General features: G+C 63.8%; 37 protein-coding genes and 1 pseudogene (1 of these 38 running past the window's edge). 17 read left to right on the top strand and 21 right to left on the bottom strand.

The window, feature by feature from the left end; translation table 11 throughout:
* Together QRM57_RS18680 and QRM57_RS18685 are read right to left on the bottom strand one after the other, a co-directional pair.
* Positions 1–389, bottom strand: partial view of a bifunctional PIG-L family deacetylase/class I SAM-dependent methyltransferase gene (locus QRM57_RS18680; protein ID WP_284987716.1) — the 5' portion only. It extends 991 nt beyond the left edge of the window; 389 of the gene's 1,380 nt are visible here — the first part of the coding sequence; the start codon lies at positions 387–389; the stop codon falls past the left edge of the window.
* Entirely contained in the window at positions 383–1,456 is a 1,074-nt protein-coding gene (locus tag QRM57_RS18685) for an acyl-CoA dehydrogenase family protein (protein WP_284987717.1), read from the bottom strand. Before QRM57_RS18685 ends, QRM57_RS18680 begins: the two co-directional genes overlap by 7 nt.
* A 263-nt stretch (positions 1,457–1,719) precedes the next feature.
* Between QRM57_RS18685 and QRM57_RS18690 the strand changes: the two genes are divergently transcribed.
* Entirely contained in the window at positions 1,720–3,999 is a 2,280-nt protein-coding gene (locus QRM57_RS18690; protein ID WP_284987718.1) for a solute carrier family 23 protein, read from the top strand.
* 199 nt (positions 4,000–4,198) lie between these two features.
* Positions 4,199–4,795 carry a DnaJ family domain-containing protein gene (locus QRM57_RS18695; RefSeq protein ID WP_284987719.1) on the top strand — a complete coding sequence of 199 codons (597 nt, stop codon included), beginning with the start codon at positions 4,199–4,201 and terminating at the stop codon, positions 4,793–4,795.
* 75 nt (positions 4,796–4,870) lie between these two features.
* On the opposite strand, the gene QRM57_RS18700 is transcribed toward QRM57_RS18695, so the two are convergent.
* The gene (locus tag QRM57_RS18700; protein ID WP_257369676.1) at positions 4,871–6,199 is read right to left on the bottom strand and encodes an ammonium transporter; all 1,329 of its coding nucleotides are present in this window, start codon (positions 6,197–6,199) and stop codon (positions 4,871–4,873) included.
* A gap of 170 nt (positions 6,200–6,369) precedes the next feature.
* A complete protein-coding gene (locus QRM57_RS18705) occupies positions 6,370–7,611 on the bottom strand; it encodes an MFS transporter (protein ID WP_284987720.1) in 1,242 nt (413 codons plus the stop codon).
* A gap of 148 nt (positions 7,612–7,759) precedes the next feature.
* Here QRM57_RS18705 and QRM57_RS18710 point away from each other — a divergent pair, with 148 nt between their 5' ends.
* On the top strand, positions 7,760–8,491 hold the full coding sequence (locus QRM57_RS18710; protein ID WP_284987722.1) for a glutamine amidotransferase: 732 nt from the start codon (positions 7,760–7,762) through the stop codon (positions 8,489–8,491).
* Positions 8,492–8,687: 196 nt separating this feature from the next.
* On the opposite strand, the gene QRM57_RS18715 is transcribed toward QRM57_RS18710, so the two are convergent.
* The 4 genes from QRM57_RS18715 to QRM57_RS18730 form a co-directional block, all read right to left on the bottom strand.
* Positions 8,688–10,316 (bottom strand): FAD-dependent oxidoreductase, encoded by a 1,629-nt coding sequence (locus tag QRM57_RS18715; RefSeq protein WP_284987723.1) that lies wholly within the window; start codon positions 10,314–10,316, stop codon positions 8,688–8,690.
* Complete coding sequence (locus tag QRM57_RS18720; protein ID WP_284987726.1) at positions 10,313–11,362, bottom strand: alcohol dehydrogenase catalytic domain-containing protein; 1,050 nt, start codon at positions 11,360–11,362, stop codon at positions 10,313–10,315. Before QRM57_RS18720 ends, QRM57_RS18715 begins: the two co-directional genes overlap by 4 nt.
* Positions 11,363–11,371: 9 nt before the next feature.
* Positions 11,372–11,719 carry a YciI family protein gene (locus QRM57_RS18725; RefSeq protein WP_284987727.1) on the bottom strand — a complete coding sequence of 116 codons (348 nt, stop codon included), beginning with the start codon at positions 11,717–11,719 and terminating at the stop codon, positions 11,372–11,374.
* 146 nt (positions 11,720–11,865) lie between these two features.
* A complete protein-coding gene (locus QRM57_RS18730; protein ID WP_284987728.1) occupies positions 11,866–12,762 on the bottom strand; it encodes a LysR family transcriptional regulator in 897 nt (298 codons plus the stop codon).
* Between the two features lie 89 nt (positions 12,763–12,851).
* Here QRM57_RS18730 and QRM57_RS18735 point away from each other — a divergent pair, with 89 nt between their 5' ends.
* The 5 genes from QRM57_RS18735 (at position 12,852) to QRM57_RS18755 (ending at position 21,322) form a co-directional block, all read left to right on the top strand.
* On the top strand, positions 12,852–13,658 hold the full coding sequence (locus QRM57_RS18735) for an IclR family transcriptional regulator (RefSeq protein WP_257369687.1): 807 nt from the start codon (positions 12,852–12,854) through the stop codon (positions 13,656–13,658).
* A 337-nt stretch (positions 13,659–13,995) separates the two neighbouring features.
* On the top strand, positions 13,996–15,285 hold the full coding sequence (locus tag QRM57_RS18740) for an MFS transporter (protein WP_284987729.1): 1,290 nt from the start codon (positions 13,996–13,998) through the stop codon (positions 15,283–15,285).
* Between the two features lie 144 nt (positions 15,286–15,429).
* On the top strand, positions 15,430–16,569 hold the full coding sequence (locus QRM57_RS18745; protein WP_284987730.1) for a Gfo/Idh/MocA family protein: 1,140 nt from the start codon (positions 15,430–15,432) through the stop codon (positions 16,567–16,569).
* A gap of 2 nt (positions 16,570–16,571) precedes the next feature.
* Positions 16,572–19,532 (top strand): oxidoreductase, encoded by a 2,961-nt coding sequence (locus QRM57_RS18750; RefSeq protein ID WP_284987731.1) that lies wholly within the window; start codon positions 16,572–16,574, stop codon positions 19,530–19,532.
* The gene (locus QRM57_RS18755; protein WP_284987732.1) at positions 19,529–21,322 is read left to right on the top strand and encodes an FAD-dependent oxidoreductase; all 1,794 of its coding nucleotides are present in this window, start codon (positions 19,529–19,531) and stop codon (positions 21,320–21,322) included. The genes QRM57_RS18750 and QRM57_RS18755 overlap by 4 nt, the downstream gene beginning before the upstream one ends.
* On the opposite strand, the gene QRM57_RS18760 is transcribed toward QRM57_RS18755, so the two are convergent.
* The 7 genes from QRM57_RS18760 to QRM57_RS18790 form a co-directional block, all read right to left on the bottom strand.
* Positions 21,247–23,424 carry a transglycosylase domain-containing protein gene (locus QRM57_RS18760; RefSeq protein ID WP_284987750.1) on the bottom strand — a complete coding sequence of 726 codons (2,178 nt, stop codon included), beginning with the start codon at positions 23,422–23,424 and terminating at the stop codon, positions 21,247–21,249. The genes QRM57_RS18755 and QRM57_RS18760 overlap by 76 nt on opposite strands.
* 108 nt (positions 23,425–23,532) lie before the next feature.
* Positions 23,533–24,033: a sensor histidine kinase gene (locus QRM57_RS18765; protein ID WP_235517492.1), complete on the bottom strand. Its 501-nt coding sequence runs from the start codon at positions 24,031–24,033 to the stop codon at positions 23,533–23,535.
* Positions 24,034–24,228: 195 nt separating this feature from the next.
* On the bottom strand, positions 24,229–24,816 hold the full coding sequence (locus QRM57_RS18770) for a DinB family protein (RefSeq protein ID WP_284987733.1): 588 nt from the start codon (positions 24,814–24,816) through the stop codon (positions 24,229–24,231).
* A 148-nt stretch (positions 24,817–24,964) separates the two neighbouring features.
* Entirely contained in the window at positions 24,965–25,777 is an 813-nt protein-coding gene (locus tag QRM57_RS18775; protein ID WP_235517474.1) for a bifunctional allantoicase/(S)-ureidoglycine aminohydrolase, read from the bottom strand.
* Positions 25,778–25,791: 14 nt separating this feature from the next.
* Positions 25,792–27,054 carry a DUF6986 family protein gene (locus tag QRM57_RS18780; RefSeq protein ID WP_284987734.1) on the bottom strand — a complete coding sequence of 421 codons (1,263 nt, stop codon included), beginning with the start codon at positions 27,052–27,054 and terminating at the stop codon, positions 25,792–25,794.
* A 1-nt stretch (position 27,055) separates the two neighbouring features.
* Positions 27,056–28,669 (bottom strand): malate synthase A, encoded by a 1,614-nt coding sequence (gene aceB / locus QRM57_RS18785; RefSeq protein ID WP_284987735.1) that lies wholly within the window; start codon positions 28,667–28,669, stop codon positions 27,056–27,058.
* A 34-nt stretch (positions 28,670–28,703) separates the two neighbouring features.
* Positions 28,704–30,104, bottom strand: a complete 1,401-nt coding sequence (locus QRM57_RS18790; RefSeq protein ID WP_284987736.1) for an NAD-dependent malic enzyme — start codon at positions 30,102–30,104, stop codon at positions 28,704–28,706.
* Positions 30,105–30,324: 220 nt separating this feature from the next.
* On the opposite strand from QRM57_RS18790, the gene QRM57_RS18795 reads away from it, so the two are divergent.
* The gene (locus tag QRM57_RS18795) at positions 30,325–31,080 is read left to right on the top strand and encodes an IclR family transcriptional regulator (RefSeq protein ID WP_062071662.1); all 756 of its coding nucleotides are present in this window, start codon (positions 30,325–30,327) and stop codon (positions 31,078–31,080) included.
* 189 nt (positions 31,081–31,269) lie between these two features.
* Here the strand turns inward: QRM57_RS18795 and QRM57_RS18800 are convergent, their stop codons facing one another.
* Positions 31,270–32,778: a nucleobase:cation symporter-2 family protein gene (locus tag QRM57_RS18800; RefSeq protein WP_284987738.1), complete on the bottom strand. Its 1,509-nt coding sequence runs from the start codon at positions 32,776–32,778 to the stop codon at positions 31,270–31,272.
* A 163-nt stretch (positions 32,779–32,941) separates the two neighbouring features.
* Positions 32,942–33,856 carry a factor-independent urate hydroxylase gene (gene pucL, locus QRM57_RS18805; RefSeq protein ID WP_284987739.1) on the bottom strand — a complete coding sequence of 305 codons (915 nt, stop codon included), beginning with the start codon at positions 33,854–33,856 and terminating at the stop codon, positions 32,942–32,944.
* 370 nt (positions 33,857–34,226) lie between these two features.
* Here pucL and QRM57_RS18810 point away from each other — a divergent pair, with 370 nt between their 5' ends.
* Complete coding sequence (locus tag QRM57_RS18810) at positions 34,227–34,403, top strand: hypothetical protein (RefSeq protein ID WP_014922716.1); 177 nt, start codon at positions 34,227–34,229, stop codon at positions 34,401–34,403.
* A 162-nt stretch (positions 34,404–34,565) separates the two neighbouring features.
* Here QRM57_RS18810 and QRM57_RS18815 read toward each other — a convergent pair whose 3' ends face one another.
* Positions 34,566–35,492: a hypothetical protein gene (locus tag QRM57_RS18815; protein WP_284987751.1), complete on the bottom strand. Its 927-nt coding sequence runs from the start codon at positions 35,490–35,492 to the stop codon at positions 34,566–34,568.
* A gap of 451 nt (positions 35,493–35,943) precedes the next feature.
* On the opposite strand from QRM57_RS18815, the gene QRM57_RS18820 reads away from it, so the two are divergent.
* Positions 35,944–37,482, top strand: coding sequence for a hypothetical protein (locus QRM57_RS18820; protein WP_284987740.1), 1,539 nt, complete (start codon positions 35,944–35,946; stop codon positions 37,480–37,482).
* A gap of 108 nt (positions 37,483–37,590) precedes the next feature.
* On the opposite strand, the gene QRM57_RS18825 is transcribed toward QRM57_RS18820, so the two are convergent.
* Positions 37,591–38,931 carry an 8-oxoguanine deaminase gene (locus QRM57_RS18825; protein WP_284987741.1) on the bottom strand — a complete coding sequence of 447 codons (1,341 nt, stop codon included), beginning with the start codon at positions 38,929–38,931 and terminating at the stop codon, positions 37,591–37,593.
* 410 nt (positions 38,932–39,341) lie between these two features.
* Here QRM57_RS18825 and QRM57_RS18830 point away from each other — a divergent pair, with 410 nt between their 5' ends.
* The 5 genes from QRM57_RS18830 to QRM57_RS18850 all read left to right on the top strand — a co-directional run bounded on the left by QRM57_RS18830 (position 39,342) and on the right by QRM57_RS18850 (position 46,734).
* Entirely contained in the window at positions 39,342–39,836 is a 495-nt protein-coding gene (locus tag QRM57_RS18830; RefSeq protein WP_142937997.1) for a nucleoside deaminase, read from the top strand.
* A 6-nt stretch (positions 39,837–39,842) separates the two neighbouring features.
* The gene (locus QRM57_RS18835; protein ID WP_257369706.1) at positions 39,843–41,432 is read left to right on the top strand and encodes an NCS2 family permease; all 1,590 of its coding nucleotides are present in this window, start codon (positions 39,843–39,845) and stop codon (positions 41,430–41,432) included.
* A 331-nt stretch (positions 41,433–41,763) separates the two neighbouring features.
* Positions 41,764–42,999: an XdhC family protein gene (locus QRM57_RS18840; RefSeq protein WP_284987742.1), complete on the top strand. Its 1,236-nt coding sequence runs from the start codon at positions 41,764–41,766 to the stop codon at positions 42,997–42,999.
* Complete coding sequence (locus QRM57_RS18845; protein WP_284987743.1) at positions 42,990–43,925, top strand: FAD binding domain-containing protein; 936 nt, start codon at positions 42,990–42,992, stop codon at positions 43,923–43,925. The genes QRM57_RS18840 and QRM57_RS18845 overlap by 10 nt, the downstream gene beginning before the upstream one ends.
* A complete protein-coding gene (locus tag QRM57_RS18850; protein ID WP_284987744.1) occupies positions 43,915–46,734 on the top strand; it encodes a molybdopterin-dependent oxidoreductase in 2,820 nt (939 codons plus the stop codon). Before QRM57_RS18845 ends, QRM57_RS18850 begins: the two co-directional genes overlap by 11 nt.
* 18 nt (positions 46,735–46,752) lie before the next feature.
* Here the strand turns inward: QRM57_RS18850 and QRM57_RS18855 are convergent.
* Positions 46,753–47,211 (bottom strand): annotated as a pseudogene (locus tag QRM57_RS18855) (GNAT family N-acetyltransferase).
* A 19-nt stretch (positions 47,212–47,230) separates the two neighbouring features.
* On the bottom strand, positions 47,231–47,866 hold the full coding sequence (gene nboR, locus QRM57_RS18860) for a nicotine blue oxidoreductase (RefSeq protein ID WP_284987745.1): 636 nt from the start codon (positions 47,864–47,866) through the stop codon (positions 47,231–47,233).
* A 159-nt stretch (positions 47,867–48,025) separates the two neighbouring features.
* Here nboR and QRM57_RS18865 point away from each other — a divergent pair, with 159 nt between their 5' ends.
* The gene (locus QRM57_RS18865) at positions 48,026–48,217 is read left to right on the top strand and encodes a YegP family protein (protein WP_044569301.1); all 192 of its coding nucleotides are present in this window, start codon (positions 48,026–48,028) and stop codon (positions 48,215–48,217) included.
* Positions 48,218–48,467: the final 250 nt, after the last annotated feature.

Below are 48,467 nucleotides of genomic sequence, written 5' to 3' on the forward strand. Positions count from 1 at the left end.
TCGGCAATGCGGCCCGCGTTGGCGGCCAACTTGCCGTCGGGCAGTCCCAGGAACTTCCAGGTCGCGCTGGGAGCCAGCCCGGACACAGCCGCGTCGAACTCAGCGAGCCGGACGGCGGCAAGCTGTTCCGGCGTCGTGGTTGGTGATTCCGGGTGGGATGCTTCACCGGCCGTGCACAGCAGGAGTTCCACCGCAGCTCCGGATGAATGCAGTTTGGCCACGAACCCGCCCGCGCCCAAAGTTTCATCGTCCGGGTGCGCAGCCAGGACGACGAAAGCCATGTCCGCGAGTTCGTCCTGGCCCAAAGGGAGCTCGGGCAGCGCAGCCACGCCGCTGGACAGCCATTCCGCCTCGGTCGTGCCTGTGTCTGTGTGCGAAAAAGCTACCACCGGCGGTCCCCCTTCAACACCAGCGCCCCCAGCTGGGCGTCGTCCCGCATGGCGTGATGCTGGCGGACATAGAGGGACAAATCCGCCATCCTCTTGCCGTACTGTTCGTTGAACGCCAACGGGCCGGGGCCCAAGTTTTGCGTCACCAGGGTCTGGATACGTTCGACGGCGGAGGCAACAGTTCCGCGGACGCGCAAGGCTTCGGGCCAAGGGCTTTCGCCCGGTTCGCCTGGATCTGCGAGGTCGCCGGCGTCGATGCGCTCAGCCGTTTGAGCCAGGTATCCGGTGACGGACGCGATGATCCTGTCTACCTCGCCCAGGGAGGCGAGAGCGATCTGGTCCGGTTCCCGGCCCTTGTCCGATGCCCTGGCCAGGGAGTCGCAGAAGTCGCGGGCCACGGCTACTGCGCCTCCAAGCCAGCAGGCGGCGACTCCCATGCCACCCCACGCGAAGCCGGGGCGCTCGAAATACCAGCCCGCGCCGCCAACGGGCGTAGCGGGGACGTGGTCGAAGTGCAGCGTTCCGCTCGGGATTTCCTTGAGTCCGCGGCTGGTCCACTCGGGTGTTTCGGCTCTCACGCCGGAGTGCTTAAGGTCCACTGCGAAGGCGCCCCGGGTGTTGTCTCCAGCGACATGGGCGGTGACGACGGCCCCGTCCAGTTGTGCAGCGAGGGAGCACCACGGCTTTGAGCCACTGAGCACGTAGCTGCCGTCAGCTTCCTGCTTGGCCTCGAGCTTCAGGCCTGGACCTTCGGCTGCGAAAACTCCCCATGCTCCCTCGGGTTGAGGCTGTTCCGCCTGGGCCAGGATTCCGACGGCGTCCAGGTGCGGTTCGAGCACGCGCCCCGCCGCGACATCCACGGACGTGACCGAGGCCAGAAGTTCCCAGAGCTTGGCCGTGTTCCCGCTCCCGGGCGTAGGAGCTGTCTGTCCGATGTCCTCGGCGATAGCCAAAAGGGCTGGAACGTCGCCGACGGCTGCGCTCACCTTTCCCAGTATGGGATCCAGTGCTTGCAGCTGTACGGGCGCGGAGCTGATGCGTACGGGCTGCACTTCTGTATTGCTCATGGACCCAGCCTATTCTAAGGAACCTTAGTTTTGGTGCGCCCGGCAAGACGACGACGGCGGGAGGCGCCCGCCGTCGCGTTCTCGCCTTGCGGACGTCGCACCACGGACCCCTCCAACGCGCTGAACCCCCGCGAAAGTTCCCCTTGGTCCCAAGATGAAGCGCATCTTCACAGCTTTTGTCATGCTTTTCACATGTTGTTGTCATTAACCGTGACAGGTTCCGTAGCTTGGAGGAGTCAGTACTCCCGAGCCAAAGGAACACCATGCCGCAGTCCAACGAATCCGCCACCATCCCCACCGATTCCCACAGCCCGCCGGGACGAACCAAGCCAAGCTTCCTCAGCAACCTGGGGGCGGATCTCCCCGCGTCCCTGGTGGTGTTCCTGGTCGCCCTTCCCCTGTCCCTCGGCATCGCCGCAGCCTCAGGGGCTCCCATCATGGCCGGGCTCATCGCAGCCGCGGTCGGAGGAATCGTCGCGGGCAGCCTGGGTGGTTCGCCTCTGCAGGTGAGTGGCCCAGCCGCCGGGCTCACCGTCGTCGTCGCCGGCCTGGTAGCCGAGTTCGGCTGGCAGGTGACCTGTGCGATCACCGCTGCGGCCGGCGTCGTGCAGTTGCTGATGGGTGTGAGCCGTATCGGCCGGGCAGCGCTGGCAGTGTCGCCGGTAGTGGTCAAGGCCATGCTCGCGGGCATCGGCATCACGATCATCCTGCAACAACTCCATGTGCTGCTGGGTGGCCAAGCCGCGGGGTCCGCCGTCGAGAACCTGGCGGGCCTGCCCGCGGCCATCACCAACGTCGAGCTGCATTCGGCGCTGCTGGGCCTGGCCGTCGTCGTGATTCTCCTGGCTTGGAGGTTCCTTCCCGCGATGGTGCGGAAAGTTCCCGGGCCGCTGGCCGCCGTCGTCGCCGTGACAGCGCTGTCAGTAGCAGTGGCCCCGAGCGTTGAGCGCATCAGCTTCAGCGGTTCAATCCTGGACGCCGTCGCGCTGCCCAGCCTGCCCGACGGCAACTGGCGCGCCGCAGCGATGGCCGTCATCACTGTGGCGCTGATCGCGAGCATCGAATCGCTGCTGTCCGCCGTGGCCGTTGACAAGATGCACGGCAGTTCGCGGACCAACCTGAACCGAGAGCTCGTCGGGCAAGGGTCCGCCAACATGGTCTCCGGCATGCTCGGCGGACTCCCGGTAACCGGCGTGATCGTCCGCAGCGCCACCAACGTCGAAGCTGGAGCGAAAAGCCGTACGTCTGCCATTCTGCACGGCGTGTGGGTCCTGGTGTTCTCCTTGCTGTTCGCTGGCCTCATCCAGTTGATTCCCCTGTCCGTGCTGGCGGGTCTGCTGCTGGTGATCGGTGCCAAGCTCATCAAGGTCGCCGACATCCGCACCAGCCTTCGCACCGGCGACCTGCTGGTCTACGCGGTGACGTTGGTGTGCGTGGTGGCCCTGAACTTGCTCGAAGGCGTGCTCATTGGCCTGGCACTCGCTGCTGTTTCTGTACTGTGGCGGGTGCTCCGCGCTCAAATCCACGCTCACGCCCCGGCCGGTTCCGGACTGCCGTGGCGGGTCACCATTGCCGGCTCTTGCAGCTTCTTCGCCTTGCCGCGGCTCAACCGTGTCCTGCATTCGGTGCCCGAAGGCCATGATGCCGTAGTGGAACTCAACGCCGACTACCTCGACCACGCCTTCCGCGAAGCCCTGGTTGCCTGGCAGAAGCAGCACCGCAACACCGGCGCCTCCGTGGCCCTGGAAGAGCACGGCACCACTGCTTTCACCGACGCCGAGGACAACACTCCCCAGCGCCAGGACCCCCGTGAACTTCCGCTTCCGCCCAAGACGTCCTGGTTGCCGTCCGCCGGCGGCCCAACAGCGGACGACGACGGCGGGCGGCTGCCGCTGCGCTCTATCCTCCTGGGCATCGACAAATACCACCGCCGCCACGCGGACAAGGTCCGGCCGTTGGTCCAAGACCTGACAGAAGGCCAGAATCCGGACACATTGTTCGTTGCCTGCGTGGATTCCCGGGTCAATCCCAACCTCATCACCAGCAGCGGACCCGGCGACCTCCTGACCCTCCGGAACATCGGCAACGTGGTGTGCAGCGACGGTCGCGATGCTTCGATCGACTCGGCGCTTTCCTTCGCGGTGAAGGGTTTGTCAGTGGACTCGATCGTGATCTGCGGGCATTCGAACTGCGGTGCGATGAACGCCGTCATCGCCGACTTTGAAGGAGCTGCGCCTGCCTTGGGCGGCGGATTCGATACCTGGCTGGAACATGCGCGGCCAAGCTACTCGGCCCTGCTTTCCGGACATCCCGTGGCAGTGGCCGCGGCTGCCGAAGGGTACAGCTGCGTGGACCAGCTCAGCATGGTCAACGTGGCTTTGCAGCTCAGGAAGCTTGAGGACCACCCTGTGACCGGCCCGGCGCTTCTGTCCGGCCGGGTGCAGCCCATTGGCTTGTTTTACGACATCTGCACGGCCCGCGTAGTGCTGGTCACTCCCGAGGGCATCGAACAACTCGATCCAAGCATGGCGGTTCGGTCCTAGATCCGGAGCCGTACCTCCGACACCCACTCTGGGCCTACAAGCAGCCCCGACACCCCGCTTCCACGGCGTGCCGGGGCTGGCTTGTTTCCACAGCCGGTGGCGGGGGTACAGGCCCAGGCAGGCGCAGTTTGCGGAATACTGGGAATCAGAACCACGATGTCCGGCAGGGGAGGACTGCCGTGCGAGGAGGTGTCCACAAGTGAACTCCGGGAACAATGCCTTCAGGCGGAAACTCGAGCGCGGCGCTGAGTTGCGCGCTGTCCGCGGCTGGGGTGGGAACGCGGAAGAAGACGCGGAGATCGAAGCCGCGGACGCCGCGGAACGGGAGAAACGCCGGAAGGTGGACGACGCCGCCCGGGTTGAGTACCTGATCCGGGACGCCATGGACCAGGGCAAGTTCGACAACCTCAAGTATGCCGGCAAACCCATTCCGGGCCTGGGCGAGCACTACGATCCCGATTGGTGGGTCAAAGGGCTCATTCAACGGGAGAAGCTCAGTGGCATCGGACCTCCCGCGATCCTGCTGCGGATCGAGGATTCCGAACTCGATGCCAAACTGGACCAGCAGTACACGGAGAAACAAGTCCGGGACATCCTCGAGGACTTCAACAAGCGGGTGATCGAGGCCCGACGGCAACTCCAGGGCGGCCCACCCGTGATCACCAAGCTCAGGGACGTGGATGCTGAGCTGGAGCGGTGGCGCGAGCGGAGGGCCGCCGCAGCTCCTCCCGAGCCCGAGGCTGGACCAGTGGCCAGGCGCACGTGGTGGCAGCGCATCTGGAACGGTTCAGGATGAAACCTTAGCGACGCAAACAGCAGCCGACGGCGGAACCCGGGTTCCGCCGTCGGCTGCTGTCTGAGTGTGGTGCCGTCAGGCGAAGCTGTCTTCCTTGACCTGTTCGGATTTCGGTGCCGCGGGCTTCCGGCCAATCAGCGCGGAAAGGTGCGCCTGCTGCTGGCGGAAGTGGCCGTGGGCGGTGAGCCCGAATTCGTAGGCCGATTCGGCGTGCTGGGTGAGGTCCACTCCGGTGACTTCGTGCTCCAAGGGAACCCGGAAGCCGATGGCCTTATGGATGGCCCGGCCGATGACCAGGGTGCCCACGCCGGAGAGTGCGATGGTGATCAGCACGGCCATGGTCTGTGCAATGAGTTGTTGGGGACCGCCGCCGTAGAGCAGGCCGCCCGCGACGCCGTCCTGCGGGAAGGCGATGAAGCCGAGAGAGAGCGTGCCGATGACACCGGCGCCGAAGTGGACGCCCACGACGTCGAGGGAATCGTCGAAACCGAACTTGTACTTCAGGTCCACGAACACAGCGCAGGCGGCGCCGGCCACCAAGCCCAGGCCCAATGCGGCGAGCGGGGTGATGTTGGCGCAGGACGGGGTGATGGCCACCAAGCCCGCCACCACGCCTGATGCCGCACCCAGCGAAGTGGGGTGTCCGTGGCGGACCTTCTCGACGACGAGCCAGCTGAGCATGGCCGCCGCCGGGGCCACCAGGGTATTGACCCAGATGAGGCCGGCCTGCGCGGCGGTAGTAGCAGCGCCGCCGTTGAAACCGAACCAGCCGAACCAGAGGATGGCTGCGCCGATCATGATGAACGGCACGTTGTGTGGGCGGTGGTTGGGGTCCTTGGCGAAGCCGTGACGCTTTCCCACGATCAATGCGAGGACGAAAGCGGCGGTTCCGGAACTGACCTCAACCACTGCACCACCGGCGAAGTCGATGACCTGGCCGAAGATCTGAGTGAGGGCACCGCCGGCGCTCATCAGGCCACCGCCCCACACCATGTACGCCAGGGGGCAGTAGACCACGGTGACCCAGATCGGTACGAACAAGGCCCAGGCGCCGAACTTGGTCCGGTCAGCGATTGCACCGCTGATGAGGGCCACAGTGATGATGGCGAAGGTTGCTGCAAAGGTGGCCTTGATGAGGTCGGGGGATCCCATCAAGTCCTGCAGGCCGAAGTGCGCGAACGGATTGCCGAACAGGCCCAGGATGCCGTCGCCGGTGGTCATCGAGTAGCCCCACAGGACCCACACCACGCCCACGATGCCGGCGGAGATGAAGCTCATCATGATCATGTTCAGGGCGGCCTTGGCGCGGGTCATGCCGCCGTAGAAAAGGCCGAGGCCTGGGGTCATGAATAGCACCATCGCCGATGACAACATCAGCCAGACGTGTTGCGCAGAGATCTCCACCTGCGTTCCCTTCAAGCTTGTCCGAAACGGGGCCGTTGTTGCACGGCCCACACCTACCCCCCGATCAATATTCGGTGAGCTATGTTTCCGACTCCGAAGAGCTAAGTTGCAGGAAAGTTACAGAAATCCTTCGTTCGTGAAGATCACGTCACTGGCATGTTTCGGCAATGTTAACGGCGCTTCTCCCGGGGCCCGGCCGGGTAGCCGCCGCGACGACTGGCAATAATGATCACCAGCGCAATGGCAGTGGGAATCGCCGCGGCAAATGGGACCAGTTGCGCTCCGACGCTGGTGAGGGCGAAGGCCCCATAGACCGCTCCGACGGCGATACCCAGTTGGATGGTCACCACGGTGAGGCCGTTGGCTGCATCTTTGTGTTCTCCACCCGCACGCAGGATCGCAGCCTGGTTGTAGATACCCACTGCACCGAACGCGATACCCCACAAGGTCATGAGGCCGAACGCACCTACCCACGTGCCGCCCAGCGCGGGGAGCAGGGCGAACGCCAGCGTCAGGAGCCCGACGGCGGCAATCACCGAGCGTCGTGGGTGGGAGTCGGCGGTCATGCCGGCAATCCAGATGCCCACCAGGCTGGCAACTCCCACCACGGAGAGCGAGAGGCTCGTAGCGGATTCCGGGAGTCCGGAGGCGAGGAGGAACGGGGCGACGTAGGTGAAAAGTGTGAAGTGGGCCAGTAGCAGGAGGGGCCAGGCGATGGCTATGGCCACGACGCCGGGCAGTTTCATGGCTGCCCGGAGGGAGGGCGTTTTTTGGCTGGCGTGGTCGTGGGCACCGGGGAGCAGCCAGAAGGCCAGCACTGCCAGAAGCACACCCACTGCGGCCAGGACCAGGAAGGAAGTACGCCACGTCATGAGCGAGCCCATGAGCGTGCCAATCGGAGCGCCGACTGCCAGTGCGATGCTGTTGCCACTAAAGACCACAGCCATGGATTTACCTACGGAGTGGGCCGGGACGATGCGCGCCACGTAGGGAGCCATGCTGGACCACAGCATGCCGTGCGCGATGCCGCCAAGGAGCCTGGCCCCGATCGCCCACCCCAGAGCGGGGCTCAACGCCAAGAGCACATTGCTCAGGGCGAAGGCCAGCACAGTGGCGATCAGCAGGGTCTTCCGGGGAACCCTTCCGGCAAGGAACCGTGAAAGAGGCAAGGCCGTGAAGACGATGATGGCCGCATACACCGCTGTCAGGGAGCCCACGGCAGATTCGTCGACACCGAGGTCGCGGCTGATTTGGGGGAGCAAGCCCGACGGCAGGAGTTCGGTGGTCACCGCCGTGAAGCCCGCTGCTGCCAGAACAAGGAGTCCGCCCCACGGGATCTTCTTGGGCTGCTGCCTTTCCACTGCCGGCGTTTTGGGCGTTTGCGGTTGGACGGCCACAGGGTCTTGCTTCAAAAATTGCTCCTCCGGGGATGGGGTGTGCTGTTCATAGGGGGTCAAGCCAACGATATGCGGCGACACCGGCGCGAGGGAGTCACTGTTAGTCACCCCTTTACCCGCAACACACTTTGTCCGCCAGCCATTCCGCGCGCAGACTGTCCTTGTGAAGCCCTTCCTCCTGCTGGCCACCCGCGCCGAAGATGCCGCAGCCGATGACGAGTATCAGGCCTACCTCCGGTACTGCGGACTGAAACCCGAAGAACTGGTCCGTTTGCGCTTGGAATCCGAGCCGTTGCCGCCCCTTGAACTTTCCGAGCACTCCGGAGTGATCGTCGGTGGCAGTCCCTATACGTCCAGCGATCCTGTGGAGGAGAAGAGCGCAGCCCAGATTCGGGTGGAGGCGGAACTCTCAGCGCTGCTGGACCGCATAGTTGCCGAGGACTTTCCTTTCTTGGGTGCCTGCTATGGGGTCGGCACTCTGGGTGTTCACCAAGGGGCCACCATCGACCGCCGTTTTGGCGAACCTGTGGGGCCAACGGAGATCAAGCTCACTGCTGAGGGGGAGCGTGATCCCATGCTGCGGGGCATTCCGCACACCTTCGACGCTTTTGTGGGTCACAAAGAAGCGTGCAGCAAACTGCCTGCCCACGCGGTTTTGTTGGCGAGCTCGGCCGCGTGCCCTGTGCACATGTTCCGGATCAAGAACAATCTCTACGCCACGCAATTCCACCCCGAGCTCGACGCCGACGGCCTCATCACCCGCATCAACATCTACAAGAACTCCGGCTACTTCCCGCCGCACACCGCGGACGAACTCATCGAAACGGCCCGGAGCTCATCGGTGACCGAGCCGATGCGGGTCCTGAGGAACTTCACGGAGCTCTACGCCCGCTAGCACCCCGTTGTGGGGCCTGCTTTGCGGGCTTGGGCCATGGGTTGCCGGGCAGAGTGGGCCTGGCATGGTGGGGTGGTGTGTTGTGGGGCCCGCTTTGCGGGCTTGGGCTGTGGGTTGCCGGGCAGAGTGGGCCTGGCAACGCAAACGCCCGACGGCGGTAGTCGCCGTCGAGCGTTTGTGTCCCCCCAAGGTGCGGCTACGCGAGCCGGGCCGCGAGATCTTCCCCAACCGCGAAGGCCCGCGTGATCGCAGAGCCCAGGGTTGCCCCACCGCCTGGATAGTTGTTCCGGAAGACACCGGCCGAGACGTTGCCCGCAGCGTAGAGCCCCGGAATGGCTTGCTGCCGATGGTCCAGCACACGCCCGTTGAAGTCCGTGGCCAGCCCGCCCGAGGTACCCAGCACCCCGGCGTGGATGGGCACGGCGTAGAACGGGGCAGTGACCAGGGGCGCCAGGCAAGGATTGGGCGTGTTGCCGGCGTCGCCCAGGAAACGGTCCTGCGGTGTCGCTCCCCGCCCAAATTCCGTGTCCACTCCCACGGCCGCGTCGGCGTTGAACCGAGCAACCGTCGACTCCAGACCGGCCGAATTAATGCCCACCTCCTTGGCCAGCAGCTCCAGGCTCGGCGCGGACGCCATCCATTCAGCGGGTTCGCCGGGCAGAGACCCCGCCACCGGGTACTTGGCGAGATAGTCCGCATCGAACACCAACCACGCGGGATTGTTTTGCTGCCTGCCCGTGTGCGGATTAATGGAAGCGAACACCCGGCTGGCATCGTGATAATTCAAGGCCTCGTTGACGAAGCGTTGGCCGTCGCTGTTCACAGTGATGGAACCCGGAAGCGTCATTTCCACGTTCCCCATGCGGCCCGAACGCCGGCCGTCGTACTGATGGGCCGCCGTCGAAATAACCGGGACACCCCACACAGCCGACATGTCCTCCACAGCCGCACCGACTTTCAGTCCCAGCTGCAGGCCGTCGCCCTCGTTGGATGGGGCACTGATCGGCGTCACGGGATAGGGCAGGAAAGCGCTGCGGAGGCGCGGGTTCCATTCGAATCCGCCCGAGGCAAGCACGACGGCGGTCGCGGCCACCGACACCCCGGCGGCGGTACCGCCCAGGGTCACCAGCCACCCGGTCCCGGTGCGCGACAACTCCTCCACGGGGCACGACACCACGATGTGGACCCCGCGGTCCAAGGCGCTCGCAACCAGGCTTCCCACCAGTGCCCCGCCCATGGTTCGGATGCCCGTGGATGCGCGGTGCCCGAGGAGCGAAGGGTCGGCTGCGCGGCCGTTGAGTTCGTCCCGCTCGGTCATGGTGAGCAACGGAAAGTACGACGACGGCCGGATCAACTCCGCCAAGCCCGGGTACTCCTGGGGGTCGAACGCGTTGTTGTCCAAGCCCCTGCCGCCGTTCGCGGCACCTTTCCACTCCATGTGGTAATCGGGGCGGGCGATGGGAACCATGGAGACTCTGGTGTTCGTGTTGAGGAACTCCACGGCTCGCGGCGCAGTGGAGACGTACCAGTCGATTTCCCCGGCCGTCATCACGTGGCCAGCCGCCTCTGAGAGGTAAGCAACGCCGTCGGCATGGCTGTCCTCGTACCCGGCCGCCCTGGCGAGGTGATTGTTGGGCGCCCACATGACGCCGCCGCCTGCCGCCGTCGTACCGCCCAAGAGCGAAGCCTTTTCAACAACCAGGACGCTTAGTCCGGCGTCGGCCGCGCGGACGGCGGCGACCAGCCCTGCCGCGCCACTGCCCATAATCACGACGTCGTAACTTGGGTTGAGTTGGCCGGTTTCAGTGGGGATGGGGGTACTCATGCGACACCCGCCGCCGGCATCTCAATGAGGATCTTGCCGATCTTTTCCGTGCGTCCGTGCATGAGGTGGAATGCCTGCTGGAGATCGGCGAGGGCGAAGCGGTGGGTCATGAGGGCCCGGGCTTGTTCAGGATGGCGTGACAACAATGCCAGGCCGTCAGGAATGAGGTTCAGGCTCATGCGGCTGCCCATGATGTCGAGTTCCTTATAGGGGATGTCCTTCATGGAAACGTTGGCCTGCCGTGGCGAGATACCCACTTGGACGATCCTCCCGGCGCTGGCAACAAGCCTGATCGCGTTTTCCAGCGATGAGGGCACGCCCGTTGCCTCCATGACCAGTTGGGGCCCGTAACCGTCGGTTATTGCGTCCAATCGTGGAGCTTGATGGGCGTCGGGGAACTCCATTCCTGGCGTGACCAGGAGGGTGTCTGCAGCCCCGAAGTCGATGGCGAGGTCCAAGCGGTGCTGCTCGGTATCGGCACAGATCACCTTGACGCCCAATTCCGTCAAGTAGAGCGTGGCCAGCAAACCGATAGGCCCGCTTCCGAGCACCAGCGCAGTCTCCCCAGCTTCTGGCCTGCCTCGGTTCACCGCCTGCATGGCGATGGAAGCAGGTTCGCCCATGGCTGCGATGTCCAACGGCAGCTCGTCGGGAACAGGGTGGAGTTTGCCCAGCGGGACGCTGATCAGTTCAGTGAGCGCTCCATCTGAGTAACAGCCCAGGCAACCGACGTTCCGGCAGACGTTGTACCGGCCGCTCAGGCACGGGCGGCAGTGGCCGCAGGAGATGATGGGGTTTACGGCAACGCGATCACCCGCAGCAAAGCCTTCGCTGTTCCCAGGGGCAACCGCCTCCACAACCCCGGAGAATTCGTGCCCCTGGATCAGCGGCAACTCCGTGGGGTAGTCGTCCTCCCAAATGTGGAGATCGGTGCCGCAGAGGGTGACGTTGTGGACTCGCACCAGTGCATGGCCGGGTTCCAGCGCGGGCTCGGCGGATTCCCGGAATTCGATGGTTTCCCGGGTGACGGTGATGGCTGACAGCATGCGGGAACCTCAGTTCCGGCCGGTGGGCTGCGCGGCGGGTTGCGCTGGCTGCACCGGCTGCGCCGGCTGCGCGGCGTCGGCGCCGAAGAAGATGTTCCACTGCCTCACCGTGCGCTCTTCAATGAGACCGGCTTCGTGGAAAGGGTCCCGGTTCATGAGGGATTCGACGTCGGCCTTGGACTCACCCGCGATGATCAGGAGGGCGCCCGGAGCTTCTTCCGGTCCGAAGGGCCCGCTTTTCAGGAGCCGTCCGTTGTCGAACTGGGCTTTGAGGAACTCCACGTGGACTGGCCGGACAGCGTCCCGGCCAGCGGACGTGGAAGCGGAATAGGAGTAGGTGACGGCAAAAGTGGCCATGAGGGTGTCCTCTTCATTGAGTTGATGGGGCTTCCTCAATGTTGGGCAACGTATTAGGCCCTGTCCAATACTTAGTTAGTCAAGAACTATGTAAAATCTCCACATAGTCGGCCGGACAGGGCAGATCAGCTCAGGCTACGGCAAGCTCAGGTCGTGGGTGTCGGAAGTACTTTCTCGGCTACCTGAAGGGCGGCCCGGAGCGCGGGCGACACGGCACCCGGGTTCCACGCCAGCCCGGAGAACAGCAGGACGTCGTCGCCGTCGAGCGGCAGGAACACTGTCCCGGTTGGCATGATCCCCTCGATCGATTCCGGCATGAGGCTGATCCCCACCCCGCTGGCCACCAGGGAAAGCGCAGTGTACGGATCCGCAACCTCTTGGCTGATCCTTGGCCGGAAGCCCGCGGCTGCGCAGGCAGCGAAGGTCACCTCCCGCAAGGTGGACCCCTGCGCGGCCGGCATGGTGATGAAGGGGTCGCCGGCGAGATCCAGCAGTTCCACCGAGGACCGACCTGCAAGGAGATGATCTGTGGGCACGGTGGCGCCCAAACGCTCAGTAGCTATGCGGCGGGTGGCCAAGGACGGGGCGTCTACGGGCAGGCCGATGAAAGCGAGGTCCAACGCCCCGTTGCCCAGTTGCTGAAGTGCTTCCTGGGTCAGCAAACCACCACGCAGCATCACATCGAGTTGGGGATACTCCTGGCGCAAGGCGCGGGTCAGCGGCGGGAGCGTGGTGTGGTTCAAAGCCCCGGAGAAGCCGATGGCCAGCTTGCCGTAGACGGTTGCGTTGCCAGCGTTCACGGCCCTCTGCGCCAGGTCCACTTCTTCAAGGATCCTGCGGGCATGTGGGAGCAGTGAGTGGCCCGCAGTGGTCAGCGTGACGGACCTGGTATTGCGCTCAAAAAGTGGCGCGCCCAGGCCTTTTTCGAGTTTCTTGATGGTCTGGCTCAGCGGTGATTGTGCCATGCGGAGCCGCTCAGCAGCCCGGCCGAAATGCAGCTCCTCGGCCACAGCCAGGAAGGCCTCGATCTGCCGCAGTTCCACAGTGCCTCCCAGGTTTTACGGATCCAGTGCAAGGCTATATTGGGTTCTGGTTCCGGGTGAAAGCAGCCGGACGGTTCAACGGAGGCACCATGGCTAACTCGGCGTCGGGGGAGTCCGTCATTGAGCGCGTTGTGAAGATCATGGATGCGTTCTCCAAGGGCCAGCCGTGGCTTCCGCTGAAGGAACTCGTCCGGATTACCGGTATGTCCAGCAGCACGGTTCATCGCTTGGCCATGGACTTGGCATCCAACGGCCTCCTTGAACGCAATGAAGCCGGCGAATTCGGCGTCGGAATGAAGATGTGGGAGCTGGCATCCCGCAGCAATCCCCTGGAGGAGTTCCGGCGTCGTGGCCTGCCGTTCCTGGAAGGTGTCCATGCGGCCGTCCGGGAACACGTGTCCTTATCCATCCCGGATATCGAGTCCAACAGCGTCCTCTACCTCGAACGGCTGGACCGGCACGGGACGGTGATGAACCTGGCCGAGGTCGCAGGGCGCTTGGACATCCACACCACGTCCTCGGGAATGGCCATGATGGCGCACATGCCCGGCTGGGTCCAGGATCGTTTCATTGCCGGAAAGCTGGAGAAGACAACCCCTGCAACGGAGACAGATCCTGCCCGCCTCAGGAGCAACCTCGCCCTGATCCGCGAGCGCGGTTATGCCCGTCTGGTGGGTGTTCTGGTGGCTGAAAACACTGCCTTTTCGGTGCCTGTGTTTGGCCAGGGCCAGGCAGTCATAGGTGCGATTTCCGTCGTCGTGCCTTCCGTCGACGAAGACGCGGGCCTGATCCTTCCGGTGCTCGTGGCCGCAGGCCGCGGCCTGTCCAGAACCATGGGTGCTGAGCGCCGGCCTTACGGCTCCCGGCCATGGTTGTCGCAGGCTGGTTCCGCGTAGTCAAAGAGCTTGTCCCGTTCAACGGGAAGTTCGTCCATGCGGTGTGACCTGGGTCCTACAGTCGATCCCAGAGGAACAATCGTCAGTGATCTGGAGCACACATCCGGAGCCGTTATCAACGGCAACATGATGGGCTGCACAACAAAGCGGCAGCCGGCGATCCGGACCTCATCTAATTCTTTGCCGGGCAAGGCACCATGGCGGTGCCACTTCCCGCGGCACTCAATGAGGAGACAGTATGGGACACGTGCAGCAGCACTCGCCCTCGGATGTAAACGAACCGGCAGCACCGCTTGGAACCGCACCGCTTGGAACAGAGCCGGTTGACCATGTCAAAATGCCCAAGAAGGCAGCACTCGCTTCCTTCCTGGGCTCCACCCTGGAGTACTACGACTTCTTCATCTACGGCACGGCCGCAGCGCTGATCTTCCCCAAAATCTTCTTCCCGGGAGGCGATCCCGTGGTTGCTTTGCTCGGAGCCATGGCGACGTTCGGCGTGGGTTACCTTGCCCGGCCGCTGGGCGGGCTCGTGATGAGCCATTACGGTGACAAAATCGGACGCAAGCAGGCGCTGATGGTCACACTGGTGATCATGGGCCTCGCCTCGATCGGTATCGGTTTCCTTCCCACGTACGGGCAGATCGGCTACTGGGCAACAGCGCTGTTGCTGGTAGGCCGCCTTGCGCAGGGCTTCTCCGCCGGTGCCGAGTCCGCTGGCGCCTCCACCCTGACCATGGAGCACTCACCGGAAGGTCGCAGGGCCTTCTTCACCAGCTTCGTGATGACCGGCTACGCCTCGGGAATGGTGTTGTCCACCATCGTGTTCATCCCGCTCGCAGCACTCCCTGAAGACCAGCTTCTCAACTGGGGTTGGCGGGTGCCGTTCTGGCTCTCGGTTGTGGTGCTGGCAGTCGCCTACTGGATTCGGACCCGCTTGGACGAGCCGCCCGTCTTCGAAGAAATCGTGGAGAACAGCAAGCCCAAAGCCATCCCCGCCGTCGCCGTCCTCAAGACCCAGTGGCGCGACGTCCTGCGCGTTGGTGTGGTGATGCTGTTCTCCGTCATGCAAACCACCTTCACCGTGTACGCCCTGGCCTACGCAACCGGACCGGCCGTGGGCATCGACCGCACACTCATGCTCACGGTGAACGCTGTGACGATCGGCCTTTCGATGGTTACCATCCCGATTTCAGCCATGATCTCCGACCGTATTGGCCGGAAGAAGGTCCTGCTGGTGGGTGCCCTCGGCTGCGCACTGACCACGGTGGGCTACTTCTGGGCCATTAGCGAGCAGAACATCGCCTTGGTCTTCCTGTTCGGCTTCCTCAACATGACGGTCTTCTATTCCTGCTGGAACGGCGTGTGGACGGTCTTCTTCCCGGAAATGTTCCCCGCCGCTGTCCGCTACTCCGGCATGGCAATCGGCAGCCAGATCGGCCTCATCCTGGCCGGGTTCGCACCCGCTATCGCTACGCTGCTGGCCCAGCCCGGACCGAACGGTTGGATGCCCGTGGCGGGCTTCACCATCCTCTGCCTGGCGGCCTCGGCCATCGCCATCATGACGGCCCGCGAGACCTACAACGTTCCGCTTGAGGATCTCGGCAAACCGCGCGCGGCACGCAACTAACGAACAAACCACGACGCCGGGCGGCACCTTCCAGCCGCCCGGCACCCCGCCGCCGGCGCCAGCCGGCTTCCGGCCCGGCGCCGCGCCGCCCCCGCGACGTGCCACAACCACCAAGCAACCCCAGTTCCGAAAGTTGGATACCCCATGACTTCCCCAGCACCGGCAACCCGCACCTTCCGCGTTGGAATCGCGGGTTGCGGCGCCATTTCCCGCAATCACCTGGAGGCTTTCAAGGCCCTGGACAACGTCCAGGTGATCGGCGTCTGCGACGTGAATGCAGACCGCGCCGCGGCAACAGCGAGAGCCTGGGACATCCCCAACGCGCTCACCAGCGTGGATGAGCTCCTGGCGCTGGAGGTGGACATCATCTCCGTCTGCACGCCGCACCCCACGCACGAGGAAGTGGTCCTGAAAGCCGCAGCTGCCGGTGTCAACGTCCTCTGCGAGAAGCCCATCGCCACCAGGCTGGAGTCCGCCGAGCGCATGGTCGCAGCCTGCGAGGAAGCAGGAGTCCAACTTGGTGTCCTGTTCCAGCGCCGCTTCTGGCCGGCGTCGCAGAAGATCCGTGCAGCCATCGACGACGGCACGTTGGGCAAAGCCATCATGGCGCAGTGCTCAGTGATGCTTCACCGGGCGCCGGACTATTACAACCGTGACGCCTGGCGTGGTACCTGGGACAACGATGGCGGCGGGGTCCTGATGTCCCAGGCTGTCCACCAGATCGACCTCCTCCAGTGGTACCTGGGCGACGTGGCCGAGGTCTATGGCAAGGTCAACACCTACCTCCACGGTGACTACATAGAGGTAGAGGATTCCGCGACGGCGGTGATCACCTTCGCCTCCGGTGCCATGGCCACCCTGGAGGCCTCCACTGCAGTATCGCCAAACCTGGGGATCCAGCTCCGTATCACCGGCGAAACAGGTGCCTCGGCTTCCCTGACGGAGTTCCCGGAAGGCAGCGACGGACGGTTGGACCTGTGGGCGGTGGGCGAGCGGATCGTCGTCGAACCTGTCCACCCGGAAGGCGTGGAGCCGAACGTCGATCTGTCCGCCATCAACGGCCAGCTGATCCCATTCCACAAACTCCAGGTCCAGGACTTCGTCCAGGCACTCGAGGCTGGCACCGAACCAGCCATCACGGGTAAGGACGCGTTGAAGTCCCTCCGCATTCTCCTCGCCGTGTACGAATCTTCACGAACCGGCCAACCAGTCCGCTTCGCACCCGTTCACCCCGCACACCAGGCGATCCCCGGGCTCCGCGACCTCCAGAAGGTGACTGGCTGACCATGGCACAGACACGAATCGCCGGAACACCCGTGACCCTTGGCCGCAACGGCCGCACCCCCAAGACCCTCCGTAACCGCCTCGCCTCCGCGCCCATGGAACGCAACTACGGCACCACGGACGGTTACATCACGGAGCAATACATCGACTACCTGGTCATCCGTGCCAAAGCCGGACTGGGCATGGTCACCACTGAGGCCACCTACGTCCGGGCCGACGGCAAGGGCCGCACCCACCAACTTGGCCTGCACACGGATGACATTATCCCCGGACTTCGCCGCCTCACCGAGGCCCTGCACGCGGAAGGTGCGCTCGCCGCCGTCGAACTTAACCACGGCGGCCGCACCGCGCAGGCCGCAGTTTCCGGTTTCAAGAACCTCGCGCCGTCGCCGGTTCCATGCCCGACGGCGGGTGGCGAGGTTCCGCGCGAACTCACCGCTGCCGAGTGTTACGAGCTTGTGGCAGCGTACGCGGCCGCGGCCCGCCGCGCCGTTGCCGCCGGGTTCGATGTCATCAACCTCCACGGCGCGCACGGGTACCTGATCCACCAGTTCATGTCGCCCATTTCCAACCACCGGACCGACCAGTTCGCAGCTCCCTGGTTCTTCATGAACCTCGTGATCGACGCCGTGCGGGAGGCCGTGCCGGACACGATTGTGGGCCTGCGGGTTTCGGTGGTGGAAGGCCCGGCCGACGGCATCAGCGCCGAGCAGCAAGTGGCCATCATCGCCAAGGCCCACCTGGACAAACTCGACTTTCTGGACATCTCGGCCGGCAGTTACGACGCCGGTGAATGGATCGTGCAATCGGGGGAGTGGAAGCCCGGGATCCTGGCCGATTATGCCAAGGCGTACCGGCAGTTTGGGCTTCCCTTGGGCATGGCTGGGCGTTTGAATTCGCCGGAGATCATTGAGGAAGTCCTGTCTCAGGGCACCTGCGACTTCGTGAGCCTGGCCCGTGCCATCCATGCAGACCCTGCCTTTGTTGGCGGCGTCCTGCGGGGAGAACGCTACCGGCCCTGCATCGCCTGCAACGTCTGCATCGACAACCTTGGTCTTGGCCAGGTCACCTGTACGGTCAATCCAGCCGTCGGACGCTCACGGGTTCCAGTTCCGACTCCCGCTGTCCGTCCCGACTCGAAGGTGCTGGTGGTGGGGGCCGGACCCGCTGGCCTCACCGCCGCCCGGGAACTCGCCGAAGCCGGTGCCCGGGTGACGCTGATGGACGACGGCGTGCGGCCCGGCGGGCAGTTCGCGATGGCGGAGCGGATGAAATCGACGCCGGACTTCCACCGTTTTGCGGAGTGGTCCAGCTCGGAAAACGAGCGGCTGGGCGTGGAAGTCCGTTTAGGAGCCCACGTTGACACCTCCGACGCAGGCAAGCTGGCCCGCGAGGTCGGCGCCGATGCCGTGGTCATCGCAACTGGTGGGCATCGGCCGACGCCAGGGTTTATCGGAGCCGGCTCGCCGCGGGTGTCGGATGTCAGGGCCTGGCTCGCCGCCCATCCGGACATCCTGGACGGCGATGCCTCGGCTGCTGTTCCCGAGGCTGTGACCATATGGGGTGGGGACTCCGTGGCCATGAGTGTGGCGGACACCCTCGCGTCCTTGGGCACAGCCGTGCTGATCGTGGGCCCGCAGGCGGCGCTGGCCCCTGAATCGGGGCGCCGTGCCAAGATCCTTGCCGTGCCACGGCTCGAGGCCAACCCAAAGGTGCGGATTTTCCTGTCCAGCACCATCGAGGAGTATGACGGTTCCCGGGTCCGAATCAGCCGAGCGGGTGTTGAGGACCAGTGGGTTGAGGCTCCGGGCGATCTCCTGGTTTCGCGTTCCGTGCTGCCGCTGGATGGTTCCATCACGCACGAGGAACGGGAAGCAGGGCTGAGCCTGGCTGCGTCCGTACCGGTCGCCCTGGCCGGGACGGTTGTGGATACGTCTCCGGCTATCGTGTCCAACGCTGTGAAGAGCGGGTACGATGCTGCGCAACGCATCGCAGCGACGTTGGCCGGAAGCGGCGTGGGAGCCGAGTTCGCCGGAAAGGTGCCAAGTCGCTGGAGCTCTCCAGCGAAGCCGCACGCTTCCGGCGAATTCGGCGCAGAGCAGAGCGAGCGCCAGCCCCGGAGGCTGGGAATGGCCCAGCTTTCCCTTGTCGGCACCGCGCCCCCGGACCTGGTGACCATCGCAGCCCAGGCCGGATTCGACTTCATTGGCGCACGGGTCCGGCCGGTTACTGCTTCCGAGCGGCCCTATGACCTTCAACCGGGCTCGCCCATGCTTCGCGAAACCCTGGCCCGCATGGCTGACACAGGGATCACGGTTGAAGACATCGAGTTCCTGCTCTTGGACGGAACAGGGTTGCAGAACGGGACCGATCAGCGCCAGGCGTGGCTGCAGATGATGGAAGCCGGCCAAGCCTTGGGAGCCTCGACCCTGACGGTGGCATGCGCGGACCCAGACCTTGATCGCTTTGGTGACCACCTCGCCCAGATGACCCTGGATGGCAAGGCCTACGGCATCATGCCTACCTTGGAACCCATCGCTTACCAGGCAGTCCGTTCCATACCGCAGGCGGCAGCGCTGGCACGCCGGGCGGGCTGCAAGATCGTAGTGGATGCCCTCCACGTCAACCGCTTCGGCGGTTCACTGGATCAGCTTGTGGCCGCGGCGGACCTTGTTCCTTTGATCCAACTTTGCGATGGACCTTCCTCACCGCCAAGCACCAGGGAGGAACTGATCAAGGAGTCCCGTTCCGAGCGCGGCGTGCCGGGAGAAGGAGAATTCGACCTTGCGTCCCTCGTAGCTGCCTTACCTGCCGGCACTCCGGTCAGCGTCGAAACCCCATCGGACAGCCGGGTCGCGGCACTGGGCGAATCCGGATGGGCCAAGCACCTCAAAGCGGCAGCCGGAGCTGTCCTCACCACCCTCACAATCAACAACGCAGCACTTACCGGGAGCACCAAATGAACACCAAGCAACCTCTGCCTACTGTGGACTGCGACGTCCTGGTGATCGGCTCGGGGGCCGGAGGCCTTTCAGCGGCAGTGACGGCCGCCTATCACGGGCTGAAAGTCATCGTGGTGGAAAAAGCCGACGTGTGCGGCGGTGCAACGTCCTGGTCCGGCGGCTGGGCCTGGGCGCCGGGGAATCCCCTCGCCAAGAAGGAAGGTGTCAGGGAGGATAAGGACACCTTCCGCACCTACCTCAAAGGGGTCCTTGGGGATGACTATCAGGCCGACAAAGTGGATGCATTCATCGAAGCTGCTCCACACATGGTGGGCTTCTTCCACGAAAAAACATCCCTGCAGTTCGTTCCCGGCAGCAAGATCAACGACATCTACGGCAAGCTGCCCGGAGCAGGAACCGGCAACCGGTCCGTGGGACCCAAACCCCTGAACGCCCGCGCCATCAAACCCACCGTGCGCGCCATGATGCGCCACCAACTATATGAAACATCGTTCCTCGGCATGGGCATCATGGCCGGTCCGGACCTGGGCAAGTTCCTCTCGGCATCACAGGGAAACCCCAAAGGACTGTTCCACGCGGGCTGGCGTTTCGGCTTCCACCTTTTGGACCTCCTGACGCACCGCCGCAACATGCAACTGGTCAACGGCACAGCTCTCACCGGCCGGCTCATGAAATCGGCTGATGACCTCGGCGTCGACATCCGCGTTTCCACGCCAGCCACAGCGTTACTCAACGACGACGACGGCACAGTGACTGGCGCCGTCGTGCGTTCACCGGAAGGTGAGCTGCAGATCAACGCTGCCCGCGGCGTCGTGCTGGCGTCCGGCGGCTTCCCCAACGATGTGCAGCGACGGAAAGAGTTGTTCCCCAAAACCCCAACGGGCCGTGAGCACTGGACGCTTGCGCCACGGGAGACCACCGGTGACGGCATCAACCTGGCCCAGTCGGTGGGGGCCAGCTTCAAGACTGGGGTGAAATCGCCGGCCGCGTGGTGCCCGGTGTCGCTGGTGCCCTACCGCAACGGCAGGACGGGGGTGTTCCCGCACATCATGGACCGGGCCAAGCCGGGCAGCATCGGTGTCCGCGCGGACGGTCAGCGGTTCGTGAACGAGGCGAACGGCTACTACGACTACGTCGAGGCGCTCCTGGCCGCGACGCCCGAAGGCGAAACTGTGGAGTCATGGCAGATCGCGGACAGCCGCTTTGTCCGCAGGTTCCCGCTGGGCATGGCCAAACCTTTGCCCGTGCCCCTGTTCCCGTACCTGCGCTCGGGATACCTGATCAAGGGCAGGACGATCGAAGAACTGGCGGAGAAGTGCGGCATAGACCCCGCCGGTCTACGTCGAACAGTGACGAGGTTCAATGCCAACGCACGGGCCGGCGTGGACCCCGACTTTGGCCGTGGAGAGACCGCCTTCAACCGGTACGGCGGCAATGCCGGCAACAAGCCCAACCCGTCGTTGGGTCCCATCGAGAAGGGCCCGTTCTATGCCGTGCGGGTGGTTCCCGGCAGCTTCGGGACCTTTGCCGGCGTTGAGACCGACGGGCGCGCACGGGCACTTGACCTCCACGGTAAGCCGATTCAGGGACTCTACGTTGCGGGCAACGACCAAGCCAACGTCATGGGCGGCCACTACCCGGCAGGCGGCATCAACCTCGGTCCCGCGCTGACGTTCGGCTACATCGCCGGAAGGGATCTCGCCGGCGTGGATACCTACCGCGGCGCGGTAGGTGCAGGGGTGACCGGAGCAGGTGGGGGAGCCGGTGCAGGGAAGGGACCGCTGGGGTAGAGCGCAGTGGCTTCCATCATGTAGTTTGCCCACTGTGGACCGGCGATCATGTAGCCGTCCAGCGACCTGTAGAACTTGCCGTTGATGGTGACGTTCTGGCCCGCCCGTTGCTGGCCCGCCGAGGTATCCCCGAAGAACGACGCCGTAGCCAGCGTGGTGGTGAAGCCGGCTACCCAGGTGGCTCCGTTGTTGTTCGAGGTTCCGGTTTTTGCAGCGACAGGGACCTGGTTCTGTACCTTGGGTTCGATGTAGACGCCGGAACCCATCTTCAGTACGTCCTGCAACACAGCGTTGACTCCGCGGGCAACGGCAGGTTTGACGGCATCCCGGCACTCGGGTTGCTGGGCATCGTATTGCCGCCCCTGGGCGTCCTTGATTTCTGTGATGGCGATAGGGGCGCAGTAGGTGCCGTCGTTGGCGAAGGTGGCGTAAGCGCTCGCCAGGACCACGGGCGCCACGCCGATGGAACCGAGCAGGTTGCCGATCTGGTGCATGTTGACCGGCGCGTTGTCCAGGCCGCTGTGCAGGCCCACAGTGTCCACCATCCGCTGGATGCCGCAGAAATCCAGTTGCGCGGCAGTGGCGAACGTTGCCGTATTGATCGAGTTGTAGAGCCCGTAGTTGATGGGCATGGGACGGTAGTAGCCGGGGTCGTTGTTTTGCAGGTCATCGTCGGCACCCAGGTTGGCCGCTTTTTGGGCTGTGCTGTAGCCACCCATCACTTTCCCGCAACTGTCACGCCACGGGAAGCCCACCGGGTAGACCCGGCGGGAAGCATCCACCACCGCGGTTGGATTCTTGCCCTCATTGAGCCACTCGGCATAGATGAACGGCTTCATGGTGGACCCGGGTTGGAAGCCGCCGGCCCCGTTGAGGTCGTAGCCGTTCGCATCCTTGGCGTCCACGTTGAAGTTCAGCTGGGTATCGTACTTCCCTTCCTCCGGGACGAACACCGTGTTCTGCGCCATCGCAAGGATTTTGCCGGTACCGGGCTGCACCGTGGTCATGGCCGCGCCCCACTTGTCAGGATTGTCGCCTGCTGAGGCATCGACCTGTTTTTGCGCGGCGGCCTGGAGCCTGCTGTCCAGCGTGGTGGTGATGGTGAGGCCGCCGCGGAACAGGAGCCGCTCGCGTTCCTCCAACGTTGAGCCATAGGCGTCGTTGTTGAGGATGAGATGCGAAACGTAGTCGCAGAAATACGTGGCGATGGTGGCCCCCGCGCAGCCCTGCATGGACGGGGTGATGTTGAGTTCCAGCGGTGCCGCCACTGCAACACCGTGGTCCACGGCGGTGATCTTGCCCTGCTCCAGCATCCTGTCCAGCACCAGGTTGCGCCGGGCGACTGCGGCGTCGGGGGCAACGGTTGGATCGTAGACACTGGGCCCGTTCACCAAGCCGGCCAGGAGTGCGGCCTGCGGCAAGGTCAGGTCCTTGGCGGACGTACTGAAGAAGTAGCGCGACGCCGCTTCGATGCCGTAGGCGTTCCGGTTGAAGAAGACAATGTTCAGGTAGCCCTCAAGGATTTGGTCCTTGCTGAACCGCTTTTCCAATTCCAGGGCCAGCTTGATCTCGCGGAGCTTGTCTCCCATGGTCTTTTCGCCGCTCAGGACCACATCCTCCGGACGTCCCTGAGTGAGCCGCGACTCGTTGAGGACATTCGTCACGTACTGCTGCGTCAGCGTTGAGGCGCCCTGCCTGGTTCCCTTGGTCAGGTTGGAGCTCAGCGCCCGCATGATGCCTTGGGCGTCCACACCCGGGTGTTCGTAGAACCGGCTGTCTTCAATGGCGACGATTGCCTCACGGATGAAGGGTGACATCTCCTCCAGCGGAACTTTCACGCGGTTCTCGGCATAGAAGGTGGCAATGTGTTGGCCGTCGGCAGTGACTACTGTGCTGGAAAGGGACGGTGAGTCAACGTTAAGTTCGCTGGGCAGGCTCTCGTAGAACCCGATGGATCCGCCCACTGCGGTGCTGGTGAAGGCGACGACCGGCACCACGAACCCGGAGATCAGCACGCCGCAGAGGATACTGACAAAGAAGAAACCGAAGATCCTGAGCAGGACCTTCCCGAGAGCTGGCTTACGACCCTTGTTCCGCGCCATTTTCGATGCCATTCCGTAGGGATATGAGGCTGAAAAGTAGGTACAGAATACGTCCGGCTCTGCCGCCGATCCATGGGGTGTAAGCCTAAATAAGGTCCCAAATAGGACTCAATCCAAGGGAAGGGTGACCCTTACGCTGGTGCCCCGTCCAACCTCGGAGTCGATGTCCACTGTCCCGCCGGCGTCGTGCACTGCGATCGACATCATGAGGAGCCCGAAACCGTGCCGCCGCCCACTGGGCGCGGCATGGATTTCGAAGCCGCTGCCATCATCGGTGATGGTGAGTTGGATGCCGTGGTAAACCGCGTTCAGGCGGATGGTGAGCTCGCTGGCTCCCGCGTAGTTCAGGGTGTTGCTGAAAGCTTCCTGGGCCACGTGATACAAAAGGGCCGCCGCGGAGGACGAGATTTCGATTCCATGGTGCGGGGTGTGCCAGTGCACTGTCACACCGGCCCTGCGAAGCGGAGCAGCCAGCCGGTCGATGCATCCTGCGACACCCAGCGCGTAGAAATCCACGGGGTGTTGATCCTGGATGATGCCCTTGACGGCCATCACCTCACTGAGAGCTGCTGACTGGTCCATTGGGTCCCCCACATCGTCGTCTTTCATACTGGAAATTCGATGCCGAAGACTCCGTGTATTGGTGCTTCGACTGCTTCCAGCGTGGCGCTGATGTATCAAGGAACCTTTTCGATTAGCTCAAGTTCGTATCAAGTTTGCGGGGCGGACTTGCGCCGGTGGACTTCCCGCATAACAGCGCCCGACGGCGGCACGTGAGTACCGTCGTCGGGCGCTGTCAGGGTGTCAGCGGTTGCTGTGGTCTGCCTCCACTGCGGCCTGCTCGATGCGGGCCCGGTACGCTGCCCACTCCTCCGTGGACTTTCCCGGTATGTTCGGATCCCCTGGCCGCTGGCCGGCCGAACCGTCTATGAGTTCGCGGAGAATATCCGCATGCCCGGCATGGCGGGCCGTCTCGACGCACATGTGAACCAGGATCTGGTGAAGCGTCACGTTCTTCTTCGCCTCGTTCCACCAGGGCACCACGCCGGCCGCGTCCAACGGCAGTGCCTCGATGGTGGCGTCGCTGTGCTCGGCAGAGAAACGGTGGAGTTCCATGATCTCTTCGCGGCTTTCGTTGGCCGGAACCCACATGTCCCCATCAGGCTCGGCGCCATCGGCAAACCACGGCAGTTCCCGGCCACTGGGCCGCCCGAACGTCACACCGAAGTAGTCTAACTGGACGCTGGCGACGTGCTTCACGAGCCCCAACAGATTAGTGCCGGTGGGCGTCATGGGCCTGCGGGCGTCGTACTCGCTGAGGTCCTCGACTTTGCTGAGGAGATCCTCCCGCCGATTCCTGAGGTATGTGAGCAGCGTCGCTTTGTCATCCATGTGCTGCACTCTACCGAAGGGGTCCGCGCCGAGGTCGCGGGAAACGTGCCAAAACGCAGAAGCGCCGAGTCCGCCGGAAAACGACGAAATCGCCGGAAAACTCCAGCGAACTGGCAGCTTTCCGGCGATCTCGGCGTAGGCGCAATGCTTAGGTCAGCTTCACCTGGCGGTTCATGTCCTTGTACAACAGGTACCGGAACTCGCCCGGACCACCGGCGTAGCAAGCCTGCGGGCAGAACGCGCGCAGCCACATGAAGTCGCCCGCTTCAACCTCGACCCAGTCGTTGTTGAGCAAGTACATGGCCTTGCCCTCCAGCACGTACAGGCCGTGCTCCATGACGTGGGTTTCCGGGAAGGGGATCACGCCGCCGGGCTGGAACGTGACGATGTTGACCTGCATGTCGTGGGCCAGGTCGCTCGAATCCGTGAAGCGGGTGGTCTTCCAGACGTCGTTGGTGTCCGGCATGGAGGTGGGCTCCACGTCCTTCTCATTGGTCACGAAGGACTTCGCTTCGAAGCCCTCAAGCCGTTCGTAGGCCTTGCGGATCCAGTGGAAGGAAACGATGTCGTCGGAGACGTTCTCCAGGCCCCACTCTGCACCGGCTGCGAGGTAGGCGTAGCCGCCCTCTTCGAGGTGGTGCAGCTCGCCGTCGAGGGTCAGGTTGACCTGGCCCTTGGTCACGAAGATAACGCCTTCAACGCCGGACTCGAACTCGGCCTTGGGAGCGCCGCCGCCCGGGCCGATCTCCACAATCAGCTGGGAGAACGTGGTGGCGAAGCCGGAAATCGGCCGCGCGATGATCCAGGAGCGGGTATTGGAGAAGCCCGGCAGGTTGCTGGTGACGATGTCCGTCATGACACCCTTGGGGATCACCGTGTAGGCCTCGGTGACGATGGCCCGCTCGGTGGTCAGGTGGGTCTGCGGGGGCAGCCCGCCCTCGGGGTAGTAGTACTTGCCCATGCGAAATGCTCCTATCAGTGGGAAGTCGGTTGTGCGAGCCGCGGGTGCGCCAGCGCGGTCAGCTGTGAAAGTTCGACGCCGGCAAGCGCCTTGACCTCGTCGGTCCCCACTGCGCCGCACTGGACGCCGCGGAGGACGAAGCCAGCCAGCGCGCGGGCCGTGGCGGGCTCATCCATGACGCCGCCTTCGGTGCGCTCCACATAGTTACGCAGGCGCAGCGCCGCGGCGGGCAGGCCTTCGCGGTAGAAAGCGTACGACGCCGAGAAGCGGCTGGGGAGCTGGGCGGCGTGGAGATCCCAGCCCTGGTAGTAGCCGTTTTCCAGGGAACGTCGGACCAGGCGGCCGTGCAATTTCCAGGCATCTTCCACTGCGTCACCGACGGGGATGATGTTGGTGGAACCGTCGGACAGGCGGATGCCTGTGCCGGCAACGGCCAGTTGCATGACCTGCTTGGCGAAGTCGGCCACGGGGTGTTCCATGGACTGGTATTCCGCGGAGATGCCCAGCGACGCGCTGTAGTCGTAAGTCCCGTAGTGCAGGGCGCTGATGCGACCGGGTACCACGTGGGGGAGCTGTGCCACCGGCGAGGTTCCATCCGCGCCGATGATGAGTTGCGGGGTCTCCACCTGCACCTCAAAGCGGAGCCGGCCAGCGGGGAGCCCAAGGACTTTCTCCAGGCGGGACACTGCGTAATCCATGGCCTGGACCTGGGCCACCGTGGTGACCTTGGGCAGGGTGAGGATCAGGCCGGCCGGGAGCTCCCCGGCTGCTGCGAGCGTGGACACGAACAGGTCCAGGGTGCGCAGGCCGCGGGCCCGGGTAGGGGCTTCGAAGCACTTGAAGCGGATACCGATGAACGGCGGTGCTGTTCCGGCTGCGACAGCAGCTGCAACGGCGTTGGCGGCAGCAACGGCGTCGGCGTCTTCTGCCTCGTCGCCGCGGTCACCGTAGCCGTCTTCAAAGTCCAGGCGAAGGTCCTCAATGGGCTCGGAGGCCAGCTTGGAAGCTACCCGGGCGGCAACGGCTGCAGCCAAGTCGGGCTCCTGGCCCAACAGCTGTCCAAGCTTTTCGAGGCCGCCGTGGGCCTCCGCCGTCGCGAGTGCCTGGGCGCCCCAGTCCGCCAGGAAAGTGGGCGTGAAGCGGTCCGCCGGAATGTAGACGGTGTGGATGGGCTGGCGGGAGCCGTCGTCGCCGGGGTAGTTGCGGTCCAGCAACTGGTCCGTCGCGGTCAGCTGTTCCTCGATGTGGGCCAGGTCAGATGAACTCAGTGAACCCATCTCAGCCCACCAGCTCATACGCGGGCGTGGTCAGGAAGTCCGTGTACTCATCGGAGAGACAGATGTCCTCGATCAGCTTGGACGCGGGCTCGTAGTACTTGGTGAAGTTCTCGTCGCCGAATTCGATGCGCAGGCGCTCGGTCTCTTCGCCCAGGATGCGGGTGACCAGTTCGCGGGTCACTGTGTTGCCGGTGTCCGCGAGGATCGACTTGTTGCGGAGCTGCTGCCAAACCTGCGAGCGGGAGATCTCCGCAGTCGCGGCGTCTTCCATCAGATTGTGGATGGCCACGGCACCACTGCCGGAGATCCACACGCCGGTGTAGGCGACGGCGACATACAGGTTCAGGCGCAGGCCGGCTTCGGTGACGGTACCGCCGGCGGACGCGACGTCGATCAGCTGCTCAGCAGTGACGTTCACCTCGGGGCGCTGCTTATCCAGCTGATTCTTCTTACCGCCGTTTGCAGGGTCGCCAAGCACGGAATCGAAGACTTCGCGGCAGGTGGGCACCAGGTCCGGGTGGGCAACCCAGGAACCGTCAAAGCCATCGTTTGCTTCGCGGGTCTTGTCGGCGCGGACCTTGTCGAAGGCTGCGGCGGTGACGTCCGGCTGCTTGCGGTTGGGGATGACGGCGGCCATGCCACCCATGGCGAAGGCGCCGCGCTTGTGGCAGGTCTTGACCAGGAGCTCGGTGTAGGCACGCATGAAGGGTGCCGTCATGGCAACGGTGGCGCGGTCCGGGAGGACGAACTCTTCGCCGGCATCACGGAAGTACTTGATGATGCTGAAGAGGTAATCCCAACGCCCGGCATTGAGGCCGGAAGCGTGGTCACGCAGTTCGTAGAGGATCTCGTCCATCTCGAACGCTGCCGGGATGGTTTCGATCAGCACGGTGGCGCGGACGCTGCCCTGCGGGACGCCGAGGTAGTCCTGTGCGAAGACGAAGACGTCGTTCCAGAGGCGTGCCTCAAGGTGGCTCTCCATCTTGGGCAGATAGTAGTACGGGCCGTGACCGTTCTCCAGCAACTGCTTGGCGATGTGGAAGAAGTGGAGGCCGAAGTCCACCAGCGCACCAACGGCGGGTTCGCCGTCGAGCAGTACGTGGCTTTCCTCCATGTGCCAGCCGCGGGGGCGGGCAACAACAACGGCCAGGGGAGCATCCGTGCGGAGCCGGTATTCCTTGCCCTCGGGGGAGGTGAAGCTCAAAGTGCCCCGGGCGGCGTCGCGGAGGTTCAGGATGGCGTCGACGACGTTAGGCCACGTGGGCGTCGAAGCGTCTTCGAGGTCGGCAAGCCATACCTTCGCGCCGGAGTTCAGGGCGTTGATGGCCATCTTGGCCGGGGTTGCCGGACCGGTCATCTCAACGCGGCGGTCCTGCAAAGCCGCAGGAGCCTCGGCGACTTTCCAGTCGCCGTCGCGGATTTCCTGGGTTTCCGGAAGGAAGTCCAGACGGGACGTATCCGCAACCTTCTGGCGCTTGACCTTCCGTGCCTGGAGAAGCTCGTTGCGGGTGCCGGCAAAGCGGGTGTGCAGTTCTTCGATGAAGGCCAGTGCCTCCGGGGTGAGGATCTCCTCGGCGCGATCGATCGGCCGGGGATCAGTGACTGTGATAGCCATGTGAGCGGATTCCTTCTTCTAGGGTGCGCTGGTGCTACAGCGCGCTGGCGGCGTTTGCGTGCGCGGCGGCTGCCACCGCAGCAGCAACATCGGCAGCAACATGGGGATCGAAGACGCTGGGGATAATGTAACTCGCGTTCAGCTCGTCGTCAGCCACCCGGTTGGCGATTGCCTCGGCGGCGGCCACCAGCATGTCAGGCGTAATGTCCGATGCCCCTGCGTCCAGCAGCCCGCGGAAGAATCCGGGGAAGGCCAGCACGTTGTTGATCTGGTTCGGGAAGTCACTGCGGCCGGTAGCTACGACGGCGGCGTGCTTGGAAGCGACCACGGGATCGATTTCCGGCGTCGGGTTGGCCATGGCGAACACGATTGCATTCTCGGCCATCGAGGCGACCTGCTCCTCGCCGATCACGTGCGGTGCGCTGACGCCGATGAACACGTCAGCACCCTTGAGGGCATCGTGGAGCGTACCGGAGAAGCCTTCTTCGTTGGTGTTCGCTGCGATCCAGCTGCGGTGCTCGTCGCTGTAGTCCTCACCCGAGTGGATGGCGCCCGAGCGGCCCGCGGCGATAATGTGCTGCGCGCCCTGGGCCTTGAGGAGCTGGATGATGGCGGAGCCGGCAGCGCCGACGCCCGAAACCACGATCTTGACCTCCGACAGCTTCTTGTCCACGACACGCAGGGCGTTGACCAGGGCTGCGAGCGTAACGATCGCGGTACCGTGCTGGTCGTCGTGGAAGACCGGGATGTCCAGCTCTTCGCGGAGGCGGTTCTCGATTTCGAAGCAGCGCGGTGCGGCGATGTCTTCAAGGTTGATGCCGCCGTAAACGGGGGCCATGGCCTTGGCGATCATGATGATCTCTTCGGTGTCCTGGGTGTCCAGGCAGACCGGCCAGGCGTCAACGTTGGCGAACTGCTTGAACAGCGCAGCTTTGCCTTCCATGACCGGAAGGGCCGCGGCGGGGCCGATGTTGCCCAGGCCCAGGACGGCGGAACCGTCAGTCAGGACGGCGATGGTGTTGCGCTTGACCGTGAGGTTGCGGGCGGCGGCCGGGTCTTCTGCGATCGCCATGCAAACGCGGGCGACGCCGGGAGTGTAGGCACGCGAGAGGTCGTCGCGGTTGCGCAGGGCTACTTTGGGGACAACCTCGAGCTTGCCGCCGAGGTGCATGAGGAAGGTGCGGTCCGAAACGTGCTGGACGGTGACGCCGTCGAGTGCGTTCAGGGCGTCCTTGACGCGGGCTGCGTGGTCGTCGTCGGTGGTGTTGCAGGTGACGTCGACAACGATCTTCTCGTGGTGGGATTCCGTGACGTCCAGGGCGGTGATTGCTGCACCGGCTGCGCCGACGGCTGCTGCCAGTTCGCTGGTAGCGGTGAAGCTCGACGGTGCGGCGACGCGCAGGGTGATCGAGTTTCCGGGGCTCGGATTCGCCATTGAAATTCCTCCTGTTAGGCCCGTTCCCGGGCCGCCGTTCCTACAAAATGTTTTCGTATTATGGATATTATTATCTACAAAGTGGAAACACAACCCCTTGCTTGGTCATGTTCGGTGTCATCGCGCCGCTTGCATGCGTGCTGTATGTTGGGTGTTCTAAGCAATTCTTTTCACGATGCGGATAAGAGTTGTCGGAATCTGAGTCATTGGAGACAAGGGAATGGCTGAAAAAGCCTCCGGAGGCGTGCAGTCCGTTGAGCGCGTCTTTGAACTGTTGGAACTGATCACGGACGCCGGTGGCGACGTCACCTTGAGCGAGCTCTCCTCGTCCACGGATTTGCCCCTGCCTACCATCCATCGCCTGCTGAGGACCCTGGTCTCCCTCGGCTACATCCGCCAGCTGCCAAATCGCCGCTACGCCCTGGGCCCTCGGCTCATCCGGCTCGGCGAAGGTGCCAGCAAGCAACTCGGTGCCGTAGCCCGCCCGCAGCTCAAGACCCTCGTAGAACGACTCGGAGAGACCTCCAACATGGCGGTCCTGGACTCGGACATGGTCATCTACGTGGCCCAGGTTCCGTCCATGCACTCCATGCGCATGTTCACCGAGGTTGGCCGTCGCGCCCACACGCACGATACCGGCGTCGGCAAGGCCATCCTGGCCCAGCTGGATGACGAGGTTGTCCGCGGCATCGTGGCCCGCACCGGCATGCCCACCCCCACGGCCAAGAGCATCGGGGACATCGACTCCCTGCTCGCGGACCTGGCATTGATCCGTGAGCGCGGCTACTCCATTGACGAGGAAGAGCAGGAGCTTGGCGTGCGCTGCTTCGCCATGGCCGTCCCCAACGCGCCCACGCCCACTGCGATCTCCGTTTCCGGGCCGATTACCCGCGTGGACCAGAGCTTCGCCGACCGTGCTGTGCCCATGCTGCGCGAGGCTGCCAAGGCGATCTCCGCGGAGCTCAACCAAAACTAATCCCTGCCCAGATGGCACTAGATGGCAATGTTCCCCGCGAACATTGCCATCTTTTGTTATCTGGACGGCCCCTGGAAGGTGGGCGGCGCGCTCTGGGCGAGTGCCGCCGTCGTGCGCTTCCCGTGGCACGGCGAAAGGCGGCAGAGTCCCCCAAGGGAACACTGCCGCCTTTCATCCGCGGAAGAGTGGTCAGTGCTCTGACGCGCTGGAGGTCTTGAGCGGGACCTCGTTGCCGTCGGCGTCGATCAACTTGCCGTTCTCAAAGCGGTCGCCTTCGCTGAGGCACTTGATGTCCTCTTCGCTGACAATCCGGTCCGTTCCTGCAACGAACACTGACTGGTTGTCCGAGTTGCCGGCCTTGAAGTGGTTGAACAGGATGTTCAGCAGGATCGCCATGACAGCGGCCGAGCTGATGCCGGAGTGGAAGATCGTGGAGAACCAGGACGGGAACTGGTCGTAGAACTTCGGGGCGGCGATCGGGATCATGCCGAAGCCGATCGAGGCCGCCACGATGATCAGGTTCATGTTGTTCTTGTACTCGACCTTGGCCAGGGTGCGGATACCGCTCGCGGCAACCGTACCGAAAAGTACGACGCCGGCACCGCCCAGGACGGGCGTCGGAACCGCTGCGACCACGCGGCCGAGGATCGGCAGGAGGCCCAGGACCACCAGGATGAGGCCGCCGGCGCTGACCACGAAGCGGCTCTTGATGCCCGTGATGGCAACGAGGCCAACGTTCTGGGCGAAAGCGCTCTGCGTGAAGGAGTTGAACAGGGGGGAGATGGCGCTGGAGAGCATGTCGGCGCGGAGTCCGTCACCGATGCGGCGGGAATCAACCTTGGTGTCCACGATCTCGCCCACCGCGATGATGTCTGCGGAGGTCTCGGTGAGGGTCACCAGGATAACGATCAGCATGGAGATGATGGCGGCTACTTCGAAGGTGGGGGCACCGAAAGCGAAGGGTGTGGGGAATGCGACGACGTCGCCCTGGCCCACCTTGGAGAAGTCGGCCATGCCGGCAATGAGCGCAATGATGGTGCCGATCACCATGGCCAGCAGGATCGAGAGCCGGGAGATCGCGGCGTTGCCGACCTTACTCAGGAGCAGAACGATGCCCATGGTTGCTGCGGCCAATCCGATGTTGGCCATGCTGCCGTAGTTGTCAGCCTTGGCGTTGCCGCCCATGGCCCAGTTCGCGGCCACCGGCATCAGGGTAAGCCCAATGGTGGTGATTACTGTGCCGGTAACAACCGGTGGGAAGAATTTGATGATTTTCGAGAACAGGGGAGTGATGGCCAGGCCGATCAGCGAAGCCACGATCACCGAGCCGAACACCGCCTGGATCCCGCCACCACCCTGGACGATTGCCACCATGGTGGAAACGCCGGCGAAGGACACGCCCTGGACCAGCGGCAGCTGCGAGCCGAACCACGGGATGCCCACCGTCTGAAGGATGGTGGCGAGCCCGCCTACGAACAAACAGGCGGCGATCAAAAGGCCGATGTCCTGTGAGTTCATGCCGGCCGCTGCACCGATGATCAGGGGCGGGGCAATGATTCCGCCGTACATGGTGAGGACGTGCTGGAAGCCGTAAGCGAAGGTGCTTCCGATGGAGAGGCGCTTGTCCTCGGGCCGCTCGGACTGGTGTTTCTGCTGCGAGGTGGTATTCGCGGGGCGGGATTTCTTCTTGATGTTCATGGCAGACTTTCTGGGTTCATGGCAGACGTCTTCGTCTGGCTAACTGTGTCTGGCTAACAAATCTTGGGGTTTTGGGGTCGGGTTTGTGTACAGGTGAAGCCTTAAAGGGGCTCTTAGGGGCAGCGCCTGTACACAAACCCAGGGTTTGGCTTTCGCCGGGTGGTTAGCAGAAGCCGGCGATGCCGCTCCATGCAACGGGTGCAGCGTCGATGTCTTCGCGCTGGACGGTTGCTTCGATGAGGCCGTACGGGCGATCAGCCGCGAAGAAGACCTCGTTGGGGTTGTCCAGGCCGAACGGGCTCAGGTCAACCAGGAAGTGGTGCTTGTTGGGCATGGAGAACTTGATTTCGTCCACTTCGCTGTGTGCTTCGAGGACCTTCTTGCCCATGTCGAACAGCGTCTGCTGCAGGGCGTGGGAGTAGTTCTCGGTGAAGCCTTCCAGCAGGAGGGCCTTGATGTCCTCGTAGCTCTTGTTGAAGTCCGTACCGGCGAAGTCCAGGTTGGTGTTGTAGCGCCAGCGGGCGGAGACATCCGTTGCGAGGATGCGGTCCGTGGTCTCCGGCAGGGTGGTGTACTTATCCCGCGGGTAGCCGACAAAACCTGACTGGGTGGTCTTCAGGACGGTCAGGTCCTTGAGGCCGCTGATCAGGTGGGTGGTTGCGCCATCACGGACGACGACGGCGGTACGCACCTCTTGTCCGTTGCGGACGAAGCTGTGGTCGTGTCCCTCGCCGTGTGCCTGGATGCGATCCCAGCTGTAGGCCTCGGCTTCCCAGCGTCCGCCGGTTACCCAGTCGAACCCACCGGTGAAGTGATCGGCAAGGCGCAGGAGGAAGGCTTCGGGGGAGCCGATGCCTTCACGAGCGAAAGCGTAGACCGTGTTCTTTTGGGTGTCGGTGGCAACGACGTGGCCGTTGTCGCCTTCGAGGTGGGCTGCCTGGAAGTCGCCGCGCAGCTGCGAGGTGACGTTCAGGTCTTCGATGTGGTGGCGGTCCGTATCCCGAGTGACCTTGACGACGCGGACTTCTGCTTTGCCGTACTGGTTTTCGCCGAGGACGATGTTGTTGCTCATGGTCATATCCCAACTTCTGTGAGGTGGAACCTAGGTTCCATCAATGAAATTAAGCGCGTGTTTCCACCGCGTTTCTGGTGGAGCCGACCCAACAAAAAAGAGCCGACATCCATTGATGCCAGCTCATTACGACCCTGCCTGCTGCTCTCAGGTTACGTGACCTACGCCACGAACTGATTCGAGAGTAGCGCATGGTTTCGGCCTGTGTATACGGGTTCCCAAGGATCGTTATGAACTACCCGAATGTGACCGGGGCAACTCACTTTGCTCCGGAGGGGCTCTTGACGCCCAGTTTCCCAGCTGCCTACACTTTCCACATAACAATAAAAGTTTTCCGAAGTACGGAAACTGAGTGCATGAGAAAGAGGAGGAACAGATGGACTCGAAGGATACGAACAACGTCGTGGAATTCCCGGCACCGGGTCAGGAGCTGTACCTGCCCTTCGGTGCAACAGATCCGGACTTCTATATTCCGGCCGACTGCGACCGCAAAGCCGGCGGGTTCTCCCGTTGGCTGCGCGCGCTTCCGGTGTTCGGCCGGCAGCGCCCCTGATTTTCCTGCATCACGGGCGCGGACTCTGCGCAACAGAGCCAACGAGGCGGGCGATACCTGGGGAGGTGTCGCCCGCTTTTCGGTGCTCGACTCCATTTAGACGCCTCGCTGCGCAGGATGCCGTGCGCAACATCGAATGCGCAGCGAGTCAGCGAATTGGCCCTAATCACGGAGGGCGCGTAGTACCCGCACTTTGAACTCCTGCTCACGGAATAGGTCCTGCCACTTGATCCGAATGAACCTCCAGCCGAGTTCGGTGAGTGACTTCTCGCGCTGGCGTTCCCGGTAGAGGACTTCGCCCGTGGGGGCGTAGTCGAAGTACTTGACCTTCCCGTCGAACTCCAGCGCCAGTTTCTTCCTGCGCCAGGCAAAGTCGAGCCGATGGCGACCCTCCGCTGACATCACCTCTACCTGGAGCTCGGGGAGCTCGATGCCAAGTCGTTGGAGCAACTCACGGGTGAGGGTTTCTCCGGGCGATTCCGACCTTGCGTCCGCATTCTCCAATGCTCTGCGGAGCCTGCTGACGCCATTGCGCCCGACGAGGCTGCCGCACATCTGCTCCAGGGCGGTGGCGTGGGCACCTATCCTGAGCGCGTGGTCTACCACGATGAGGGCTTGCTTGTAGGTCAACATAAGGCAGCAGTCCGCTACCGTTCGTTCGAGCGAGGTGCAGGGCATTCCCTGCACGGTAACCACCTCGTTGGGGTTCAATGTCCGAGTATGGGGGACGACGTCACCTCCATGGGATGTCCGAGAGGGGGTAGTCCCGGTGGTCACGTGCACGCGGTCATCGACGTCCCACAGAAATAGCCCATGCAGGCGCGCTGCAGAGGTGTGGCTGTAAACCAAGCCACCAACCGACGTCGTCAGTGTTCCGTGGGCGTGTGCGGCTATGAGTTGCAGGCTGCGCGACCAAGGTTTTTGGGCTGCCCATGTGCTGCCTCGGATGTAACAGCCCCGACGAAGCCGGACCAAGCCTCCCGTGCGCAACATAGCGGCGATGTTTCTGTCGTTGAAGCCGAGTTCGTGGAGTTCGCTGGTTCGCCACAGGTGTATTCCTGCTGGCAGCTCTCCTGGGGCGTTTTTCATCACGTCATAAGCCTCGAATGGCGCCCCCGCAGGGAGAAGGTGTGGGCTGGCCTATGTGGATAAACCCATTTCGATGCGTAGCTGCGTACTGTGCCGTGCGAACGGCTCAGTACGCAGCGCGGCGTCGAATTGGCCAAAAAATGGGCTCGTCATATTCCGATGGGGTGTGGCGTGGGTCACGTATGCTGGGGTGACGGCCGCCGTTTGATTCCAACCGGTCGTGGCGACCCCCATGGAGGGGTTGTACTTGCTGGCTCGATGGCGCCGGACGAGGTCCGCGAGCGTCGCACTGCAGCACGTTGAGCAATAGCTGCCGCTCGTCGTCGAGCTGTGCCGGGACATGGACGCCTGGCTGATAAACGCCTGCCGCGGTAGGTCTCAGAAAGAGCTGGATCTGGGGGTTCAGCGCCGCACAGCAGCAATCAGGCTGCTTCCCCAAAGGAACACCGCCATGAAACTCAAGGTCTCACTGTTTGTCGCCACCATCGCAATAGCTCTGACCGGATGTACAGACCCCGGCGCGCCACCGCCTACAACAAGTCCGAGTGCCACATCCACCGCCGAGCCGACGCTCACTGCCGAGCCGACGCCGGACCCGACAGATACCGTGACCTCCACCGCCACGGCCTCGCCAACTGCAACGCCGACGCCGACGACGACGGTCACGTCCAGTCCGACTGAAACCCCGACGCCGACGCCCACCGCAACGCCGACGACGACGGTCACGCCCAGCCCGACTGACACCCCGACGCCAACCCCCACCGCCACGCCTACGCCCACGCCCACCCCGACGGTCACGCCTACGCCAACTGCAACACCCACCCCCACAGGCAGCCTTGCCAATCTCGCCCGTGTCCCGTGGGACGGCGGCCCTGCGTACTGGTCAAAGTTCCCGGGTGCGGCGAAACTCAACAACCCGAATCTTTTCCCCATCAGCGTCTACTACGGCAAGCCCGAGCACGCCGCCCAGTTGAAGGACATCGGCGTCAACGTGTACCAAAACGCCGAGCACGATGGGTCTTCCATGGCGTCAATTACGGACACAGGAATGCTGGTGATCGCCGGGACGGAGTGGTCGCGCGTTGAGGTGGGCAGCAACCCTGGAGTGGTGGGTTGGGATACCTACGATGAGTGCGACATGCTCGGCTTGGGGTGCGATGGTGCAACCTATGCCCAGAATCTCCAGCAGATGCAGGACAAGGTGGCCCAGATCCATGGGTTCAACGATGGCAGGTTCGCGTTCGCCAACTATTCCAAGGGCATCCTGGGAACCTACTGGGCTCCGGGGCTGATGGACGATTTCATGTCCGCGGTGGACGCTGCGTCTGTGGACAACTACATGTACGCCCGGGCGGATCTTCAGGATGAACTGAACCGGACTCCGTCGTGGCCGCAGGGCGCCATCACGGCAACCTCCGCGGCTTACGGCTGGCAGGTGGACCAGATGCGAAGCTTCCAATCCTCGCCAGGCGTCCACCCGAATTGGATCTTCGTGGAGTCCGCAAAACCGTTCCTCAATGATGTGAATGACCGGACCATCACCCCGGAACAGATGGAGGGTGCCATGTGGTCCGGCATCATCCACGAGGCCCGGGGGATCAGCATTTTCCAGCACAACAACAATGGCCAAGCTGGATTCGGCACGTATTCACTGGTCCAGGCGCCCGCTGATCGCAAGGCAAAGATCAAGGTAGCGCTGGCCGGCATCCAGGCGCTGGCACCTGTCCTCAACACTCAGAGCTATGTGTGGAACGCAGGCGCCGCAGGAACGGACACCATGCTGAAGGCCAAGGATGGCAGCGCCTACCTCTTTGCTGGCATTGGCTTGAAAGGCACTACTGGTTCCAAGACCTTCACCCTGCCTGACGGTGTCACCGGTACACAGGTGGAGGTTGTGGGCGAGAACCGGAGCATTTCCGTGCAAAACGGTAAGTTCACGGACTCCTTTGCCAACGAATACACGCACCACGTTTACAAGGTCACCATCTAGGGAGGGCCGCACCACCCGCGGGTTCGCGGGAAGAGTGCGAAATCGCCGGAACGCTCCCTGCGAAGTGGCAGCGTTCCGGCGAACTCGCGAAAAACCATAACCAACGAGCTAGCCGGCCACCAGCTTCCGCGCAGCCGCAGAGTGTTCTGCGATCAGTCCGGCCACGTCCAGGTCCGGGATAGCCCCGTCAATGACGCGCCAGGATCCGCCCACCATCACCCGGTCGGCCCGTTCTGCCCCGCAGAGCAGCAACGCAGCGACGGGGTCGTGGCTGCCGGAAAACCTCAACGAGTCGAGCTTGAACAGTGCCAGGTCCGCCTGCATCCCGGGAGCCAGCTGGCCGATGTCGGACCGCCCAAGAACTGCCGCGGACCCGCGCGTGGCCCATCCAAGTGCGCGTGACACGGGGACCGAGGCGCCATACCGCAAGCGCTGCAAATACAGGGCTTGCCGGGCTTCGAGGATCATGTTGGACGCGTCGTTGGAAGCAGATCCGTCCACACCCAGCCCCACGGGAACGCCCGCGGCTTCCAGTTCCAGCACGCGTGCGGTCCCGGAGGCCAGGCGCATGTTCGACGTCGGGCAGTGGGCCACCGCTGTTCCGGCAGCTCCCAGACGCGCGATCTCCTCGTCATTGAAGTGGATGCCGTGTCCCAGCCAGGTCCGGGATCCGAGCCACCCCACGGACTCCAGGTAATCCACGGTCCGCAGCCCGAACATGGACTGGCAGAAGTCCTCCTCGTCGATGGTTTCGGCAAGATGCGTGTGCAGTCGGACGTCGAAGCGCTCGGCCATGGCCGCGGACTCGGCCATGATTTCCTTCGTCACGGAGAACGGCGAGCATGGGGCCAGGGCAATCTGGACAACGGCCCCATCGCCGGTCTCGTGATACCTGCGAATCAGGCGTTCGCTGTCCGCGAGGATCGCCTCAGGTGACTGCACCGTGGTCCTGGGCGGCAGCCCGCCGTCGTCCTCTCCCAGGGTCATGGACCCGCGCGTCAAGGTGGCGCGCATTCCCATGGACCGTACTGCAGACACCTCGATGTCGATGGCGTCTTCCATGCCGTCGGGGAAGAGGTAGTGGTGGTCGGCGGCGGTGGTGCAGCCGGAGAGCAGCAGCTCCGCCAGCGCGACCTGGACCGCCAGTTCAAGGCTGCGCGGAGTGAGCCGCGCCCACACGGGGTAGAGGTTCTGCAGCCACGGGAACAGGGGTGCGTTGGCCACGGGGCCCCAGGCGCGGGTGAGGGTTTGGTAGAAGTGGTGGTGCGTGTTGATGAGGCCCGGGAGCACGACGTGGGAGGACGCATCGAACACGGAACATGGCATGGAAGGCTCAGCGCCGGAGGGCACCAGTTCAAGGATGGTGCCGGAGTCGGAGACCACCAGGCCGTTGCCGGCGTCGAGATCGTTGGCGGTGAAGATACCCAGCGGGTTTTTGATCCAAAGCATGGAGGTCCTTGTCTGGTCGGCGTGTACGCGTTCCAGCTCAGTTAGGCCCTGTCTGCTGATCCAGGTTTCCGGTCCGCCAGAGAGCGGCACGGTCCCAACAGCGTAAAATGGGCGACGGCGGCCGTCAACGCCCGCGCCCCGGTTGCGGTCACATTCCGGCGCCAAAAGCACGGCTCAAGTAATTTCGCATGACGAAATTAAATTTTCAAAAAACTATGGCGCGGCTCACAACCCTGGTGCTACGCTCTAACTGCCAAAGGCGGGCACCCGGACTTCGGGAAGCTATCTACCAGGCGCAACTTAACCTTCATCGCACATGCTGAAGCCTGGTAACCAAGCTAACTGGAGCTCCTTTTTGCAGCGCGCTCAAACAGGTCACCTGGCTTCCACAGCACTAAGGAAGTCGCAACATGAGTACAACCGTCACGGCCGAGCAATTCCTGGCCACCTCCATTGAGCTGGCAACAGCCAATGTCCTGAACAGTGGTGGCCCTTTCGGCGCCGTCATTGTCACCGCGGACGGACGAGCCTTCGAAGGCGTCAACCGCGTGACCGCCACGAACGATCCCACAGCGCATGCAGAAGTCACGGCAATCCGTAACGCCTGCCGCGAACTGGGAACGTTCGATCTGAGCGGAGCAACCCTCTACACCAGCTGCGAGCCATGTCCCATGTGCCTGGCTTCCGCGCTCTGGGCACGCGTGGACCGCGTGTTCTTCGCCGCAGACCGTCACGACGCCGCATCCGTGGGCTTCGACGACGCAGTCTTCTACGAGTACTTCGAGAACGACAACCGGGACGCGCTGATGCCGGTAGCCAAGCTGGAACTGGGCGATCCCCAGGCTCCGGAGGCCCTCCAGCCGTTCACCACATGGAACACGCTTGATTCCAGGATTGATTACTAGGGCCCGGTGGCTGACATGGAAATCCTGGGTACCGCAGAAATGCACACAGCAGCTGAAAAGCAGGCTGCGCTCTTCCCCAACGGTGAGAACAGCGCAGAGCCCACAGCGGCAGAAGCAAAGCACACGGCAGCCGGCCTGGCAGGTGGCAACAAGAAGCCCCCGGCGTCGAACTCCTTCCTGGACAAGTTCTTCCAGATCTCCCAGCGTGGCTCCACACTGGCCCGCGAATTCCGCGGCGGCCTGGTCACGTTCTTCACCATGGCCTACATCGTCATCCTGAATCCGCTCATCCTGGGTGGCTTCTCGGCAGAGAACGCGCCAACTGATGTGGCGGGCGGTTGGTTGTCAGCCGCGCAGGTCGGCGCGGTCACTGGCCTCACGGCCGGCGTCATGACGATCATTTTCGGCCTGGTCGCCAACCTTCCCTTCGGCCTGGCCGCAGGTTTGGGCATCAACTCGTTCCTGGCCGTTGCGGTCATCCAGGAAGTCACATGGCCAGAAGCCATGGGCCTGGTGGTCATCAACGGCATCCTCATTGTCCTCTTCGGTGCTACCGGGGCCCGGACAGCGATCTTCAAGGCAGTGCCCAAGGAACTCAAGGCAGCCATCACCGTTGGCATCGGCCTGTTCATTGCCTTCATCGGCTTCGTGGACTCAGGGTTCGTCCGTCCCACAGCGGGTGGCCCACCGGTCCAGCTGGGTAACGACGGCTCCATCACCTCCCTCCCGACCCTCGTTTTCATCGTCGGTTTGCTGGCCATGGGCATCCTTGTGGCCCGCAAAATCCAGGGCGGCCTGCTGATCGGCATCGTCGCCACTACCGTCCTCGCCGCAGTTGTCGAGGCCGTATTCAAGATCGGGCCAGGCAGCGCCACCAATCCCGGCGGCTGGCACCTGAACGTGCCTATCCTGTCCAGCCAGTTGGTGTCCGTGCCGGATCTCAGCCTGGTGGGCCACTTCGATCTCTTCGGCTCGTTCGCCCGGATCGGTGGACTTGCCGCCACCATGTTGGTCTTCACCCTGGTGTTCACCAACTTCTTCGACGCCATGGGCACCATGACCGGGCTGGCGAAGAGCGCTGGTGTGGCGCACAAGGACGGTACGTTCCCCAGGCTGAAGTCGGCATTCATCGTTGAAGGCATGGGTGCCGTGGTGGGTGGGGCAACCTCCGGATCATCGAACACTGTGTACATCGACTCCGCTGCCGGTATTGGCGAAGGTGCCCGCACGGGCCTGGCGTCGGTGGTCACCGGCCTCCTGTTCCTGGGGTCCATGTTCTTCACGCCGCTCACTTCGGTGGTTCCGCTGGAAGTTGCTGCGGCCGCACTGGTTGTTGTGGGCGCGATGATGATGGCGCAGATCCGCGAGATCAAGTTCACCAAGTTCTCGGTCGCCTTGCCTGCGTTCCTGACCATCGTGACCATGCCGCTGACGTACTCCATCGCCAACGGCATCGGGGTCGGGTTCATCTCCTTCGCCGTGGTCAACGCCGCGTCAGGTAAGGCCAAGAAGGTGCATCCGCTCATGTGGGTGGTCACGGCCGGCTTCATCATCTACTTCGCACGGGGTCCCATCAACGCCCTGATGGGTGTTTAGCCAGGAACCCCAGCCCGCGCCGGCGGGTCATCATCCGGCACTCCGATCGACGGTCCCCCGGTTCCCTCCGCACTAATAGGCGCCCGCCGTCGTCGTCCCTGAAAACAAGGTACGACGGCGGGCGGCGGCAGGGTGCCGGTGCTCCGTCAGGGAACGGGGGCAGGGAGATGAAGCCCTTGCCCCCGTTCCTATGAACCCTTACTGACTGAACTTTTACTGAACAGCCGCGACTGCCCCTCAACAGCCTCTGCGAATGAGATTATGGGGCAAGATCGCGCACTGCTCCGGCCGGGCCACCTGGCCGGGACACCTGGAATAAGGATGTGTTGCCATGCTGGATCTGATGCCTTCACTGGGCGGCTGGCGGACGGCGGTCTCCGGCCAACGATGCGCTGTGGCCACGATCGTAGGGACCGGCGGCTCCGTGCCGCGGCCCCTGGGGACGTCCATGATGGTCTCCGAACACGGCGAAATTTTGGGCAGCTTGTCCGGCGGCTGCGTGGAGGGTGCCGTTGTGGAGGCGGCCTTGGAAGCCATGCGCGACGGCGGCCCCCGCCTTGAGTCCTTCGGCTTCAGTCCCGAGGACGCGTTCGCGGTGGGACTCACCTGTGGAGGGGAACTGGAAGTCCACATCCAGCCGCTGCAGGAAGGCTCGCCCGAACTCTCGATGCTGGCCGAAACCCGACGCCCTGGCGCACTCATCCGCCGCCTTGATGCTGGTGGTGGAGTCATGGTGGTGGATGATCCCGCACGGTTCCGTGCCATGGAATCCGAAGAACTGGCCAGACTGGTGGGGGACCATCCGGCTACCCTTTTCGCGGCAGCCGCCCAAGTGGAGCCCCTCCTCCAAGGGGGCCGCGCAGGCCTGGTCCGGCTGGCCCCGCCCGAGGGCTGCATCGATGGGTGGGTAACAACCGAGAGGTTGGCTGCGCCGCCCCGGGAAAAGGAAGAACCTCAACCCATCACCTTGCTGGTCGAAAGCAGCTTGCCGGCAGCGAGGATGCTGGTCTTTGGCGCCAACGACTTTGGTGCCGCGTTGCTCCCCGCTGGACAACTGCTCGGCTACGACGTCACGCTGTGCGATGCCCGGCCTGCTTTCACTCAACAAAGTCGCTTCGCCGGAGCCGACCAGGTGGTGACGGACTGGCCGCACCGCTACCTCGAAGCAGAGGCCGCGGCGGGACGGATCGACTCCCGGACCGTGGTCTGCGTCCTGACCCACGATCCCAAGTTCGACATCCCCTTACTGGAGACGGCCCTCCGCCTCAACCTGGCCTACGTTGGCGCGATGGGTTCGCGTCGGAGCCACCGCCAACGGGTCGATGCCCTTCTCGAGTCAGGCACTCCCTCAGAGTCCTTGGCGCGGCTGCACTCACCCATCGGCCTGAACCTTGGTGCCGTGACACCAGCAGAGGTGGCGGTTTCCATTACGGCCGAGATCATCGCCGAGCGCGGACCCGGTACCCGGGAAACGCACGGCACGCCCGGTTTTCCGTCCCTCAAAGACGGCACCGGCCCGATTCACCCAGCACCTCAACACCTCACCCAGGAGGACCCATGGACATGAACACCATCGAGGCCGTGGTGCCCACGACGGACCCGGCCCTGTGGCGCGACGGCGATGCCTGGCTCGCCGGCGGTACGGTCCTTTTCTCCTACGGAAGCACTGTCCTCAAACGGCTCCTCGACCTCGGCGAAGCCAACTGGCCTGCCGTCACTGTGACCGATGACGGCATCGAACTGGCTGCCACCTGCACCGTGGCTGAGCTCTACGCCTTGCCGGCCAGCGAAGAAGCAGCCCACCGCGAATGGCCCGGACTGGCTCTGATCCGGCCTAGCTGCGACTCGTTCGTGGCGTCCTTCAAAATCTGGAACATGTCCACGGTGGGTGGCAACATCTGCACGGGCTTGCCCGCAGGACCCATGACGTCGCTGTGCGCCGGACTCGACGGCCTCGCCACCATCCTCAGCCCGGATGGTTCCAGCCGCACGGTCCCGGTTGCCGACTTTGTGATCGGCGATATGCAGACCGTCCTGGCCCCGGGGGAGTTGCTCCGCAGCATTCATCTCCCCGCCGAGGCACTCTCGGCGCGCGTAGCATTCAGGCGCTTGTCGCTGAGCAACCTTGGCCGCTCCGGGGTGCTGCTGATTGGCAGGCTCGATCCCGTCTTCGGCTTGGTCATCACGGTGACTGCTTCGACCAAGCGCCCGGTGCAACTGAGGTTCCCGGCCGGGAAGGTTCCGGACGCGCGGACGCTGGCCGACGCCGTCGAACATTCCATTCCCTGGCCGCTGTACCACGACGATATCCACGGGCTCCCGGCATGGCGCCGCGACATGACGCTCAAGCTGGCCGAGGAAATACGGGCGGAGTTGATGGACGAGTCGATGACCGTCTCCGGCGATTTCTGGCCCCCGCATGCCACGTCGCCCCAGCCGTCCACGCAACCCGAAACCACAGGCACCCAGAAGGAGGCCTCCCATGGCAATTGAGATCAACGGCACTGCCTCGCAGGCCACACCCCGTCCGGGCCAATGCCTGCGCACCTTCCTGAGGGAGGAGGGCAACTTCGGCGTCAAGAAGGGCTGCGACGGCGGCGACTGCGGAGCTTGCACCGTCCACGTCGACGGAACTCCCGTGCACAGCTGCATCTACCCGGCCGTCCGCGCCGAAGGCAAGACGGTCACCACAATCGAGGGCCTCGCCAAGGACGGACAGCTCCACCCTGTGCAGGAGCAGTTCCACCAGGGCCAGGGTTTCCAGTGCGGCTTCTGTACCGCAGGCATGATGATGACCGTCGCGACCTTCGACGACGAGCAACGCGCCAACCTGCCCCGCAACCTCAAGGGAAACCTGTGCCGCTGCACCGGCTACCGCTCCATTGCGGACGCCGTCTGTGGCCACGGTGGAGGCCACGGCGGCCAACACCAGCACGACGCCGGAGCTGACGTTTCAGGCGCAAAGTCGCCTGCTGTTGTGGAGGCGACCCCCGGCCAACTTGGCGACAACGTCCCCGCCCTGGCCAGCGACGCCGTGATCACGGGAACCGTCAGGTACGCCCTGGACGTTCCGGCGGAGCAACTCCCCGGCTTGCTGCACCTCAAAGTGGCGCGCTCGCCACATCCGCACGCCCGGATCGTTTCCATTGACAAGGCTCCAGCGTTGGCCGTGCCGGGCGTGGTTGCAGTGTTCACGCACGAGGACGCACCGCAGCAGCTCTTCTCCACGGCACAACACGAGAATTTCACCGACGACCCCGATGACACCCGCGTCCTGGACAGCGTGGTGCGCTTCATAGGGCAGCGTGTGGCCGCGGTGGTGGCCGAATCCGTGGGAGCGGCCGAAGCTGGAGCCCGGGCTTTGGTGGTTCAATATGAACTTCTGGAACCGGTTTTTACGCCCCAGGAAGCCATCCTTCCCGGTGCCCCGGCGATTCACGGCGAGAAAAACGGCGTCGAGTCCCGTATTTCGCGGCCGCTCCAGAATGTTGTGGCCGAGGTCCACGCAGAACTGGGCAGCGTGGAAGACGGCTTCGCCGCCGCGGACTACATCCACGAGCACACGTACCAGACCCAGCGGGTGCAGCACGTAGCCATGGAAACCCATTCGTCCATCTCCTGGCTCGATCAGGAGGGCCGTTTGGTTGTTCGTTCCTCCACCCAGGTCCCGTTCCTGGTGAAGCGGACGTTGAGCAGGTTGTTCAACCTGGCTCCGGAGACCATCCGTGTGGTGGCAGGCCGGGTCGGAGGTGGTTTCGGTGGAAAGCAGGAAGTCCTCACCGAAGATTTGGTGGCTTTGGCAACCCTTGCACTGAAGCGTCCCGTGCAGTTGGAGTTCACCCGGACCGAGCAGTTCACGGCAACCACCACCCGCCACCCCTTCACCATCCACCTCAAAGCCGGTGCCAACAAGGACGGATACCTGACGGCCCTGCAACTGAACGTCCTGACCAACACTGGTGCCTACGGAAACCACGCTCCCGGCGTGATGTTCCACGGCTGCGGAGAGTCGTTGGCCGTGTACAAGTGCGTGAACAAGAAAGTGGACGCCCACGCCGTCTACACCAACACAGTTCCCGCCGGGGCCTTCCGCGGCTATGGGCTGAGCCAGATGATCTTTGCCATCGAATCGGCCATCGACGAGTTGGCCCTTGGGATCGGTATGGATCCGCTGGAGTTCCGGCTGAAGAACATGGTCCGGCCCGGTGACCACATGCTGTCCACAACCCCGGAGCCCGAAGAAGACGTCCACTACGGAAGCTACGGCCTGGACCAGTGCATCGCCTTGGTGCGCGACGCCCTGGACCGCGGGAAGGAACGCTACCGGGCCGCCGGCCTTGATGACCTCGGCCCGGAATGGGTCACCGGTGAGGGTTCAGCCCTGTCCATGATCGACACCGTCCCGCCCCGCGGCCACTTCGCCCACACCCGGGTGAGCCTGGAAGCGGACGGACGGTTCGCCGTCGACGTCGGTACTGCCGAATTCGGGAACGGCACTACCACTGTGCACGCGCAGCTGGCGGCCACGGCGTTGGCGACCTCAGCGTCCAAGGTGACCGTGCGCCAGTCCGATACCGACCTTGTGGAGCACGACACCGGTGCGTTCGGGTCCGCGGGAACTGTGGTTGCCGGCAAAGCAACACTCAGTGCGGCGCTGGAACTGGCCACCCGCATCCAGACCGTCGCGGCCTCGCTCACAGGGGTGGCGCTGACGGAGTGCCGGTTGGTGGATGGGGCTGTCCAGTGCGGCGACCGAACGGTGCAGCTCACGGAAATCGTCGACGCCGCCCGGCTGCAAGGCGTCCGCCTCGCCACCGACGGAAACTGGGGAGGAACGCCGCGTTCGGTGGCCTTCAACGTCCACGGCTTCCGGGTTGCCGTGAACACGGGGACCGGTGAGCTGCGGATCCTGCAGAGCGTGCAGGCCGCCGACGCCGGAGTGGTGGTCAACCCGCGGCAGTGCCGTGGGCAGATCGAGGGCGGAATCGCGCAGGCCCTCGGTGCGGTGCTGTACGAGGAAGTGAAAGTGGACGACGCCGGTCGGGTCACCACGGACATCCTGCGGCAGTATCACATTCCGTCGTTCGCGGATGTGCCGAGGAGTGAGGTCTACTTCGCCACAACCAATGACAGCACGGGTCCCCTCGGGGCCAAGTCCATGAGTGAGAGCCCGTTCAATCCTGTGGCCCCGGCGCTGGCGAACGCCATCCGCGACGCTACCGGGATCCGTTTCGGTGAGCTGCCCATCGCCCGGGACAAGATCTACCTGGCGCTCCGCGACCGGAGCCCTGCCTCCGTGTAGCCCGCCTGCCCAATCGGGTTAGAGGGGGAGCTCCATGAAGACGCTGTTCGGGTCCAGGGTGTAGTCCGCAAAGGGCCCGCACTCCGTAAAGCCGTGCCTTTCATACAGACGCCGTGCCGGGGCGAAATAGTCCTCGGTGCCCGTTTCCAGGCACAGCCGCTGGTACCCGCGGCTTCGGGCGTCGGCGACGATGTGTTCCAGCATCAATGTCGCCACGCCCCGGCCGCGGGCGCTGGCCGTGGTGCGCATGGACTTGATCTCGGCCAGTCCACCGTCGTGGTCTTTCAGGGCACCGGATCCCAGCAGTTGTCCATCCTCCCTGGCAGTTCAGAACGTGATGGACTCGTGGGACAACGCGGAATGATCCAGCGCATGGACGCTCTCCGCGGGGGAGGTGGCGAACATGTCAGCCAGGTGTTCACTGAGGAGCTGATGGACATCCGGGCGTGCGGGATCGTCTGTTTCGATGCGGATCATGCACCCAATGTACCTGCCGCTATCCGTCCAGAAGATGCAGCTGATCCTTGGTGTCCAAGTCCTCACCCGAGCACAAATCACTGCAGTCCACCAGGTCCACCAGGCCCGGATGCGCCTTGAGGAAGGACCGCGCGCCGGTGTCGCCATTGGCGGCGTCGGCGGCCTGTCCGCGAAGCCCGACGTCGAATATCACCGGGTGCCCGCGCTTCAGCCTTCCTGACTCGTCAGGGTAGGCGGCGGCGGTGACCCGCCCTGGACGATGGCTGCCCAGCAACCTGCTCACCGCCGTCAGGGTAAGCCCGGGCTGATCCACCAGAGCCACCATGATGTTGTTCCCAGGGGCTGCCGCTTCGATGCCCGCGCGGAAGGATCCGGCCATCCCCTTGGCCCAATTCTGGTTTTCCACGACGGTGTGCGCGCCCAGGTCTGTACTGTTCCGCACGTTTTCGGCTTCGGCTCCGAGAACCACCACCACCTCGCTGCAGCCGCCGTCGAAAAGGGTGTCGGCGAGTACTTCCACCAGCGTGCGTCCGCGGAAGGGCAGCAGCGCTTTGGGGCCGCGCCCCAAGCGGGTGCCGGCGCCCGCAGCGAGCAGGACGCCCGTAGTGGGCGTGCCGGATGGAGTCATATCCTCACCATACGCGCGGGGTTCCATGCGGTCTGTAGCTCCTCGGTTGCTTTCAAAGAGATCTACCGATATCGGTTGTAAATTACCCATCAGTAGGGCTTTTGGTGGTCGGAAATGGCCGTTAGGGTCGGTGGGGAGTTATGAAGTCAGCTCGTGTACGCAGCGACGCGTAAGGAACAGGGGAAAATGGCGGGCAGTTTCGAGATTCTCAAAGCAGGTACCAACTCATTCCGATTTCGGCTCACTGCCGAAGACGGCACGGTTGTGGCAGTGTCGCCACAGTTTCCGAATTTGAAGGCCGTTGTGGCCGGTATCAACGCAGTCCGCGAAAATGCGGCAACGGGCTTTGTCGTCGACAGGCGGAACCTGGGCACCTGACGTTGCCCGTCCTGGTCGGAAACAACAATCGGCGGCAGTGTTCATCACGAACACTGCCGCCGATTGTTGTTTGTTGGAGCTTTAGGCGTCGCCGCCTGCTCCACCGGTGGTGCCGGCGTTCACGTCAAGCAGCTTGTAGCGGTCAATGGCGTACGACGGCGCGCCCTCCTCGACTTCGCCCCTCGCCGCCAGCATTTGCAGGGTTTTGGCGACGATGGAGTGGGTGTCGTTTTTGAAGTAGCGGCGTGCG

It is taken from the genome of Arthrobacter sp. fls2-241-R2A-172, from assembly GCF_030208885.1.
GTDB lineage: Bacteria > Actinomycetota > Actinomycetes > Actinomycetales > Micrococcaceae > Arthrobacter.

Bases quoted from the DNA above. Each gene is read 5' to 3' on its own strand.
- QRM57_RS18845 (WP_284987743.1), top strand. From the start codon at position 42,990: ATGGACATGAACACCATCGAGGCCGTGGTGCCCACGACGGACCCGGCC.
- QRM57_RS18780 (WP_284987734.1), bottom strand. From the start codon at position 27,054: ATGGGTTCACTGAGTTCATCTGACCTGGCCCACATCGAGGAACAGCTG.
- QRM57_RS18715 (WP_284987723.1), bottom strand. From the start codon at position 10,316: ATGAGTACCCCCATCCCCACTGAAACCGGCCAACTCAACCCAAGTTAC.
- QRM57_RS18745 (WP_284987730.1), top strand. From the start codon at position 15,430: ATGACTTCCCCAGCACCGGCAACCCGCACCTTCCGCGTTGGAATCGCG.
- QRM57_RS18755 (WP_284987732.1), top strand. From the start codon at position 19,529: ATGAACACCAAGCAACCTCTGCCTACTGTGGACTGCGACGTCCTGGTG.
- QRM57_RS18815 (WP_284987751.1), bottom strand. From the start codon at position 35,492: ATGAAAAACGCCCCAGGAGAGCTGCCAGCAGGAATACACCTGTGGCGA.
- QRM57_RS18690 (WP_284987718.1), top strand. From the start codon at position 1,720: ATGCCGCAGTCCAACGAATCCGCCACCATCCCCACCGATTCCCACAGC.
- QRM57_RS18810 (WP_014922716.1), top strand. From the start codon at position 34,227: ATGGACTCGAAGGATACGAACAACGTCGTGGAATTCCCGGCACCGGGT.
- QRM57_RS18760 (WP_284987750.1), bottom strand. From the start codon at position 23,424: ATGGCGCGGAACAAGGGTCGTAAGCCAGCTCTCGGGAAGGTCCTGCTC.
- QRM57_RS18770 (WP_284987733.1), bottom strand. From the start codon at position 24,816: ATGGATGACAAAGCGACGCTGCTCACATACCTCAGGAATCGGCGGGAG.
- QRM57_RS18725 (WP_284987727.1), bottom strand. From the start codon at position 11,719: ATGGCCACTTTTGCCGTCACCTACTCCTATTCCGCTTCCACGTCCGCT.
- QRM57_RS18775 (WP_235517474.1), bottom strand. From the start codon at position 25,777: ATGGGCAAGTACTACTACCCCGAGGGCGGGCTGCCCCCGCAGACCCAC.
- QRM57_RS18720 (WP_284987726.1), bottom strand. From the start codon at position 11,362: ATGCTGTCAGCCATCACCGTCACCCGGGAAACCATCGAATTCCGGGAA.
- aceB (WP_284987735.1), bottom strand. From the start codon at position 28,669: ATGGCTATCACAGTCACTGATCCCCGGCCGATCGATCGCGCCGAGGAG.
- nboR (WP_284987745.1), bottom strand. From the start codon at position 47,866: ATGGAACCCCGCGCGTATGGTGAGGATATGACTCCATCCGGCACGCCC.
- QRM57_RS18790 (WP_284987736.1), bottom strand. From the start codon at position 30,104: ATGGCGAATCCGAGCCCCGGAAACTCGATCACCCTGCGCGTCGCCGCA.
- QRM57_RS18750 (WP_284987731.1), top strand. From the start codon at position 16,572: ATGGCACAGACACGAATCGCCGGAACACCCGTGACCCTTGGCCGCAAC.
- QRM57_RS18865 (WP_044569301.1), top strand. From the start codon at position 48,026: ATGGCGGGCAGTTTCGAGATTCTCAAAGCAGGTACCAACTCATTCCGA.
- QRM57_RS18795 (WP_062071662.1), top strand. From the start codon at position 30,325: ATGGCTGAAAAAGCCTCCGGAGGCGTGCAGTCCGTTGAGCGCGTCTTT.
- QRM57_RS18820 (WP_284987740.1), top strand. From the start codon at position 35,944: ATGAAACTCAAGGTCTCACTGTTTGTCGCCACCATCGCAATAGCTCTG.
- QRM57_RS18840 (WP_284987742.1), top strand. From the start codon at position 41,764: ATGCTGGATCTGATGCCTTCACTGGGCGGCTGGCGGACGGCGGTCTCC.
- QRM57_RS18740 (WP_284987729.1), top strand. From the start codon at position 13,996: ATGCCCAAGAAGGCAGCACTCGCTTCCTTCCTGGGCTCCACCCTGGAG.
- QRM57_RS18825 (WP_284987741.1), bottom strand. From the start codon at position 38,931: ATGCTTTGGATCAAAAACCCGCTGGGTATCTTCACCGCCAACGATCTC.
- QRM57_RS18850 (WP_284987744.1), top strand. From the start codon at position 43,915: ATGGCAATTGAGATCAACGGCACTGCCTCGCAGGCCACACCCCGTCCG.
- QRM57_RS18765 (WP_235517492.1), bottom strand. From the start codon at position 24,033: ATGAAAGACGACGATGTGGGGGACCCAATGGACCAGTCAGCAGCTCTC.
- pucL (WP_284987739.1), bottom strand. From the start codon at position 33,856: ATGACCATGAGCAACAACATCGTCCTCGGCGAAAACCAGTACGGCAAA.
- QRM57_RS18735 (WP_257369687.1), top strand. From the start codon at position 12,852: ATGGCTAACTCGGCGTCGGGGGAGTCCGTCATTGAGCGCGTTGTGAAG.
- QRM57_RS18685 (WP_284987717.1), bottom strand. From the start codon at position 1,456: ATGAGCAATACAGAAGTGCAGCCCGTACGCATCAGCTCCGCGCCCGTA.
- QRM57_RS18830 (WP_142937997.1), top strand. From the start codon at position 39,342: ATGAGTACAACCGTCACGGCCGAGCAATTCCTGGCCACCTCCATTGAG.
- QRM57_RS18800 (WP_284987738.1), bottom strand. From the start codon at position 32,778: ATGAACATCAAGAAGAAATCCCGCCCCGCGAATACCACCTCGCAGCAG.